This is a genomic window from Streptomyces tibetensis (assembly GCF_007655005.1).
Taxonomy (GTDB): domain Bacteria; phylum Actinomycetota; class Actinomycetes; order Streptomycetales; family Streptomycetaceae; genus Streptomyces; species Streptomyces tibetensis.
The window spans coordinates 169,748-227,418 of sequence record NZ_SZVW01000010.1 but is presented as its reverse complement, the minus strand read 5'-3'; the positions used below and the strand labels follow the sequence as shown (position 1 = coordinate 227,418).

At 71.5% G+C, this 57,671-nt stretch carries 42 protein-coding genes, 1 tRNA gene and 2 pseudogenes (2 of these 45 running past the window's edge); 16 read left to right on the top strand and 29 right to left on the bottom strand.

Annotated features, from left to right (window positions below; translation table 11 throughout):
* The 4 genes from FDO69_RS18915 to FDO69_RS18900 all read right to left on the bottom strand — a co-directional run.
* Window positions 1-339: the 5' end (the start) of an NmrA family NAD(P)-binding protein gene (locus FDO69_RS18915; protein ID WP_104781013.1), read on the bottom strand. It extends 504 nt beyond the left edge of the window; the window shows 339 of its 843 coding nt (coding positions 1-339); the start codon lies at window positions 337-339; its stop codon lies beyond the left edge, outside the window.
* Between the two features lie 9 nt (window positions 340-348).
* Window positions 349-1,455: a maleylacetate reductase gene (locus FDO69_RS18910; protein WP_104781012.1), complete on the bottom strand. Its 1,107-nt coding sequence runs from the start codon at window positions 1,453-1,455 to the stop codon at window positions 349-351.
* Window positions 1,452-2,321 (bottom strand): intradiol ring-cleavage dioxygenase, encoded by an 870-nt coding sequence (locus FDO69_RS18905; RefSeq protein WP_104781011.1) that lies wholly within the window; start codon window positions 2,319-2,321, stop codon window positions 1,452-1,454. Before FDO69_RS18905 ends, FDO69_RS18910 begins: the two co-directional genes overlap by 4 nt.
* Window positions 2,322-2,388: 67 nt before the next feature.
* Window positions 2,389-4,137, bottom strand: a complete 1,749-nt coding sequence (locus FDO69_RS18900) for an FAD-dependent oxidoreductase (protein WP_104781010.1) — start codon at window positions 4,135-4,137, stop codon at window positions 2,389-2,391.
* Between the two features lie 356 nt (window positions 4,138-4,493).
* On the opposite strand from FDO69_RS18900, the gene FDO69_RS18895 reads away from it, so the two are divergent.
* Window positions 4,494-6,215 (top strand): sigma-54-dependent Fis family transcriptional regulator, encoded by a 1,722-nt coding sequence (locus tag FDO69_RS18895; protein ID WP_104781009.1) that lies wholly within the window; start codon window positions 4,494-4,496, stop codon window positions 6,213-6,215.
* 91 nt (window positions 6,216-6,306) lie between these two features.
* On the opposite strand, the gene FDO69_RS18890 is transcribed toward FDO69_RS18895, so the two are convergent.
* Window positions 6,307-6,391: transfer RNA gene (locus tag FDO69_RS18890), tRNA-Leu, on the bottom strand.
* 142 nt (window positions 6,392-6,533) lie between these two features.
* On the opposite strand from FDO69_RS18890, the gene FDO69_RS18885 reads away from it, so the two are divergent.
* On the top strand, window positions 6,534-7,865 hold the full coding sequence (locus FDO69_RS18885) for a DUF2254 domain-containing protein (RefSeq protein ID WP_104781008.1): 1,332 nt from the start codon (window positions 6,534-6,536) through the stop codon (window positions 7,863-7,865).
* A 145-nt stretch (window positions 7,866-8,010) separates the two neighbouring features.
* Here the strand turns inward: FDO69_RS18885 and FDO69_RS18880 are convergent, their stop codons facing one another.
* The 3 genes from FDO69_RS18880 to sucC form a co-directional block, all read right to left on the bottom strand.
* The gene (locus tag FDO69_RS18880) at window positions 8,011-9,552 is read right to left on the bottom strand and encodes an aldehyde dehydrogenase family protein (protein ID WP_104781007.1); all 1,542 of its coding nucleotides are present in this window, start codon (window positions 9,550-9,552) and stop codon (window positions 8,011-8,013) included.
* Between the two features lie 560 nt (window positions 9,553-10,112).
* Complete coding sequence (sucD, locus tag FDO69_RS18875) at window positions 10,113-10,991, bottom strand: succinate--CoA ligase subunit alpha (RefSeq protein ID WP_104781006.1); 879 nt, start codon at window positions 10,989-10,991, stop codon at window positions 10,113-10,115.
* A 14-nt stretch (window positions 10,992-11,005) separates the two neighbouring features.
* Window positions 11,006-12,136: an ADP-forming succinate--CoA ligase subunit beta gene (gene sucC, locus FDO69_RS18870; RefSeq protein ID WP_104781005.1), complete on the bottom strand. Its 1,131-nt coding sequence runs from the start codon at window positions 12,134-12,136 to the stop codon at window positions 11,006-11,008.
* A 142-nt stretch (window positions 12,137-12,278) separates the two neighbouring features.
* On the opposite strand from sucC, the gene FDO69_RS18865 reads away from it, so the two are divergent.
* The 5 genes from FDO69_RS18865 to FDO69_RS18845 all read left to right on the top strand — a co-directional run bounded on the left by FDO69_RS18865 (window position 12,279) and on the right by FDO69_RS18845 (window position 20,266).
* On the top strand, window positions 12,279-13,961 hold the full coding sequence (locus FDO69_RS18865; protein ID WP_104781004.1) for a thiamine pyrophosphate-binding protein: 1,683 nt from the start codon (window positions 12,279-12,281) through the stop codon (window positions 13,959-13,961).
* A 10-nt stretch (window positions 13,962-13,971) separates the two neighbouring features.
* Window positions 13,972-15,213 (top strand): formyl-CoA transferase, encoded by a 1,242-nt coding sequence (gene frc, locus FDO69_RS18860; RefSeq protein ID WP_104781106.1) that lies wholly within the window; start codon window positions 13,972-13,974, stop codon window positions 15,211-15,213.
* A gap of 4 nt (window positions 15,214-15,217) precedes the next feature.
* The gene (locus tag FDO69_RS18855; protein ID WP_104781105.1) at window positions 15,218-17,362 is read left to right on the top strand and encodes an acetate--CoA ligase family protein; all 2,145 of its coding nucleotides are present in this window, start codon (window positions 15,218-15,220) and stop codon (window positions 17,360-17,362) included.
* A gap of 122 nt (window positions 17,363-17,484) precedes the next feature.
* Entirely contained in the window at window positions 17,485-18,873 is a 1,389-nt protein-coding gene (locus FDO69_RS18850; protein WP_104781003.1) for an OFA family MFS transporter, read from the top strand.
* A 1-nt stretch (window position 18,874) separates the two neighbouring features.
* Window positions 18,875-20,266 (top strand): OFA family MFS transporter, encoded by a 1,392-nt coding sequence (locus FDO69_RS18845; RefSeq protein WP_104781002.1) that lies wholly within the window; start codon window positions 18,875-18,877, stop codon window positions 20,264-20,266.
* Window positions 20,267-20,333: 67 nt separating this feature from the next.
* On the opposite strand, the gene FDO69_RS18840 is transcribed toward FDO69_RS18845, so the two are convergent.
* The 19 genes and pseudogenes from FDO69_RS18840 to FDO69_RS18755 form a co-directional block, all read right to left on the bottom strand.
* Window positions 20,334-21,407: a sugar phosphate isomerase/epimerase family protein gene (locus FDO69_RS18840; RefSeq protein WP_104781001.1), complete on the bottom strand. Its 1,074-nt coding sequence runs from the start codon at window positions 21,405-21,407 to the stop codon at window positions 20,334-20,336.
* An 81-nt stretch (window positions 21,408-21,488) separates the two neighbouring features.
* Window positions 21,489-23,003: an alkaline phosphatase family protein gene (locus FDO69_RS18835; protein WP_234387991.1), complete on the bottom strand. Its 1,515-nt coding sequence runs from the start codon at window positions 23,001-23,003 to the stop codon at window positions 21,489-21,491.
* Window positions 23,000-24,169, bottom strand: coding sequence for a metabolite traffic protein EboE (gene eboE, locus FDO69_RS18830; RefSeq protein WP_104781000.1), 1,170 nt, complete (start codon window positions 24,167-24,169; stop codon window positions 23,000-23,002). Before eboE ends, FDO69_RS18835 begins: the two co-directional genes overlap by 4 nt.
* 3 nt (window positions 24,170-24,172) lie before the next feature.
* Window positions 24,173-25,084, bottom strand: a complete 912-nt coding sequence (locus FDO69_RS18825; RefSeq protein WP_104780999.1) for a TatD family hydrolase — start codon at window positions 25,082-25,084, stop codon at window positions 24,173-24,175.
* A pseudogene (locus FDO69_RS18820) lies at window positions 25,084-25,716 on the bottom strand (EboA domain-containing protein); the annotation flags it as partial. The pseudogene FDO69_RS18820 and the gene FDO69_RS18825, both read right to left, overlap by 1 nt.
* A 314-nt stretch (window positions 25,717-26,030) precedes the next feature.
* Window positions 26,031-27,128: a sugar phosphate isomerase/epimerase family protein gene (locus FDO69_RS18815; protein ID WP_234387990.1), complete on the bottom strand. Its 1,098-nt coding sequence runs from the start codon at window positions 27,126-27,128 to the stop codon at window positions 26,031-26,033.
* Window positions 27,125-28,387: an SCO3242 family prenyltransferase gene (locus FDO69_RS18810; RefSeq protein WP_104781103.1), complete on the bottom strand. Its 1,263-nt coding sequence runs from the start codon at window positions 28,385-28,387 to the stop codon at window positions 27,125-27,127. The genes FDO69_RS18815 and FDO69_RS18810 overlap by 4 nt, the downstream gene beginning before the upstream one ends.
* A gap of 2 nt (window positions 28,388-28,389) precedes the next feature.
* Entirely contained in the window at window positions 28,390-29,574 is a 1,185-nt protein-coding gene (locus FDO69_RS18805) for an inositol-3-phosphate synthase (protein ID WP_104780998.1), read from the bottom strand.
* Between the two features lie 89 nt (window positions 29,575-29,663).
* Window positions 29,664-33,462, bottom strand: a pseudogene (locus FDO69_RS18800) (ThuA domain-containing protein).
* Between the two features lie 136 nt (window positions 33,463-33,598).
* Window positions 33,599-34,597 (bottom strand): sugar phosphate isomerase/epimerase family protein, encoded by a 999-nt coding sequence (locus FDO69_RS18795; RefSeq protein ID WP_104780997.1) that lies wholly within the window; start codon window positions 34,595-34,597, stop codon window positions 33,599-33,601.
* A gap of 13 nt (window positions 34,598-34,610) precedes the next feature.
* A complete protein-coding gene (locus FDO69_RS18790) occupies window positions 34,611-35,822 on the bottom strand; it encodes a Gfo/Idh/MocA family protein (protein WP_104781102.1) in 1,212 nt (403 codons plus the stop codon).
* Between the two features lie 55 nt (window positions 35,823-35,877).
* Entirely contained in the window at window positions 35,878-36,924 is a 1,047-nt protein-coding gene (locus FDO69_RS18785) for a substrate-binding domain-containing protein (protein ID WP_104780996.1), read from the bottom strand.
* Window positions 36,925-36,974: 50 nt separating this feature from the next.
* Window positions 36,975-37,991 carry an ABC transporter permease gene (locus FDO69_RS18780; RefSeq protein ID WP_104780995.1) on the bottom strand — a complete coding sequence of 339 codons (1,017 nt, stop codon included), beginning with the start codon at window positions 37,989-37,991 and terminating at the stop codon, window positions 36,975-36,977.
* Complete coding sequence (locus FDO69_RS18775) at window positions 37,988-39,502, bottom strand: sugar ABC transporter ATP-binding protein (RefSeq protein ID WP_104780994.1); 1,515 nt, start codon at window positions 39,500-39,502, stop codon at window positions 37,988-37,990. Before FDO69_RS18775 ends, FDO69_RS18780 begins: the two co-directional genes overlap by 4 nt.
* Window positions 39,503-39,609: 107 nt before the next feature.
* Window positions 39,610-40,791, bottom strand: a complete 1,182-nt coding sequence (locus FDO69_RS18770; RefSeq protein ID WP_104780993.1) for an ROK family transcriptional regulator — start codon at window positions 40,789-40,791, stop codon at window positions 39,610-39,612.
* A 280-nt stretch (window positions 40,792-41,071) separates the two neighbouring features.
* The gene (locus FDO69_RS18765) at window positions 41,072-41,749 is read right to left on the bottom strand and encodes a GntR family transcriptional regulator (RefSeq protein WP_104780992.1); all 678 of its coding nucleotides are present in this window, start codon (window positions 41,747-41,749) and stop codon (window positions 41,072-41,074) included.
* Between the two features lie 147 nt (window positions 41,750-41,896).
* The gene (locus tag FDO69_RS18760; protein ID WP_104780991.1) at window positions 41,897-42,835 is read right to left on the bottom strand and encodes a beta-ketoacyl-ACP synthase III; all 939 of its coding nucleotides are present in this window, start codon (window positions 42,833-42,835) and stop codon (window positions 41,897-41,899) included.
* A gap of 215 nt (window positions 42,836-43,050) precedes the next feature.
* Entirely contained in the window at window positions 43,051-43,191 is a 141-nt protein-coding gene (locus tag FDO69_RS41235; protein WP_167526639.1) for an MFS transporter small subunit, read from the bottom strand.
* Window positions 43,160-44,494, bottom strand: a complete 1,335-nt coding sequence (locus tag FDO69_RS18755; RefSeq protein ID WP_104780990.1) for an OFA family MFS transporter — start codon at window positions 44,492-44,494, stop codon at window positions 43,160-43,162. The genes FDO69_RS41235 and FDO69_RS18755 overlap by 32 nt, the downstream gene beginning before the upstream one ends.
* Before the next feature lie 234 nt (window positions 44,495-44,728).
* Between FDO69_RS18755 and FDO69_RS18750 the strand changes: the two genes are divergently transcribed.
* The 5 genes from FDO69_RS18750 to fdhD are packed head-to-tail and all read left to right on the top strand — an operon-like array spanning window position 44,729 to window position 51,173.
* Entirely contained in the window at window positions 44,729-45,700 is a 972-nt protein-coding gene (locus FDO69_RS18750; protein ID WP_104780989.1) for a 2-dehydropantoate 2-reductase, read from the top strand.
* Window positions 45,697-47,622 (top strand): molybdopterin oxidoreductase family protein, encoded by a 1,926-nt coding sequence (locus tag FDO69_RS18745; RefSeq protein ID WP_104780988.1) that lies wholly within the window; start codon window positions 45,697-45,699, stop codon window positions 47,620-47,622. The genes FDO69_RS18750 and FDO69_RS18745 overlap by 4 nt, the downstream gene beginning before the upstream one ends.
* Window positions 47,623-47,627: 5 nt before the next feature.
* Window positions 47,628-49,460, top strand: coding sequence for an NAD(P)H-dependent oxidoreductase subunit E (locus tag FDO69_RS18740; protein WP_104780987.1), 1,833 nt, complete (start codon window positions 47,628-47,630; stop codon window positions 49,458-49,460).
* Window positions 49,457-50,317, top strand: a complete 861-nt coding sequence (locus FDO69_RS18735; RefSeq protein ID WP_104780986.1) for a 2Fe-2S iron-sulfur cluster-binding protein — start codon at window positions 49,457-49,459, stop codon at window positions 50,315-50,317. Before FDO69_RS18740 ends, FDO69_RS18735 begins: the two co-directional genes overlap by 4 nt.
* A 7-nt stretch (window positions 50,318-50,324) precedes the next feature.
* On the top strand, window positions 50,325-51,173 hold the full coding sequence (gene fdhD / locus FDO69_RS18730) for a formate dehydrogenase accessory sulfurtransferase FdhD (protein WP_104780985.1): 849 nt from the start codon (window positions 50,325-50,327) through the stop codon (window positions 51,171-51,173).
* A gap of 158 nt (window positions 51,174-51,331) precedes the next feature.
* Here fdhD and FDO69_RS18725 read toward each other — a convergent pair whose 3' ends face one another.
* A complete protein-coding gene (locus tag FDO69_RS18725) occupies window positions 51,332-51,769 on the bottom strand; it encodes a MarR family winged helix-turn-helix transcriptional regulator (RefSeq protein ID WP_104780984.1) in 438 nt (145 codons plus the stop codon).
* A gap of 102 nt (window positions 51,770-51,871) precedes the next feature.
* Here FDO69_RS18725 and FDO69_RS18720 point away from each other — a divergent pair, with 102 nt between their 5' ends.
* The 3 genes from FDO69_RS18720 (at window position 51,872) to FDO69_RS18710 (ending at window position 56,047) form a co-directional block, all read left to right on the top strand.
* Window positions 51,872-52,789 (top strand): quinone oxidoreductase family protein, encoded by a 918-nt coding sequence (locus FDO69_RS18720; RefSeq protein WP_104780983.1) that lies wholly within the window; start codon window positions 51,872-51,874, stop codon window positions 52,787-52,789.
* Window positions 52,790-52,928: 139 nt separating this feature from the next.
* Complete coding sequence (locus FDO69_RS18715) at window positions 52,929-54,800, top strand: sialidase family protein (RefSeq protein ID WP_104780982.1); 1,872 nt, start codon at window positions 52,929-52,931, stop codon at window positions 54,798-54,800.
* Window positions 54,801-54,811: 11 nt separating this feature from the next.
* Window positions 54,812-56,047, top strand: coding sequence for a DUF4185 domain-containing protein (locus FDO69_RS18710; protein WP_104780981.1), 1,236 nt, complete (start codon window positions 54,812-54,814; stop codon window positions 56,045-56,047).
* Here FDO69_RS18710 and FDO69_RS18705 read toward each other — a convergent pair.
* Entirely contained in the window at window positions 55,983-56,996 is a 1,014-nt protein-coding gene (locus FDO69_RS18705; RefSeq protein ID WP_167526642.1) for a bile acid:sodium symporter family protein, read from the bottom strand. The genes FDO69_RS18710 and FDO69_RS18705 overlap by 65 nt on opposite strands.
* A gap of 162 nt (window positions 56,997-57,158) precedes the next feature.
* On the opposite strand from FDO69_RS18705, the gene FDO69_RS18700 reads away from it, so the two are divergent.
* Window positions 57,159-57,671: the 5' portion of a LysR substrate-binding domain-containing protein gene (locus FDO69_RS18700; RefSeq protein ID WP_104780979.1), read on the top strand. The gene runs 366 nt beyond the window's last position; 513 of the gene's 879 nt are visible here — the first part of the coding sequence; its start codon is at window positions 57,159-57,161; its stop codon lies beyond the right edge, outside the window.

Sequence of the window (57,671 nt, the reverse complement as noted above, 5' to 3'; positions counted from 1 at the left end):
CTCCAGCGGGGTAGGGCCGCCGCCGTGCAGCACGGTGACGCGACGGACACCGGCGGACTTGGCGAGTTCCAGGATCCGGGGGCCGGTCTCCAGCGGGCTGAAGGCGGCACCGCCGAAGGTGATCAGGTGGAGACCGGTGACGCCCTCCAGGGCCGGGGCCAGGCCGTCCGGCTCGGTCAGGTCGCCCTCGACGACCTCGACGCCTGCCGGGAAGGCGGCCTTCCCTGCGTCACGGGTGAGAGCACGCACCTCGTGCCCCCGGTCGAGCAGCTCGGCGACGACCTGACGGCCGACGGTTCCGGTGGCGCCGGTGACAAGGATCTTCTGCGTCTGAGTCATGCCACGACCCTAGGAAGGCTTGCGGTCACCTTCTGTCCGCGAGCCGGAGTCCGGCGGGCCCCCTTCGAACGCCGCGAGCAGTACGCCCCGTACCCCCTCTTCCGTCACCTCGCGCGGGTTGGCGTACGGCTCGCCCGCGGCCCGGGCCGCCGCGGGGGTGAGGTCCGCCTCCTTGAGGCCGAGTTCGGCGAGGGAGCGCGGTGCGCCGAGGCGGCCGGCCAGGTCCCACAGGGCGCGGGGCACGTCGTAAGTGCCGAGGGCGCGGCGCAGTACCGTCAACGCCTGCGGGGCGGCGGGGGCGTTGTGGGCGAGGGCATGCGGCAGGACGACGGTGTGGGTCTCGGCGTGGGGCAGGCCGTAGGTGCCGCCGAGGACGTGGCACAGCTTGTGGTGCAGGCCCATGGTCGTCGCGCCGAGGCATGCGCCGCACAGCCATGCCGCGTACAGCGCCCGGCTGCGCGCGTCGAGGTCCGCCGGGTCGCCGGCCAGCCACGGCAGCGCCTCGGCCATCGCGCGGACGCCCTCCTCGGCCATGACCGAGACCAGCGGTGAGACGTCCGGGGCGTACAGCGCCTCGACGGCGTGCGCGAGTGCGTTGATCCCGCTGGTCACGGTCAGTGGTACGGGCAGGGAGAGGGTGAGCCGCGGGTCGTAGACGACGCTGCGGGGCTGGACGACCGGATCGCGGCCGGTGCGTTTGGTGCCGTGCTCGGTCAGGCCCCAGACCGGCGTCATCTCGGAGCCCGAGTAGGTCGACGGTACGGCGATCAGCGGCAGTCCGGTGCGCAGCGCGATCGCCTTGCCGAGCCCGATCGCGGAGCCGCCGCCGACCGCGACGCAACCGTCCGCCCCGGCCGCCCGGACGGCCGCGACGGCCCGGTCGGCGTCCTCGACGGGCACGTGCATCCGTGCCTCGGCGTACAGCCCGGCGCAGCTGGCGCCGAGCGCGTCCGCGACGGCCCGTGCCATCTGCTCGCCCCGGCTGCCGGACACCACGAGCAGCCGCCTCAGGCCCAGGCGCGCCGCCTCGCCCGGGGTCGCGGTGACGGCCGCGCCGGGCCGGAAGACCACCCGGACGGGCCGGGTTTCGTAGCTGAAGTCGTCCCGGAACGTCATGCGGTCCGCTCCAGTACGAGGTCGAAGCGGGCGTGCCGGAAGGGGTTGTCCACGCCGAACTCCCGGGCCAGCGCCGGGTCGTCGGTCTGCGTGAAGTCCTGGACGAGACTCCGCTTCACGGCGAACACCGCGTCGGAGTCGAGGTAGTCGCCGCCGGCCACGAAGATGTGCGTGGTGACGGGCGTGTGGCCCTCGGCCGTGGCGATGAAGTGGATGTGCGCGGGGCGGTAGGGGTGCCGCCCGGTCGCGCGCAGCAGCCCGCCCACGGGGCCGTCGGTGGGGATGGGATACGCCGCCGGGACGCAGGTACGGAACCAGAAGCGGCCCTCGGCGTCGGCGGTGAACAGCCCTCGTCCGTTGCCCGCGGGCTGGACGCCGGGCTGCTGGACGTCGTAGAAGCCCTTGTCGTCGGCCTGCCAGACGTCGACGACGGCGCCGGGCAGCGGGGTGCCGTCGGCTGAGCGCACCCGGCCGCTGACGACGCACTTCTCGCCCCCGCCGACCAGGTCGATGTCGTCGCCGAGCGCGCGGACCGGCGACTCGGTCATGTGGAAGGGGCCCAGCACGGTCGACTCGGTGGCGCCCGCCGCGTGATCGCCGCTCAGCGTCTCCAGCAGCATGGACAGGCCCAGCACGTCCGACAGCAGGATGAACTCCTGCCGGATGTCGGTGCACATCTGCCCGGTCGCCGTCAGGAAGGCGATCGCTCGCTCCCACTCCTCCTGGGTGAGACGGGTCTCGCGGGCGAAGTCGTGCAGATGGCGGACGAGGCCGGTGAGCAGTTCACGCAGCCGGGGGTCGGTGGTCGCGTGCAGGCTGGCGAGGGCCTGCTCGGTGACGCCGGCCCTGGTCGCATCGGTGGTCATCCCGGCTCCTCGTCGTGGACGTCTGCTTCTTCCATGATGGCGCGCTCACCCGTGCCCGAGGACGCGCTCACCCGTGCCCGAGGATCTGCCGTAGCGCGTCCGCGAGCAGTTCCCCGGCGTCCGCAGCGGCGGCGGCGTGCCGGAAGGCGACGAAACCGTCCGGGCGGACGAGGAGGGCGCCCGCGTCGGAGGTCTCGCGCAGGCGTGCCCAGTCGCCGTAGGGATCCTCGTACTCCTGGCCGGGACCGATCACCACGGTGGCGATCTCGATGTCCTGGGCCGAGGCCGCCCGCACCCAGTCCTCGCCCCCGATGCCGGTCAGCAGGGTGAAACGGCCCCGGCCGACGGTGTCGAGGGTGGAGAGCATGCGGGTGCCGCGGGTGATCCAGGCGTGCGGGAGCCGGGCGCCGGGCCGGGTGGACGGCTGGTGGTGCAGTTCGGGGTCGCGGGTGAAGCCGGGGTCGGGCGTGCCGTCCGGGACGATCGCGGCGGAGTTCTCCGCGGGGTAACGCTGGTTGAGGTCGACGCCGTGTGCGTTGAACTCGTAGACCTTGAAGGCGATCGCCTCCCGCAGCTTCGCCCGTTGCTTCTCGGCGGCCTCGGTGGCGTCCTTGCGGGCGGCGATGTTGGCCCAGAGCCGCTCGGGGGTCTGCGGGGCGAGGCCGTCCAGCGCCTCGAAGACCGGGGCGGTCTCGCGGATGGACCGGTTGGCGCGGGTGACGATCTGGCGTCCGACCGGGGCGCGTTCGGCGGTGTAGCTGTCGAGCAGCCGGGGGTGGGCGGTGCCGTCGAGGACCAGCTTGAGCTTCCAGGCGAGGTTGTAGGCGTCCTGGATCGAGGTGTTGGAGCCGAGGCCGTTGGACGGCGGATGCCGGTGGACGGCATCACCGGCGCAGAAAACCCGGCCGTCGGCATACGTCTCGGCGTACATCTCGTTGACGGTCCACGCCGAGGACGACGTGACGGTCACGGGGATGTCGTCGTCGCCGACGAGCTTCCGGACGATCGACTCGGCGTACTCGGTCGTCAGGTCGGGGGCGCCGGCGCTCACGTCGTAGCCCCAGACGATCAGCCACTCGTTCCAGGGGCGCACGCAGCGCACCAGGCCCGCGCCGATGCCGCCGACCGTCGCGCCGGGGGCGAGGACCCAGTAGAGGGTGGACGGGCGGTGGGCGGTGTACTTGCTCAGGTCCGCCTCGAAGACGATGTTGATGCTGCCGGCCACGCCCATCCGGCCGCCCATCGGCAGCCCGGCGTCCGCGGCGACCTTCGACCGTCCGCCGTCGGCGCCGATCAGGTACTTGGCGCGGATCTCGTACGTGTCCCCGCGCAGCCGGTCGCGGACGGTGGCGGTGACGCCGTCGGGGTCCTGGGTGTGGGAGAGGTACTCGTTCTCGAAGCGGAGCCGGGTGCCGCGGGCGACGGCCGCGTTCACGAGGACCGGCTCCATGAGGTGCTGCGGCATGTCGCACATGCGGGTGGGGCTGGCGAGTTCGTGTTCGGCCTGCACGAGGGGGTCGTTGCCCCAGGAGCGCACCCGGCCCAGTTCCTCGCCCGCGAGGCTGGTGCAGAACGTCGTGTTGCCCATCAGGTGCTGCGGGGTGGCCTGGGCGACGACCTCCTGCTCGACGCCGAGGTCGCGCAGCACTTCCATGGTGCGCTGGTTGGTGATGTGTGCCCGTGGTGTGTCGGCAAGGCTCGCACAGCGGGTCACCACGATGTTGGGGACGCCGTAGGTGCTCAGGGCCAGCGCGGCCGAGGCACCGGCCGGGCCGCTGCCCACGATCAGGACGTCGGTCTCGACGGCGGTGGCCATGCGGCGCTCCTGCGAAGGGGGGTTGGGCGGCGGATGAAGAACGTGCATGATCATGGGGCGCTCCGGCGGGGCGCGGGTGTCTCATTACGAGACACCGCGTCGTAGACGAGGGGCGGCGTCGGGTCCCTGGTGAAAGACTCCGCGGAGCCGGCCAGGGCGGCGTCGGGTTCCTCGTGAAGAGACTGACTCCGCGGAGCCGGTGAAGAGCGGCATCGGGTCTCTCGTGAAGTGACCCTGGAGCCGACCAAGGGCGGCATCGAGGACCTGGTGAAGAGACTCCGCGGAGCCGGCGAAGAGCGACGTCGGGACCCGCAGTTGTTTCCTGTTAAACCGAACCCGTTACGGTGGGTCGTGCCGTGACCACCACCGACCCCTCCCCCGCAGCCACCGCCCGGCCCTCCCTGCGCCTCGCCCGCGAGCGGTTCCTGTCGGGGCGTCCGCTGCCCCGGGGCGTGCCGGAGGACGTCGTCGCGGCGTGGCGGCGAGCGCGGTTCTTCGGTGTGCCGCACGACTTGGCGGAGCCGGCGACCCGCCCCCCGCTCGCCGTGGAGCCGGCGCTGCTCGGCGCCGCCCGGCCGGTGCTCGACCGGATCGTCCCGGTGCTGGGCGCGGACGGGGCGCTGCTGGTGCTGACCGACGAGCGGCTGCGCGTGCTGTGGACGGCGGGCAGCGTACCGGGGTACGGCGCGTGCCCCGTCCTGTCGGAGCAGGAGGTCGGCAACAACAGTGCGGCGCTCGCCGTGCGGGTCCGGAGCCGGGCCGAGGTGCACGGCCCCGAGCACTTCCTCGACCGGTGGCAGGACGTGTCCGCGGTCAGCGTCCCGGTGCTCGGGCCGGAGAGCGGGCAGGTGCTGGGCACCGTGTCCGTCGTGACACGGCTGTGTACCGCGGGAGCGCCGCACCCGCAGGCGGCCTTCGCCGAGGCGACGGTCGCGGCGATCGAGACGGAGCTGCGGGTACGTGCGGGGTGGGACGAGCGGGTGCTGCTGGACGCCTATGTGCGGGCGGCGCGGGGACCGGACCGGGCCGTGGCGGCACTCGACGGCCGCAACCGGCTGGTCAGCGAGGCGGCGCAGCGGCTGCTGACACCCGAGGTGCTCGGGGTGCTGGAGCGTACGGCGGCCGGCGCGCGGGACACGGACGTCACGGGCTTCGCGGAGTTGCCGGAGGGAGCCGGGTGCACCGCGCGCGTCACTCCGGTGCGTCAGGACGGCAGGACCATCGGGATCGTGGCCGCCCTGGAACCGCTCGAGGATCCGGCGCCCAGGGCCTCGGCCTCGGTCTCGTCCCCGCCGGTCACCCTGACCGGCTCCTCGGTCCCCTGGCGGCACACCATCGGACATGCCGTCGAACTGGCCCGGTCCCGGAAGCCCCTGCTGCTCACCGGTGAGCGCGGTACGGGCAAGTCCGCCCTGGCACGGGAGCTGTTCGGGCCGGGCCCCGTCCAGGTCGCCGACGCGGCGCGGGACACCGGCCTCGACCAGGCCCTGCCCGCGTGGCGCTCCGGGCGCCCCCTCCTGCTCCGGCACGCCGAGCGCCTGGCGCAGCCCGGCGTGGCGGCGCTCAACTCCCTGCTCGACCAGCACCCGGACATCCGGCTGCTGGTCACCTACACACCCGGCGCGCCCGCCGGCCCCTGCCTGCAGCGCCTGCTGGACAAACTGTCCGCCCGCTCGGTGACCCTGCCGCCGCTACGGGAACGCGCCGAGGACATACGGGAGCTCCTGCCGGCCCTCACTCCCCGCCCGGCGCCCGGGCAACCGCCGCTGACCTGGACCCTGGACGCCCTGCATGCGCTGGAGCGGTACCCGTGGCCCGGCAACGTCACCGAGCTGGCCCATGTCGTACGGGCCCTCGCCGAGCACCGGAGGATGTCCGGGCCGGTCCGCCGGGCGGAGCTGCCGGACGCCGTCCGGGAAGGACCGGCCGCTCGTCCGCTCAGCCCGATGGAGCATGCCGAGCGGGCCGCGATCCTGGAGGCGCTGCGCCGCCACGGGGGCAACAAGGCCCGCGCGGCGGCGGCGCTGGGGATCGGCCGGGCGACGCTCTACCGCAAGCTGCGGGGCTACCGACGCTGATCCCCGGCGATGAGGGTGATGCACAACAGCTCGCCTGACGCACAACAGCTCGGGCGGGTCGAGAAGATCTCGACCCGCCCGAGCTGGTCTGTGTCCGAGGGGGGACTTGAACCCCCACGCCCGATAAAGGGCACTAGCACCTCAAGCTAGCGCGTCTGCCATTCCGCCACCCGGACCAGGTGCCCGCCGCCGTGCCAGGGGTGTTCCCCGCGGCGACATGGACAACCATACCAAGCTTTCGGAGTGCCTTTCACCTGCGTTTCCGTGCGCCTGGCGGGGGTCCGGGACCTCGCGCACCGATCCCTCTAGGGTCACACCATGAGTGACTGGATGGTTACGCAGAGCCCTTCGCCCGGGCGTCGCCCGCGTGCGCTGTCGCCGCTCAGGGAGCATCTGCGGGACACGTTCTGGTTCGCCCCCACCGCGGCGATGGTCGGTGTCTTCGTGGTCTGGCTCGGTGCGGAGGCGCTCGACACCACCATCGTCGACGCGCTCCAGCAGGACCGTGACTACGAGACGCTCGGCGAGCTGCTGCGGTTCGCGGAGGACGCGAAGGCCGTGGTGAGCGCGGTCGGCTCGGCGATGATGACCTTCATCGGTGTGGTCTTCAGCATCTCGCTGGTGGCCGTGCAGATGGCGAGCGGGCAGTTCACCCCGCGCGTGGTGCGGCTCTTCGTGCGCAGCCGGATCACCAAGGCGACCTTCGCGGTCTTCCTGTCGACCTTCGTGCTGACCCTGCTGGTCCTGACGAGCTTCGACACCGTCGACGATCCCCGGGCCGTCACGACGGTGCCTCTGGTGCAGTCGGTCCTCACCCTCTGCATGGTCGCCCTGAGCCTCCTGCTCTTCGTGCTGTACGTGAACGCCACCCTGCGGCTGATGCGGATCAGCCATGTGATCGCGCGGATCGCCTCGGAGTCGTTCCGGGTGGTCGCGTCGATGCCCGTGCCGGTGGGCGGGCAGGACACTGCGGGCCTCGGCGGCGAGACCGCGTGGGTGCCGCACGAGGGCCGGGCGGGAGTGCTGCGGGACGTGCACATCGCACGCTTGGTGCGGGTGGCGCGCAAACACGGGGTCGTGCTGCGGCTGCTCCCGCGGATCGGGGACTTCGTGGTACCCGGGATGCCCGTACTGGCGGTGCACGGCGGGCCGGTCCCGCCGCGCAGGGCGCTGCGCTACGCGATCTCGGTGGGAGTGGAGCGGACCTACCACCAGGATCTCGGTTTCGGACTGCGGCAGTTGTCCGACATCGCACTGCGCGCCCTGTCCCCCGCGATCAACGATCCGACGACCGCCGTCCAGGCGCTGGACCGCGTCGTCCAGTTCCTGGCCGCACTGAGCCGGCGCCCGCTGGACGCCGCCCTGCACCGGGACCGGGCCGGTGCGGTGCGGCTGGTGCAGCCCGTACCCGGCTGGACCGAGCTGGTGGACCTCGGGTTCACCGAGACACGGGGGTGCGCCATCGGCAGCCCGCAGATCTCCCGGCGCATGCTGGCCGGTCTCGACGACCTGCTCCTGCTCGCGCCGCCGGAGCGCCGCGAGCCGCTGCTGCGCCATCGCGAACTGCTCCGGCAGGCGGTCGATCGCGCCGCGGCGACTCCGCCGGACCGGGACTTCGCCCTGCGCCCGGACCGGCAGGGCATCGGCTGAACGACCTCTCGAAGCGCCGGGCCGCGCCACGTCGGGCCGCACCCACATGCAGGCCCCCTGCCGGCCGTCGCAGCGCTTCGGCGTCCGACGCCGGCCCCCTCATCGCGAACCCCGCGGGGACCGGCGTCGGACGCGCCCCCCTGGGTCAGGGCAGCAGCTGGTACTCCGGGAAGTTGCCCGGCAGCCGCTCCCCCTGCGGTCCTCGTGTCACCGCCCGCACGAGCAGGTCGCCGCCGACGAACGCGCCGCGCCAGGACGCGCCGAGCCCGCCGAACAGTTCGTCGCGATCGCCCCGGGAGCGGGGCGTGCCGTGGCCGACCTTGAACGCGCGGATGTGCGGGGCGAGCCGCTCGTACGTCGCCCGGTCGTCGGTGGACAGCGTGGCGACCAGCGCGCCGTTGGAGGCGTTCATCGCGGCCAGCAGCTCCGCCTCGGTATCGACCAGGACGATCGTGTCGACCGGGCCGAAAGGCTCCGCGTGGTGCAGTGGAGAGGACGAGGGCGGGTTGAGGAGCGTGACCGGCTGGACGTAGGCGGAGGTGTCCTGGCCGGGCAGAAAGCGGGCGTCGTCGGGCGTGGCCCGGTGCAGCGGCACGGCGCCGCGTTCGATCGCCACGGCGACCTGGTCCTGCAGCTCCTTCGCCTTGGCCGCGTTGATCACCGGCCCGAAGTCCAGCTCCGGATACGGGTCGTCAGACTGCTCCACGGCGAGCGGATGCCCGACCCTGAGTGTGCGCACCGCCGGGAGGTACGCCGCCAGGAACGCGTCGAACAGGTGCCGCTGGACGACGAAGCGCGGGTACGCCGTGCAGCGCTGCTTGCCGTAGTCGAAGAGCTTGGGGATCACCGCGGCGAAGGTGTCCCAGTCCGAGTGGTTCCAAAAGCCCCAGGTGTTGAGTCCCTCCTGTTCGAGTACGTGTCGTTTGCCGAGGTCGGCGACGGCTGTGGCCACGGCTGCGCCGGTGTCGCGGCCGCCGACGAAGGAGACGCAGCCGATCTCGGGCGCTCGCACCAGCGCCTCGGACAGCTGGCCTCCGCTGCCGCTGACGAGGGTCACGGGAACTCCCTCGCGGGCGGCGAGGGCACAGGCCAGGGTCAGGCAGGCGACACCGCCGTCGGTCGGGGTCTTGGCGATGACCGCGTTGCCTGCCAGTGCCTGGACCAGCATTGCGTGAACGAGCACGCTCATCGGGTAGTTCCAGCTGGCGATGTTGGACACCGGGCCGTCCAGCGGGGAGCGGCCGGCGAGCATCGGTTCGACGCCGTCGACGTACCAGCGGACCCCGTCGATGGCCCGGTCGACGTCCGCCTGTGCGAGGCGCCAGGGCTTGCCGATCTCCCAGACGAGCAGGAGGGCGAGCAGCGTGCGGTGTTCGGTGAGGGCGTCGAGGGTGGCCGCGACCCGGGCCCTGCGCTCCTCCAGGGGGAGGTGCCGCCAGGCGCGGTGCTGGTCGAGTGCGGCGCACACGGCCCGGTGGGCGGTGGTTCCGTCCAGGCGGGGCGGGCCTGCGACAGGGCTGCCGTCGACCGGGCTGACGGCGGGCAGGACCCGTCCGTCCTCCTGCCAAGCGCCGTTCCAGAGGTTGAGGACCCGGTCGTCACGGAAGGCCTCGGGAGCGACAGCGAGGCAGCGCTGCCACGCGTCGGGCCAGGACGTGCCGGTCTTGAGGGTGAGGGTGGGTGCCATGGGATTGCTCCGCTCTCGGTGCACAGTCGGGGGCGGGGAAGGGCGGTGGTGGGCCAGGTGTCGGCCTTGGCGTCGCGTGAGCGCGATCGTGGACCGGCCGGCGGCCCACGCGCCGCGCGAGCTCGGCGGTACCAGCCCTCCGTCGCCCGAGGGCGATCGTGGACCGGCCGGCGGCCTACGCGCCGCGCAAGCTCGGCGGTACCAGCCCTCCGTCGCGTGAGCGCGCTCGTGGACCGGCCGGCGGCCCACGCGCCGCGCAAGCTCGGCGGTACCAGCCCTCCGTCGCCCGAGGGCGATCGTGGACCGGCCGGCGGCCTACGCGCCGCGCAAGCTCGGCGGTACCAGCCCTCCGTCGCGTGAGCGCGATCGTGGACCGGCCGGCGGCCCACGCGCCGCGCGAGCTCGGCGGTACCAGCCCTCCGTCGCCCGAGGGCGATCGTGGACCGGCCGGCGGCCTACGCGCCGCGCAAGCTCGGCGGTACCAGCCCTCCGTCGCGTGAGCGCGATCGTGGACCGGCCGGCGGCCTACGCGCCGCGTGAGCGCGACGGTGGAGCGGCCGTCAGCGCTCGAGTCGCGCGAGCACCAGCTTCGCCGTCTCGGTCGGCGTGCTGCCCACGCTCACTCCGACCGCCTCCAAAGCCTCCTTCTTCGCGGCGGCCGTGCCGGAGGAGCCGGACACGATCGCCCCCGCGTGCCCCATCGTCTTGCCCTCGGGCGCGGTGAATCCGGCGATGTAGCCGACGACGGGCTTGGTGACGTGCTCGCGGATGTAGGCCGCCGCGCGCTCCTCCGCGTCGCCGCCGATCTCGCCGATGAGGACGATCAGTTCGGTGTCGGGGTCGTCCTGGAAGGCGGCGAGGCAGTCGATGTGCGTGGTGCCGACGACGGGGTCGCCGCCGATGCCGACGCAGGTGGAGAAGCCGATGTCGCGCAGCTCGTACATGAGCTGGTAGGTCAGCGTGCCCGACTTGGAGACCAGGCCGATGCGGCCCGGCTTGGTGATGTCGGACGGGATGATGCCCGCGTTGGACTGGCCGGGCGTGATGAGGCCCGGGCAGTTGGGGCCGACGATGCGGGTGCCCTTGTCCTTGGCGTACGCGGTGAAGGCGACGGAGTCGTGGACGGGGATGCCCTCGGTGATGACGACGGCGAGGCCGATGCCGGCGTCGGCGGCTTCGACGACGGCCGCCTTGGCGAAGGAGGGCGGGACGAAGACGACGGTGACGTCCGCTCCGGTGGCGCGCATGCCGTCGGCGACGGAGCCGAAGACCGGCACGGCTCGGTCGTCGAAGTCGACGGTGCGGCCGGCCTTGCGCGGGTTGACGCCGCCGACGACGTTCGTGCCGGCCGCGAGCATGCGCCGGGTGTGCTTCATGCCCTCGCCGCCGGTCATGCCCTGGACGAGGACCTTGCTCTCCTTGGTGAGGTAGATGGCCATGGCGTTCCCTCTCCTCAGGCCGTGGTGGCGAGTTCGGCGGCACGGGCGGCGGCGCCGTCCATGGTGGTGACCTGCTGGACCAGCGGATGCGCGTGCTCGTCGAGGATGGCCCGGCCCCGGGCCGCGTTGTTGCCGTCCAGCCGGACGACCAGCGGCTTGGTCAACCGCACGGATTCCAGGGCCTGCACGATGCCGTCGGCGACCGCGTCGCAGGCGGTGATCCCGCCGAAGACGTTGACGAAGACGGATTTCACGGCCGGGTCGGAGAGGATGACCGACAAGCCGTCCGCCATGACCCGGGCGCTAGCTCCGCCACCGATGTCGAGGAAGTTGGCCGGTCGCGCGCCGCATCCCGCGACCACGTCCAGGGTCGACATGACGAGACCGGCGCCGTTGCCGATGATGCCGACCTCGCCGTCCAGCTTGACGTAGTTGAGGCCCTTCGCGGCGGCGGCCGCCTCCAGCGCGTCGTCGTGTTCCGCGTCGTCCGCGCCCCAGCGTGCCTGACGGAAACGGGCGTTGTCGTCAAGAGTGACCTTGCCGTCGAGGGCCAAGATCCGGCCCTCCTTCGTGCGCACCAGGGGATTGACTTCGACGAGCAGGGCGTCCTCGCGGACCAGGACCTCCCACAGCCGTACGAGGACGTCCACGGCCTGCTGCGGCAGCCCGGCCGCCTCGGCGATCTCGCCCGCCTTCGCGGTGGTGACTCCCTCGGCGGGGTCGATGGGGACACGCGCCACGGCCTCGGGACGGGTGGCGGCGACCTCCTCGATCTCCATGCCGCCTTCCGCGGAGGCGATCGCGAGGAAGCGGCCCGCCGCGCGGTCGAGTACGTAGGACACGTAGAACTCGGCCTCGATGTCCACCGGTTGGGCCAGCATGACCGTGCCGACCGTGTGTCCCTTGATGTCCATGCCAAGGATCTGACGTGCGGTCAGCTCGGCGGCGGCCGGGTCGGCGGCGATCCTCACACCGCCGGCCTTGCCGCGCCCACCGGTCTTCACCTGGGCTTTCACCACGACCCGGCCGCCGAGCCGACGCGCGATCTCGCGCGCCGTCCTGGGCGAGTCGGTCACCTCGGCTCGTGGCACCAAGATGCCGTGTTCTTCGAAGAGTTCTCTTGCCTGGTGTTCGTACAGGTCCATTTCGGCTCCTGACTGAAAATGCCGCACGCCCCCTGGACACCACCCACCGGATGCGGGATAACAAGCTTCATACAGTATTCGTCGACTGTATGCAATGTACCGCGAGCCGCTCCAACCCCCTACGAAGGGACAGGACTTCGCCATGCCCGACGACACCCAGGACTTGATTTCCGGTGGTCATCTCGTAGCCAAGGCGCTGAAGGCCGAGGGGGTCGACCGCATCTACACGCTGTGCGGCGGCCACATCATCGACATCTACGACGGCTGCGTCGACGAGGGCATCGAGGTCGTCGACGTACGCCACGAGCAGGTCGCCGCCCACGCCGCCGACGGTTACGCCCGCATCACCGGCAAGCCCGGCTGCGCGGTGGTCACCGCGGGCCCGGGCACGACCGACGCCGTCACCGGTGTGGCCAACGCCTTCCGCGCGGAGTCCCCGATGCTGCTGATCGGCGGTCAGGGGGCCCTCACCCAGCACAAGATGGGGTCTCTGCAGGACCTGCCGCACGTCGACATGATGAACCCCATCACCAAGTTCTCGGCGACCGTGCCCGACACGGCCCGCGCCGCGGACATGGTGTCCATGGCATTCCGCGAGTGCTTCCACGGCGCGCCCGGGCCCTCCTTCCTGGAGATCCCGCGCGACGTGCTGGACGCCAAGGTGCCCGCGTCCAAGGCGCGCGTGCCGCAGGAAGGCGCCTATCGCGCCTCGACCCGCTCGGCCGGCGACCCCGAGGCCATCGAGAAGCTCGCCGACCTGCTGGTGCACGCCGAGAAGCCCGCCGTCCTGCTCGGCAGCCAGGTCTGGACGACCCGGGGCACCGAGGCGGCCATCGAGCTCGTCAGGACCCTCAACATCCCCGCCTACATGAACGGCGCGGGACGCGGCACCCTCCCGCCCGGCGACCCGCACCACTTCCAGCTCTCCCGGCGGTACGCCTTTTCAGGCGCCGACGTCATCGTCATCGTCGGCACGCCCTTCGACTTCCGCATGGGCTACGGCAAGCGCCTGTCCCCGGACGCGACCGTCGTGCAGATCGACCTCGACTACCGCACGGTCGGCAAGAACCGCGACATCGACCTCGGCATCGTGGGAGACGCCGGGCTGGTGCTGAAGTCGGTGACCGAGGCGGCCTCCGGGCGCATCAACGGCGGTGCGTCCAAGCGCAAGGAGTGGCTGGACGAGCTGCGGGCGGCCGAGCAGACCGCGCTGGAGAAGCGGCTGCCCAACCTGAAGTCGGACGCCTCGCCCATCCACCCCTACCGTCTGGTCAGCGAGATCAACGACTTCCTCACCGAGGACTCCATCTACATCGGCGACGGCGGCGACATCGTCACCTTCTCCGGCCAGGTCGTGCAGCCCAAGTCGCCCGGGCACTGGATGGACCCGGGTCCCCTCGGCACGCTCGGCGTCGGTGTCCCCTTCGTGCTCGCGGCCAAGCAGGCGCGGCCCGACAAGGAGGTCGTCGCGCTCTTCGGCGACGGCGCGTTCTCCCTCACCGGCTGGGACTTCGAGACTCTCGTCCGCTACAACCTCCCGTTCGTCGGCATCGTCGGCAACAACTCCTCCATGAACCAGATCCGCTACGGCCAGGCCGCCAAGTACGGCAAGGACCGCGAGCGGATCGGCAACACCCTCGGCGACGTCCGCTACGACGAGTTCGCCCGCATGCTCGGCGGCCACGGCGAGGAGGTCCGCGACCCCGCCGACATCGGCCCGGCCCTGCTGCGCGCCCGCGAGTCCGGCAAGCCGTCGCTCATCAACGTCTGGGTCGACCCCGACGCGTACGCCCCCGGAACCATGAACCAGACCATGTACAAGTGAGGTGCCCGCGATGACTGCTACCTCCACCAAGGCCCTCGAAGGCATCCGCGTCCTGGACATGACCCACGTCCAGTCCGGGCCGTCGGCGACCCAGCTGCTCGCCTGGCTCGGCGCGGACGTCGTCAAGCTGGAGGCTCCGACCGGCGACATCACGCGCAAGCAGCTGCGTGACCTCCCGGACGTCGACTCCCTCTACTTCACGATGCTCAACTGCAACAAGCGGAGCATCACCCTCAACACCAAGACCGAACGCGGCAAGGAGATCCTCACCGAGCTGATCCGGCGCTCCGACGTCATGGTCGAGAACTTCGGCCCGGGCGCGGTGGACCGGATGGGCTTCACCTGGGACCGCATCCAGGAGATCAATCCACGGATCGTCTATGCCTCCATCAAGGGGTTCGGTGAGGGCCCCTACACCAACTTCAAGGCGTACGAGGTCGTCGCGCAGGCCATGGGCGGGTCGATGGCGACCACCGGCTTCGAGGACGGGCCGCCGCTGGCGACGGGGGCCCAGATCGGGGACTCGGGGACGGGTGTGCACGCCGTGGCGGGCATCCTCGCCGCGCTCTACCAACGGGAGCGCACCGGGCGCGGGCAGCGGGTCAACGTGGCCATGCAGCACGCCGTACTCAACCTGTGCCGGGTGAAGCTGCGGGATCAGCAGCGTCTGGCACACGGGCCGCTCGCTGAATATCCCAACGAGGACTTCGGCGACGAGGTTCCCAGGTCCGGGAACGCGTCCGGCGGCGGCCAGCCCGGCTGGGCGGTCAAGTGCGCGCCGGGCGGCCCGAACGACTACGTGTACGTCATCGTGCAGCCCGTCGGCTGGCAGCCGCTCAGCGAGCTCATCGGCCGGCCGGAGCTGGCCGACGATCCCGAGTGGGCGACGCCCGAGGCGCGGCTGCCCAAGCTCGGCAAGATGTTCCAGCTGATCGAGGAGTGGTCCTCGACACTGCCCAAGTGGGAGGTGTTGGAGCGGCTCAACGCGCACAACATCCCGTGCGGGCCGATCCTGTCCACCCGGGAGATCATCGAGGACCGTTCGCTCGTCGCCAACGAGATGGTCGTCACCGTGCCGCACCCCGAGCGCGGCGACTTCGTGACCGTCGGCAGCCCGCTCAAGCTGTCCGACTCCCCCGTCGAGGTGACCAGTTCACCCCTGCTCGGCGAGCACAACGAAGAGGTCTACGTCGGCGAACTCGGCCTCGGCGACGAGGAAGTGCGCCTGCTCAAGACGAACGGAGTGATCTGACGTGATGGCGGAAGACCGGGTCCTGCGGGTGCGGTCCCTCCTGGAGTCCGTACGGGCCGAGGGACGGACCGCGCTGACCGCGCCCGAGGGCAAGGTGATCGCCGACGCGTACGGGATCGCCGTACCGGGCGAGGAACTGGCGACGGACGTCGACGAGGCCGTGGCGTTCGCGGCACGCTTCGGCGGGCCCGTCGTGATGAAGATCGTCTCGCCGGACATCCTGCACAAGACCGACGCCGGCGGGGTGATCGTCGGGGTCGAGGGCGCGGCCGACGTACGGACCGCGTTCCACACGATCATCGACAACGCGCGCGCCTACGACGCCGATGCCCGTATCTCGGGCGTGCAGGTGCAGGAGCTGCTGCCGAAGGGGCAGGAGGTCATCGTGGGCGCGGTCACGGACCCGACGTTCGGGAAGGTGGTCGCCTTCGGGCTCGGCGGGGTGCTCGTCGAGGTGCTCAAGGACGTCACGTTCCGGCTCGCGCCGGTGACGGCCGACGAGGCGCTGTCCATGCTGGACTCGATCCGGTCGGCGGAGATCCTGCGCGGGGTGCGCGGCCAGGCGGGTGTGGACCGGTGGGCCGTCGCCGAGCAGATCCGCCGGGTGTCGCAACTCGTCGCGGACTTCCCCGAGATCGCCGAGGTGGACCTCAATCCGGTGATCGCGACACCGGAAGGGGCCGTCGCGGCCGACATCCGGGTGATCCTCGCCGAGTCGCAGCCCACGCCGCGCCGGAAGTACTCGCGCGACGAGATCCTCACCTCGATGCGCCGGCTGATGCAGCCTCGCTCGGTCGCCGTGATCGGCGCCTCCAACGAGCAGGGCAAGATAGGCAATTCGGTGATGCGCAACCTCGTGGACGGGGGCTTCGCGGGCGAGATCCACCCGGTGAACCCCAAGGCCGATGACATTCTGGGCCGCAAGGCGTACAAGAGTGTCGCGGACGTTCCCGGTGAGGTGGATGTGGCGGTCTTCGCGATCCCCGCCAAGTTCGTGGCCTCGGCCCTGGAGGAGGTGGGACGCAAGAAGATCCCGAACGCCGTGCTGATCCCCTCCGGGTTCGCGGAGACCGGCGAGCACGAACTCCAGGCGGAGATCGTGGAGATCGCCGAGCGGCACGGCGTGCGGCTGCTGGGGCCGAACATCTACGGCTACTACTCGACCTGGCAGGACCTGTGCGCCACGTTCTGCACGCCGTACGACGTCAAGGGCGGGGTCGCGCTGACCTCCCAGTCGGGCGGCATCGGGATGGCCATCCTGGGCTTCGCGCGCACCACCAAGACAGGTGTGTCGGCGATCGTCGGGCTCGGCAACAAGTCGGACCTGGACGAGGACGACCTGCTGACCTGGTTCGGCGAGGACCCGCACACCGACTGCATCGCGATGCACCTGGAGGACCTCAAGGACGGCCGGGCCTTCGTGGAGGCCGCGCGGGCGACCGTGCCGAAGAAGCCGGTGGTCGTGCTGAAGGCCGGGCGGACGGCCGCGGGTGCCAAGGCGGCCGGTTCGCACACCGGGGCCCTGGCGGGTGACGACGCCGTGTATGACGACATCCTGCGCCAGGCCGGGGTGATCCGGGCGCCGGGGCTGAACGACATGCTGGAGTACGCGCGCGCGTTGCCGGTGCTGCCCGCGCCCAAGGGCGACAACGTCGTGATCATCACGGGTGCCGGCGGCAGCGGTGTGCTGCTCTCCGACGCGGTGACGGACAACGGACTGTCGCTGATGGAGATCCCGCCGGACCTGGACGAGGCGTTCCGGAAGTTCATCCCGCCCTTCGGGGCCGCGGGCAACCCGGTGGACATCACCGGGGGCGAGCCGCCGTCGACGTACGAGGCGACGATCCGGCTGGGTCTGGAGGATCCGCGCATCCACGCGCTGGTCCTCGGCTACTGGCACACCATCGTCACTCCTCCCATGGTCTTCGCGGAACTCACCGCGCGCGTGGTGGCCGAGTTCCGGGAGCGCGGGATCGAGAAGCCCGTGGTGGCGTCGCTCGCGGGGGACGTGGAGGTCGAGGAGGCCTGCCAGTACCTCTTCGAGCGCGGGGTCGTGGCGTACCCGTACACGACCGAGAAGCCGGTGGCCGTGCTCGGCGCGAAGTACCGCTGGGCGCGGGAGGCGGGACGGCTGGGGGGCGGTACATGAGGTGAGTGAGCGGGGGGCCGGCCGACGGTGCGCGTCGACCGGCCCCGGGACCCGCGCGCGCACGAAAGGCATGGGACAGGGGGCGCTGGCCAGATCTTTCGACGCAAGGGGTGCGACACGACATGACAACGACCGATCTGCCAACAACGGTTCCCTACCGGGAGGTCACCGACGCGAACGGTCGCGTCTACCGCCTCGGTGAGACCGACATCGACATCATGGGGCGCAAGCGCAAGTGGATGGTGATCCTGCCCTGGATCGGCATGATGGGCATCTCCTCCGCCGAATACGCGTTCGCGTCGGCCGAGGACACCCTGCACACGGCGCACAGCTGGAACAGCATGCACATCTTCTGGATGATGACCGTCTGGGTCTTCTTCCAGGCCGCGGTGGCCTTCCCCGCGGGCAAGCTGCGTGAGAGCGGGAAGCTGCCGGCCCGCTGGGCCATGATGCTCGGCGCGACGGGCACCCTGCTGGGCTACCTGTCCCTCGCCTTCGCGCCGCACGTGGTCTTCGCCTACATCGGCTTCAGCATGTTCAGCGGCATGGGCGCCGGCATGGTGTACGCGACCTGCGTCAACATGGTGGGCAAGTGGTATCCGGAGCGCAAGGGCGGCAAGACCGGCTTCGTCAACGGCGGTTTCGCCTATGGCTCGGTGCCCTTCGTCTTCCTCTTCAACGGCTACATGGACCTGACCAACTTCCGCTGGGTGCTGGTTTCGGTGGGTGTGTTCCTGGCCGGCATGGTCGCCTGCTCCGGCTACTTCTTCAAGGACCCGCCGAAGAACTGGTGGCCCGCCACGATCGACCCGCTGAACCCACCGGACGACCCGCGCGCGGCCCGCTCGCTGCGGATGAACCCGCCGGCGGTGCACCAGTACTCCCCCAAGGAGGCGTGGAAGACCGGCAGGGTCGCCCTGATGTGGTTCTGCCTGGCGTGCACGTCCGGCGTGAACATCTTCGGTATCGCCTTCCAGGTGGACATCGGCGAGGAGGCCGGATTCGCCGGCGGGATCGTGGCCACGGCCATGTCCCTGAAGGCAGTCGTCAACGGCACCGGCCGCGGTGTCATCGGCTGGCTCTCGGACCTCTACGGCCGCAAGCGGTGCCTGCTCGTGGTGTGCCTGATCCTGGGCCTCGCCCAGTTCGGCATCCTCTGGTCGGCCGAGAGCAAGAACCTGACCCTGTTCCTGGTCTTCTCCGCGATCTCCGGCTTCGGCGGCGGCGCCATCTTCCCGATGTTCGCGGCGCTCACCGCCGACTACTTCGGCGAGAACAACAACGCCTCCAACTACGGCATGGTCTACAGCGCCAAGCTCGTCTCCGGCCTGGGGGCCGGCATGGGTGCCGTGGTCGTCGGCGCCTGGGGGCACTCCGGTGCCTTCATCCTGGCCGGCTCCATCTCCCTCTTCGCCGGCTGCGTGGCGCTGTTCCTGACACCGCCGGGACGCGACAGGAAGACGGGCCGCGTCTCCCCCAACCCCCAACCGCTCGGCGAGGACACAGCCTGACATGACGGCAGATCCGTACGAAGCACGCACCGCCCCCTTACCCTCCGACGCCGCACACCGTCCCTACCGCGAGGTGACCGACTCCCACGGCCGTGTCTACCGCCTCGGCGAGACCGACCGGGACATCCTCGGCCACTCCCGCAAGATCATGGTGTATCTGCCGTGGATCGCCATGATGGCCATCAGCGTCTTCGAGTACGCGTACGGCTCCGCGGAGGACACCCTGTCCCACGCGCACGGCTGGACGCAGAGCAACACCTTCTGGATCCTCAGCGTCTGGGTGTTCTTCCAGGCCGGCATCGCCTTCCCGGCGGGCTGGCTGCGGGAGAAGGGCCACCTGTCGGCCCGCTCGGCCATGTACATCGGGTCGGGCCTGTGCCTGCTGGGGTTCCTGGCACTGTCGCACCTGAACAACGTGCTGCTGGCGATCCTCGGCTTCGGCGTGGTCGGCGGGATCGGCGCCGGGCTCGTCTACGCCACCTGCATCAACATGGTCGGCAAGTGGTTCCCGGAGCGGCGCGGCGCCCGCACGGGGTTCGTCAACGGAGGGTTCGCGTACGGGTCGCTGCCGTTCATCTTCATCTTCAACTACGGCTTCGACACGGCGAACTACCACCGGGTCCTGGACCTCATCGGCTGCTACGTGATGATCGTGGTCGTGGCCTGCGCGTTCTTCTTCAAGGATCCACCGAAGAACTGGTGGCCGGCGGACATCGACCCGCTGACCTTCTCCGGCGACCGGAAGAACGCCGCGAGCCTGGCCAAGAACCCCCCGGCGGTACGGCAGTACACCCCGAAGGAGGCCATCCGCACGGGCATGCTGCCGCTGATGTGGATCTCGGTGGTGATGACCGCCGGCGTGTCGATCTTCGGGATCTCGTTCCAGGTCGACTTCGCCAAGGACGTGGGTTTCGGCCCGCTGGTGGCGGCGTCGTCGATGGGCGTGATGGCGGTGGTCAACGGCATCGGCCGCGGCGTGGTGGGCTGGCTGTCCGACCGGTGGGGCCGCAAGTCCACCCTGGTGTTCGTCATCGTCGTGCTGGGCCTCGCCCAGTTCGGCGTGATCTGGGCGGGCGACCTGAAGAGCGAGTGGCTGTTCCTGTTCTTCGCGTTCCTGTCCGGCTTCGGCGGCGGCGCGTTCTACCCGCTGTTCGCGGCACTCACCCCGGACTACTTCGGGGAGAACTACAACGCCACCAACTACGGGCTGGTCTACAGCGGCAAGCTGATCAGCGGACTGTTCGGCGGCGGGCTGGGCTCGATGGTGGTCGCGGCCTGGGGCTACAACGGCGCGTACGCGCTCGCCGGGGGCGTGTCGATGCTCGCCGCTTCGGTGGCCCTGCTGCTGCGCCAGCCGGGTCGCGCACCGGCTCGGGCTTGGACCGCGGGCTGACGTCCGCGGCACCCATGAGGAGGCCCCTCCCCGTTCGGGGAGGGGCCTCCTCATGTCCCTACAGCGGTCAGCACCTCTCCCTGAGGGAGTGCAGGTGCGCGCTGGAGCGACGCGCGAAGGTGAAGGACTCGGCCGGGTTGTCGTGCTCCGCCTGCCAGTGGTGGGCCATGCGGTGGCCGCGCAGCCGGGTCACGGCGGAGATGAACCGCTGGTAGTCGATGTCCCCGTCGCCGACGTCGGTCATGTTGTAGCCGTATGGGTTCGACGGGTCGCTCTCGCCGTCCTTCACGTGGAAGAGCGGGTAGCGGTCAGGCTGCCGCAGGACGTAGTTCAGCGGCTCGAACGGGGCGGGCGTGCCGTCGGGCCGCTTGGAGAAGCGGAACTGGCCGACGTACGCCCAGTAGATGTCCATCTCCAGGTGGACGAGGTCCGGGTCGGTCTCCTTGAGCAGGATGTCGTAGAGGCGGACCTTGGGGTTGTCGGTGGCGAAGGAGAACTCCTCGGAGTGGTTGTGCTGGTAGAACTTCATGCCCCGGGCTCTGGCCGCCGCCCCGTAGGTGTTGAAGTCTTCGGCGGCGCGCTTCCAGGCGTCGACGGTCGAGCCGTAGCGGAACGGGCCGGAGGCCGTGCCGATGTGCTTGAGGCCGAGGGCCTGGGCGTCGTCGAGGACCTTGGTGAGGTTCTGGGCGAAGGTGTAGGCGTTCGGGTCGTCGGAGTAGTAGCCGACGTGGCTGCCGATCGGGTTCAGGCCGTGGTTGCGGGCCAGTCGCTTGAGCTGGGCGAGCGTGATGGGGCCGGCGGAGCCCTGGGTGTATCCGGCGAACTCGACCTCGTCGTATCCGTACCGCTCCAGTTCGGCGAAGACGGGGCCGAAGCCGAGGGTGGAGACCTTGTCGCGCAGGCTGTAGAGCTGGATGCCGAGGCGGCCGGGTGGCAGGACGGGGCGGCCGCGGCCCTTGGTTCCGGACGCGGTGGCGGGCGTGGCGCCGCCGGTGGCTGCGGTGGCGTTGCCGGTGGCGGCGTTCGCCGGGGCCGCGGCGCCGAGCAGGGCGGCGGCGGTGGCACCGGCGGCCACGCCGAGCATGCCTCGTCTGCTGAGGCGGTGGCCGAGCTCGGGGTCGGGCTGGGAGAAGCGGCTCATGCGTGGAACTCCTCGTGATCGCGGGGCGTTGTCGGTGGTGAGTGCTTCACTTGTGAGCGGTCGGTGCTGAGGGCTGTGACCTCAGGCGAGACCGGCGAGTCGGAGCAGCAGTGACTTCACATCGGTGGCCGCGACGCGGTCGCCGACAGCGCGGGGGGTGGAGCAGATGAGGAGCGGACCGTCGTCGTCGCTCTGCGGAAGGCGGCCGTGGCTGCCGCGAATAGGTGAGGGGTCCAGGGGCACGACCGCCATGCGGTAGCGCATGCCGAGTTTCTTGCGCGCCAGTGCGGTGGCCGCCTTGACCTTGACGTAGGGGTCGAGGGGATCCATGAAGAGTTCGACCGGGTCGTAGCCGGGTTTGCGGTGGATCTCGACCAGTTGCGCGAAGTCGGGCGCGCGGTCGTCGTCGAGCCAGTAGTAGTACGTGAACCAGGCGTCGGCTTCCGCCACGGCGACGAGTTCGCCGGCGCGCGGATGGTCGAGGTGATGGGCCTTCTTGCCCTCGTCGTCGAGGAGCTGGGCGATGCCGGGCAGGCCGTCGAGGGCCGCGCGGGTGGCGTCGAGGTCCTCGGGGCGGCGCACGTAGACATGGGCGATCTGGTGGTCGGCCACTGCGAAGGCACGGGACGCCATCGGGTCGAGGTACTCCATGCCGTCCTGCGTGTGCACTTCCAGCAGCCCGGCGCGGCGCAGGGCGCGGTTGATGTCGACGTGCCGGTTCACGCGGGTGATGCCGTACTCGGACAGCGCGACGACGGTACGGCCTTCTGCGCGGGCGGCGTCCAGCAGCGGGGCCAGGGCGGCGTCCAGGTCGGCGGCCGCCTTCAGGGAGCGCGGGTCGTCGGGGCCGAAGCGCTGCAGGTCGTAGTCGAGGTGAGGGAGGTAACAGAGCGTCAGGTCGGGGTGCCGGGTCGTGATGATGTGGCGGGTGGCGTCGATGATCCACCGGCTGGAGACGAGGTCGGCTCCGGGACCCCAGAAGTGGAACAGGGGGAACGTGCCGAGTTTGTCGGTGAGTTCGTCGTGGAGTGCGGCCGGGCGGGTGTAGCAGTCGGGCTCCTTGCGGCCGTCGGCGTAGTAGACGGGACGGGGGGTGACGGTGATGTCGGTGTCGGCGCCCATGGCGTACCACCAGCAGATGTTCGCGACGGTGTAGCCGGGGTGGGCGCGGCGGGCGGCGTCCCAGAGTTTGTCACCGGCCACGAGCCCGTTGTGCTGGCGCCACAGCAGGACATCGCCGAGTTCGCGGAAGTACCAGCCGTTGCCGACGATGCCGTGCTCCGAGGGCATGGTGCCGGTGAGGAACGTGGACTGGGCGGCACAGGTGACGGCGGGCAGGACGGTGCCCAGCGGGGCGCGGGAGCCTGACTGGCCAAGCGCCTTGAGGTGGGGCATGTGGTCGAGGAGACGGGGGGTGAGGCCGACGACGTCGAGGACGAGGAGCGGGGTGGGGCGGTCCGGGCTTGTGGCCGCCGGAAGCGGGGCGGGTGTGTCCGTGACGGCCGGAAGCGAGGCGAGGGTGTCCGTGGTCTCCGCAGGCGGGGCGGGGGTGTCGGTGGCGGCCGGGTCCGGGTGCTCATGGGGGCCGGTGCTCATGGCAGCTCCTTCAGGCCGAGGTCCGTCAGCAGGTCGCGGGCGAGGGCGAGTTCGGCGGCGATGCCCTCGGCGAGCTGGGAGCGGCCCTTGGGGCGCAGCTCGGGCGGAAGGGCCTGCCAGGTGTAGGTCTCGACCTCCAGATGGCGGGTGAGCGGGGCCGGGCCGCCGACCAGCCGGGTCAGTGCGGATGTCAGGACCGGGAGGGTGGAGGTGAGGGGCGTGGCGGGGGCCGCGTGCAGCGGGACGTGGAAGTGGGCGCGCCAGGGTGAGGCGTCCGGCAGGGCATCTCCGGCGAGGGCCTCGTCGAGGTCGTCGGTGGCGCGCAGGCCGGCGGCGGTCGCCGTGCGGGTCTGGTGCAGGAAGCGGGGTTCGGCGAAGGCGGCCAGTGCTTCGCGCACCTCGGGGAGATGGGGGTGCTCGGCGTGCAGGGCGGCGGAGAGCTGGGATTTGACGACGGGGACGCGGGCTGCGGTGAGAGCGTCCAGGGCGGTGTGCGGATCCTCGAAGGAGGTGGCGAGGTGGCAGGTGTCGACGCAGATGCCGATGCGGTGGTGGCCGATCGCGGTGAGCGGGGCGATGGCGTCGTGGGTGGTCTCGACGACGCATCCGGGTTCCGGTTCCAGGCCGACGCGGATGGAGCGGCCGGTCAGTTCCTCGAGGGCGTCGAGGCGTTCGGCGAGTGTGCGCAGCGCGGTGCGGGCGGTCTGCGCACGTGTGTCGTCGTACGCGGTGCGCCAGGCGAGGGGCAGCGTGGAGATGGTCCCGTCGGTGACGTCGTCCGGGAGGAGACCGGCGAGGACGCGGGCCAGGGCGGTGGTGTGGTCGAGGCGCTCCGGATCGGCCCAGTCCGGTGTGTAGACGCGGTACTTGACCTCTTCGGCGCCGAAGCCCTCGTAGGGGAAGCCGTTGAGGGTGACGACCTCGAGGCCGCGCCGGTCGAGCTCGGTGCGCAGGCCGCGCAGGGCGGCCGGGTCGGTGACGAGGGCGTGGGCGGCGTCCTTGGCGAGCCACAGCCCGATGCCCAGCCGGTCGCGGCCCAGGCGTCGGCGGACGGGCTCGCAGTGGTCGCGGAGCTGGGCGAGGACGCCGTCGAGGGTTTCGGCGGGGTGGACGTTGGTGCAGTAGGCGAGATGGACGGTGGAACCGTCGGGGTGGCGGAAGCGCATGGTTCACGCCTCCGCGGCGGGGACGGGGGCCGACGTCTGCGGGCCGGTGTCCGGCTCGTGCGGGTCCTTGGGGGCGCCCCGCAGGACGGAGTTGCCCTCGTGCGTGGTCTCCGTGCCGGTGACGTCGAGGTTCAGGCGTCCGCTGAGCCCGTAGAAGGCGACGGGGTTGCGCCACAGCACCTGGTCGACGTCGTCCTCGTCGAAGCCCTCCGCCAGCATGAGGTCTCCGACCTTGCGCGTCTTGAGGGGGTCGCTCCTCCCCCAGTCGGCGGCGGAGTTCACCAGGACCTGCCCGGTTCCGTAGGTGCGCAGGATCTCGACCATGCGCTCCTCGTCCATCTTGGTGTCCGGGTAGACGGAGAAGCCCAGCCAGCAGCCGCTGTCCCTGGCCTCCTTGACGGTGGTCTCGTTGAGGTGGTCGACCAGGACCCGGTCCGGGGCGAGTGCGGACTCCCGGACGACGTCGAGAGTGCGGCGCAGACCGGCGAGCTTGTCCCGGTGCGGGGTGTGCACGAGGGCGGGCAGGCCGTGGTCGGCGGCGAGCTGGAGCTGCGCGGCGAGGGCGGTGTCCTCGGCCGGGGTCATGGAGTCGTAGCCGATCTCTCCCACCGCCACGACGTTGTCCTTGACGAGATACCGGGGCAGCTCGTCGAGGACGGGCAGGCAGCGGGGGTCGTTCGCCTCCTTGGGGTTGAGGGCGATCGTGCAGTGGTGGGCGATGCCGTACTGGGCGGCGCGGAAGGGCTCCCAGCCGAGAAGGGAGTCGAAGTAGTCACGGAAGGAGGCGGGCGAGGTGCGCGGCTGGCCGAGCCAGAAGGACGGCTCGACGAGGGCACGGACGCCGGCGGCGTACATGGCCTCGTAGTCGTCGGTGGTCCGGGACGTCATGTGGATGTGGGGGTCGAAGATGCGCATCAGGACTCCTTGCCGTGGGGGTGGTCCGTGCCGGGGGCCGGGGTGACGGACTCGGTCAGGTCCAGGACGCGGTACAGGTCCTCGGGGACGGTGCGGCCGGCGGCGGTGCGTTCGGCGGCGTAGTCGCCCAGCATGCGGGCGAGTTCGCCGTCGCCGGCGGCGCGCCGGGGCAGGTCCGCCACATCGTCGACCGGGACACCGGTGAACAGGCACTTCAGCACGGCGTGGCGCCAGGCGTGGGAGGTCAGGTGCCGGGCGGCGTAGGGGCCGACGGCGGCGCTCAGGAGCCGGGTGTCGTTGGTGCGCAGGGCGTCCTCGATCAGAGGGAGGGCGCCCGGACCGGACACGAGGTGGGGCAGGGCGTGCAGCACGGCCCGGCGTTCGTCGGCGGTGCCCTGGAAGTACACCCGGGTCAGGGCGTCGCCCCCGGCGCGGGCCGCGACCAGGATGAGGACGCGTGCGGCGTCGGCGTACGCGGGGCCGCAGCGCCGGCCGGCTTCGGCGAGGCGCAGTTCCCACACGGAGATGGGTCCGTGGAGGCCGGGGTGTGCGGCGGCCTCGTCGAGGGCGTGGTCGAGCCAGGTACGGGCGGGCGGGTCGAGGCGGGTGGTGAGGTGGTGGCGGAGGTCGGCGAGCGAGGGGGTGGGGGCGGTGTCCCAGGTGGATCGGCGGGCGCGGGTGCGGGCGTCGCCCGGGCCCTGGGTGCTCCGGTCGGTGTCCTCAAGGCCCGGGGCCGGCTGGGTCTTCTGCTGGGCGTCTTCAGGGCCCTCGGCCGCCTGGGCGCTCCGGTCGGTGTCCTCAAGGCCCTCGGCCGCCTGGGCGCTCCGGTCAGTGTCCTCAAGGCCCTCGGCCGCCTGGGCGCTCCGGTCGGTGTCCTCAAGGCCCTGGGCCGGCTGGGTGTTCTGCGTCTTCTCGGTTCTCGCCGTTGGTGTGGCGCGGGGACGGGTCATCTGGTGCTGCTCCCCTCATGGGTGGTGGAGGGAGCGCCGTGGGGTGGCGCGGCCTGCTGGAGGGCCGGAGCGGGGGCGGGCGGCGCGGCGGCCGCGGTCCGCTCGGCGTGGCGGAGGAACGGGAGGGAGTGTGCGGCGAAGTGTGGGCCGGCGTGGGAGTGGCGGGGCAGTTCGACGACGGTCAGGCCCTGGTAGCCGGTGGCGGCGAGGGCCGCCAGGACCGGAGGGAAGTCGATCTCCCCGTCCCCGAAGGGGAGGTGTTCGTGGACGCCGCGCCGCATGTCCTCGATCTGGACGTGCCGTAGCCAGGGGGCGGCGGCCCGCACGCAGTCGGCCGGAGAAAGGGGTTCGAGGCACTGGCAGTGGCCGATGTCCAGGGTGAGCCCGAGGGGTTCGGGGTCGTCCAGAGCGCTGCGGAGGTGGTGGAAGTCGGCCAGGGTGGCCAGGAGGTGGCCCGGCTCGGGTTCGACGGCGAGGGGGATGCCCGCGGAGGTCGCGGCGTCCAGGACGGGGGTGAGGGTCTCGGTGAGGCGTTTCCACGCGGTGTCCGTGTCGGTGCCCCGCGGGACGACCCCGCTGAAGCAGTGGACGGCGTGCGCGCCGAGGTCGGCGGCGACCCGGACGGCCCGGCCGAGGAGGTCGGCGCGGCGGGCCCGATCGTCAGGGTCCGGGTCCAGCAGGGACGGGCCGTGCTTGCGGCGCGGGTCGAGCACATAGCGGGCGCCCGTCTCGATGGTGACGCCCAGCCCGAGTTCGTCCAGCCGGTGCGCGACCCGGCGGGTGCGGGCGGCGAGGTCCGGGGCGAGAGGGTCGAGGTGCATGTGGTCGAGGGTCAGTCCGACACCGTCGTAGCCGAGGTCGGAGAGGAGGGCGAGGGCGTCGTCGAGCCGGAGGTCGGCGAGACCGTTGGTGCCGTAGCCGAAACGGAGGGGAGGGAGGTCACCGGGAGAGGCGCCGGTGGTGTGGGGCGAGGCGGCGGCCCGGGCGATCCTGCCGGGTGAGACGGCAAAGGCCCGGGTGCCGGGGGCACCTGACGCTTCGGCACGCCTTTCGGAGGCTGCTCGGGATGCGGAGGCCCGGGATGCGGCGCTCATGTGACGCTCACCTTCTTGGCGAACCGGGAGCCGAGGGGCGCGAGCGCGGCGATGAGGAGTGCCGTGGCCGTGCCCCGGGAGCGGGCGGTGAGGGCTGCCTGGAGGGGGATCGTGGCGCGGATGCCGGATCCGACGGCGCGTTGGGTGAGAGGAGGTGAGGGATTCAGGGTGGCGTGGAAGTAGGGGCGGGCGGTCGTCGCGGCGTAGGCGGCGCCGAGGGCGGTGGTGAGCAGCGCTCCGGAGTCCTGCGCCGGGTGCCGGATCGCTCGGGGACCTGCCGGGCCGTGGACGGCTCCCTGCCGACGCCCCCGCGTCACCTCGTGGCCGGCTCCCTGCCGACGCCCCCGCGTCACCTCGTGGCCGGCTCCCTGCCGACGCCCCCGCGTCACCTCGTGGCCGGCTCCCTGCCGACGCCCTCCCGTCACCCCGGCCGAGTGCCGCGTCACCAGCCGGGTCAGCAGAGCCGTCGTCGCGAGGGCCGCCAGTGGCGGCAGGGGCGAGCCGCCCTGGGCCTCCTGGCGGGAGACCGTGGTGACGGCCAGGGTGTGGGTGCCGAGGAGCGCGGCGGAGGGCAGGGCCGGTCGTGTGCTGCCCGTCGTGGCCGCGGCTCCCAGGAGCAGGTCGAGGCCGCGGGCCGTGCCCATGGCCAGGGGTCCCGCGGGTGTGTGCTTCAGGCCGAGGTCGTACGCCCAGACGGTCGCCGCGAGAGGTGCGGCGACAGCCAGGGCGGGGCGGCCCGCGCGGGCGGCCAGGGCCAGTCCGGCTCCGGTGAGGGCTCCGGCCGCCGTGAGGGCGGCGGCGGGGCGGATGCGGCCGGAGGGCAGGGGGCGGTGCGGGCGTTCGACGGCGTCGATGTGGCGGTCGGCCCAGTCGTTGAGGGCCATGCCGGCCTCGTAGAGGCAGAGGGAGGAGGCGATGGCGAGCAGGGTGCGGGAGCTGGCGGGTGCGCCGGTTGCCGCCGTGCCTGCCAGAGCGTCGCCGGGGACGCTGAACAGGGCGGGCAGGCGCAGGAGTTCGGCCCAGGCGCGGCTCCGGGGCGAGCGGCCGGTGTGGGCGCGGGGGGCTGCGGCAGCGGCAGTGCCTTCCGGCGGGGCGGTAACGGCAGTGCCTCCCGGGGCGGCGGCAGCGGCTCCCCCGCCGGTGGCAGCGGACGTGTCGCCCGGGGCGGCGGCAGCGGCTCCCCCGCCGGTGGCAGCGGACGTGTCGCCCGGGGCGGCTGCGGACGTCCCGTCGGGGCATCCGCACGTCCTCTCGTGCAGCGTCACAGGGCTCCCTCTGTCTTCTCCGTGCCCCGCACCGCCCGGGCGCCGCGGTCCTCTCCGTCGGCCTCCCCGAGGCTCCGCCCGAAACGGAGAAGTTCGCCGTACTGCTCGGCGAGCCCCGAGGGCCCCTCCCCCACCGGGTCCTTGAAGTAGAAACCGAGAGCGCCCAGCGGGCCGGACACGCCCGCCTCGTGGGCGCGGGCGGTCAGGCGGGCCAGGTCCAGCACCAGGGGTGCGGCCAGGGCCGAGTCGCAGCCCTGCCAGATGGTCTGGAGGATCATGCGGGTGCCGAGGAAGCCGTCGAAGGCGATGTGGTCCCAGGCGGTCTTCCAGTCGCCGAGGGCGGGCACGTCGTCGATGTGGACCTCGCCCTCGGGGACGGTGCCGAGGGTGTCGGCGAGGACGCGTTCCTTGCCGGCGTTCTTCGCCGCGGCGGCGGCCGGGTCGGCGAGGGCGGCACCGTCGCCGCCGCCCAGCAGGTTGGTACCCGACCAGGCCCGGACCGTCAGCGCCCGCTGGGCGAACATCGGGCCGAGCACGGCCCGCAGGAGTGTCTGCCCGGTCTTGCCGTCCCGCCCGGCATGGGGCAGGCCGCTGCGCTCGGCCTCTCGGGCGGCGACGGGATGGTGCATGCCCTCGGAGGGGGTGAAGTTGACGTAGGGGCAGCCCGCGCGCAGGGCGGCCAGCGCGTACAGGGTGCTGGCCGGCAGGGGGGCGCCGGGCCCCTGGGAGACGGGTTCGGTGGAGGCGACGTTCACCACCACGGCCTGCTCCAGCTCGTGGCGGTGCAGGAAGTCGCGCAGATCGTCGGCGAAGGCCGTGATCAGCTCGGGCTCGCTCCGGGTGTCCCCGGGGGTGGGGCCGCCGGGCCTGATCTCCCGGTCGGCGGCGGCGAGTTCGGCGGCGACGGCGGCGGCCACTCCGGGTGGGAGGACGCCGCCGGCGGTCAGGGACTCGGCGCGTTTGGGCAGAGGGCAGTCGAGGGTGTCGTGGCCGCCGAAGACGAGGTCGGAGAGCGCGGGCAGGCCGCTCTCGGTGAACGGGGGTGTCTCGGTGACCATCCCGGTGGGCGGGTGCAGTCCCGCGGCGACGGCGGCGCACCCTGTGACGACGGTGGTGGCGACGGAGCCCCGGGCTCCGATCAGCCACACCCCCACACGCGGTCGGGAGAGGGACGCGGACATGGGCAGCCTCCTGATCGTGCGCGAGCCACGGGGGGGAGCGGGATACGGGGACGGCGGGCGGGGGTCCGGCGTCCCCCGCCCGCCGCCGTTCACAGGCCCTGGACGGGCAGTTCCCTCAGCTGGATGTTGCGGAAGGAAACCTGGTCGTCGGCGCCATGGTTCTGCAGGCCGATGTAGCCGTCGGTCAGGCTCCGCTCGGGGTCCTTGTTGGTGAAGTCATTGATCTTGACTCCGTTGAGGAACACCTGGAGGCGTTCGCCCTGGACCTTGATCTCGTAGGAGTTCCACTGGCCGGGCGGCCGCAGGACCTGGTCACGGGCCTTGATGTTCGCCGACTTGAAGGAGTAGACGGAGCCCGTGGTGCGGTCGGCCGCGTCGGTGGCGTCGATCTGGATCTCGTAGCCCTTGTTCACCGCGGACCAGGGGTCGTCGGAGGCGGGGAAGCCCACGAAGATCCCGGAGTTGTCGTCGCCGCGCATCTTCCAGTCGAGCTTGAGCGAGTACGACTTCAGCTCCTTGGCCTGGTACCAGAGCAGACCCATGCCGCCCTCGGACTCCAGCGTGCCGTCCTTGACGGTGAACTTCCCGGGGCCGGCCTGCTTCCAGCCGTCCAGGGTCTGGCCGTTGAAGATCTTCCGGTGATCCTTGCCCGGCTTGCAGTCCGCCTTCACCTGGCCGGTGGCGTACTGCAGGCCGCCGAGCAGGTGGGCGCGGAAGGCGGCGTCGGCGTAGGACTCCTTGGTGTGGCCGCCGCCGGTGTAGAAGGACCGGCCCCCGCCGTAGCTCTGGCACCAGGCGATCGGGTGGTCGCCCTTCATGGTGCCGCCCTGGTAGGTGGTCTCGTCCAGGGTGGCGAGGACCTTGGCCTTCTCCCGCGGGTTGGTGCGGTAGTTGTACCACTCGTCGGTGCGCTCCCAGGCGTCGTCCAGGTGCGCGGTCGACGGGTGGTCGTGGTCCTCGACGCGGACGGTGGCCTTCTGGATGGCCGGGTGCGACTGGAAGTAGGCGCCGACGAGGCCGCCGTAGAACTCCCAGTCGTACTCGGTGTCGGCCGCCGCGTGGATGCCCATGTAGCCACCGCCGCCCGCCACGTAGTCCTCGAACGCCTTCTGCTGTTCGGCGTCGAGGACATCACCCGTGGTGGACAGGAAGGCGACCGCGTCGTACTTGGCGAGGTTGGTCGTGGTGAACTGCCTGGCCTCCTCGGTCGCGTCGACGGTGATGCCCGCCGGGCCGCCGAGTTCCTTCAGGGCGGTGACACCCGCCGGGATGGAGTCGTGCCGGAACCCGGCGGTCTTGGAGAAGACCAGCACCTTCTTGCCGCCCTTGAACGGCTCCTTGGAGAACTCGAAGTCGTCCACGTCGTAGAGCGCGCCCTCGCCGCCCTTGAACACCAGGTAGATGTCGGTGGTCTTCTTCGGCAGCGACCGCAGCGGCACGTCGACGTTCTGGAACGTCTCCCAGCCGCCGGTCGGCGGGATGTAGGCCGAGCCGTGCAGGGGCCCGTCGGGTGAGCCGGTGCGCAGTTCGATGAAGCCGCCCGCCCCGCCGGAGGAGGCCCGCACGGTCATCTTCTTCTGCCCGTCGAACCGGTAGGGGCTGAAGGAGATCCAGTCGCCGTCGTTGATGTCGCCGACGGTCTTGCCGCCGTTGGCGCCGGTCTTGGTGACGACCGACACGCCCGACTGGGCGGTGAAGTGCTCGCCCTGGCGGTGCAGCGGCTGGAGCACGGTGCGGGCGGTGCCGGTCAGGGACTCCTGGCCGTTCGCCCCGCCGTCGGTGTAGCCGGCGCCGACGACGCCGTAGATGTTGGCGTTGGGGTCGTGTCCGCCGTCACCGGGGGGCGGCGTCAGGGTGCCCTCGCAGCCCATCTCGCTGGTCAGTTCGTGGGCGTGGGAGTCGTGGCCGAGGCTGTAGGTGACCTTGACCTTGGAGCAGTCGACGCTCTCCTCGGGGTCGGTGACCTTCACCTTGAACGGGACGGGCTTGCCGAAGGCGGCCATGCTCCCGTTGCCCGGAGTCTCGATCGTCACCTTCGGCTCGGTGTTGCCGACCACGATCCGGACGCTGGCGTTGCCGGTGTTGCCCTCGGGGTCCTTGGCGGTGAAGGTGGCGCTGTAGGTGCCGATCTTCTTGTACCTGTGGGTGGGGGTGAGGCCCTCGCCCTTGGTGCCGTCGCCGAAGTCCCAGCTGTAGGTGAGGTCCGTGGAGTCGGCGTCCTTGGCGGAGGCGGTGAACTTCACCTTCAGACCGGCCGCGCCGGACGTCTTGTCGGCGCTCACCTCGGCGATCGGGGAGAAGCCGTCCTCGGCGTTCTCGATCCGGTACAGCGCGGAGTCCTTGTCGCCCTGGAACCAGGAGAGTCCGTAGTCGAGGACGTAGAGGGCGCCGTCGGGGCCGAACTCCATGTCCATGATCTGGGTGCCGGTCCAGGGGAAGTCGTTGATCTTGGCGACGGAACCGTCCGCGTTCTCCTCGATCCGCTTGATCCAACGGCGCCCGAACTCACCGGCGAAGAAGTCCCCGTCGTAGGCCTCGGGGAACTTCACGCTGGAGTTCAGGTCGGGGTCGTAGCGGTAGACCGGGCCGGCCATCGGGGACTCGGAGCCGCTGCCGAACTCGGGCACGGAGCCGCCGTCGTACGGGATCCAGGCGGCCTGCGCGGGCGGCAGGTCGGTCAGGCCCGTGTTGTGCGGCGAGGTGTTCTTCGGGGCGTTGCAGTCGAACGTCTCGCCGGACTCCTTGGTGGCGAAGTCGTAGTCGACGTAGGGGTCGTTGTCGCCGGTGCAGAAGGGCCAGCCGAAGTTGGCGGCCTTGGTCACCTTGGCGAACTCGACCTGTCCGCTCGGGCCGCGTTTCGGGTCGGCGGCGCCGGCGTCGGGGCCGTAGTCGCCGACGTAGACGGTGCCGGTCTTGTCGTCGACGCTCATGCGGAACGGGTTGCGGAAGCCCATAAAAAACGTAGTCGCCGACGTAGACGGTGCCGGTCTTGTCGTCGACGCTCATGCGGAACGGGTTGCGGAAGCCCATCGCGTAGATCTCGGGGCGGGTCTTCTCCGTGCCCGGGGCGAAGAGGTTGCCCTCCGGGACCGTGTAGGAGCCGTCCTCGGCGACCTTGATGCGCAGGATCTTGCCCCGCAGGTCGTTGGTGTTTCCGGCGCTGCGACGGGCGTCGAAGGCCGGGTTGCGGTTCGGCCGGTCGTCGATCGGTGTGTATCCGTCGGAGGCGAAGGGGTTGGTGTCATCGCCCGTCGACAGGTAGAGGTTGCCGTCCTTGTCGAAGTCGATGTCGCCGCCGACGTGGCAGCAGGTGCCCCGGGAGGCCGCGACGTCCAGGACCTTCTTCTCGCTGGACAGGTTCAGCGTGCCGTTGGGGTTGAGGACGAAGCGGGAGAGGCGGTTGACGCCGTCGAACTTCTTGAAGTCGTCGGCGGTGCCGGTCTCCGGGGCGTCGCCCGCGGGGGTGTCGAGCGGCGGGGCGTAGTAGAGGTAGATCGCCCGGTTGTTCTTGAAGTCCGGGTCGATTCCGACGCCCTGGAGGCCTTCCTCGTCATGACTGTAGACGTCGAGTTTGCCGGCGATCTTGGTGACGCCGCCCTGGTCGGTGAGGCGCAGCGTGCCGTCGCGCGAGGTGTGCAGGACGCTGCGGTCCGGGAGCACGGCGAGCGACATGGGCTCGCCCGTCTCGGGTTCGCCCTTGGCGAGCGGCACCTGCTGGAACTGGCCCTCCGCGGCTGCCGGTTCGTCGTGTTCCGGGTGGCCGGGGTGGGCGCCGGCGACGGTGGCCGGGGTGCCGACGGCCAGGAGCAGGCCGGTGAACAGGGCGACGGTGGTGCGCAGTGCGGGCCGCCTGGGTATGCGGATGCTGCTGGATCTGGTTCTGTGCACGAAGTCCCTCCGGGAACGGGGTGGGCCGTACGGGGTGGGTGCGAAGCGTGCGGTGCGGGCGCCGGGGTGCGCCGTCACCCCGGAGGTGTGTGTGCCTTGAGCACGTCAAGACAGGTCTGTGTGCCGAATCCGTGGTTCAGCTGTTGAACGCGGCGTCGAAGGACGCGCTGGGCGGTTCGAAGTCGAAGGCCTTGAGGCGTGTCAGTGCCTCGGGGGCGCCCTGGAGCCGGTCCATGCCGGCGTCCTCCCACTCGATCGAGATCGGACCCGCGTAGTCGATGGAGCGCAGCATCCGGAACACGTCCTCCCAGGGGACGTCGCCGTGCCCGGCGGAGACGAAGTCCCAGCCACGCCGCGGGTCGCCCCAGGGCAGGTGGGAGCCGAGGCGGCCGTTGCGTCCGTCGAGGCGCTTGCGGGCCTCCTTGCAGTCGACGTGGTAGATCCGGTCGCGGAAGTCCCAGAGGAAGCCGACCGGGTCGAGGTCCTGCCACACGAAGTGGCTGGGGTCGAAGTTGAGGCCGAAGGCGGGGCGCCGGCCGACGGCTTCCAGGGTCCGCTGGGTGGTCCAGTAGTCGTAGGCGATCTCGCTGGGGTGGACCTCGTGCGCGAATCGCACGCCCTCGGCGTCGAAGACGTCCAGGATCGGGTTCCAGCGGTCGGCGAAGTCCTGGTAACCGCGTTCGATCATCGCCTCGGGCGCGGGCGGGAACATGGCGACCAGGTGCCAGATGGCGGATCCGGTGAACCCGATGACGGTGTTCACACCGAAGGCGGCCGCGGCCCGGGCGGTGTCCTTCATGCGGTCCGCGGCCCGCTGCCGGACTCCCTCCGGGTTGCCGTCGCCCCAGACCGCTTCCGGGAGGATCGCCTGGTGCCGCTCGTCGATGATGGCGTCGCAGACGGCCTGGCCGGCCAGGTGGTTGGAGATCGCCCAGCACTTGAGGCCGTACTTGTCGAGGAGCTGACGCCTCGACTCCACGTAGGAGGGATCGGTCAGCGCCTTGTCGACTTCGAAGTGGTCTCCCCAGCAGGCGAGTTCCAGGCCGTCGTAGCCGAAGTCGCGGGCCAGGCGGCAGACCTCCTCCAGGGGCAGGTCCGCCCACTGGCCGGTGAACAGGGTGAAGGTGCGCGGCATACTCGTGGCCTCCTCAGACCGCGATCGGCGTGTAGACGGAGTTCTTCTCGGCGCTCTCCTCGACCGCCGCGAGCACGCGCTGCACCTGCAGCCCGTCGGCGAAGGAGGGTTCGGGGCGGCGGCCCTCGGCGATGGCGTGGACGAGGTCGCGGGCCTGGTGGACGAAGGTGTGCTCGTAGCCGAGGCCGTGGCCGGGCGGCCACCAGGCCTCCAGGTAGGGGTGGTCGGGTTCGGTGACGAGGATCCGTCGGAAACCGGCCTCCGCTCCGGGCTCGGTGGCGTCGTGGAAGGACAGCTCGTTGAGCCGCTCCAGGTCGAAGGCGAGCGAGCCGCGCTCCCCGTTGAGTTCGATGCGCAGGGCGTTCTTCCGGCCGGTGGCGTAGCGGGTGGCCTCGAAGGAGGCCAGCGCACCGGAGGGGAAGCGGGCCGTGAACAGCGCGGCGTCGTCGACGGTGACCTGCCCGGTGCCGGCGGAGGTGACGGCGGACAACCCGCTCGTGGCGCCCGTGGGCAGGGGCCGCTCCCGTACGAAGGTCTCGGTCAGCGCGGAGACGCCCGCCAGCGGCTCCCCCACCAGGTACTGCGCGAGGTCGACGATGTGCGCCCCCAGGTCGCCCAGCGAGCCCGAGCCGGCCTGCTCCCTGCGCAGCCGCCAGGTCAGCGGGAACGCGGGGTCGACCAGCCAGTCCTGGAGGTACGTCACGCGCACGTGCCGCAGCCTGCCCAGGCGGCCCTCGGCGACCATGCGGCGGGCCTGGGCGGTGGCGGGCACCCGGCGGTAGTTGAATCCGACCATCGCCACCTGACCGCGCGTGCGGGCCTCTTCGGCGGCCAGCACCATCGAGGTGGCCTCCTCGACGGTGTTGGCCAGCGGCTTCTCGCACAGGACGTGTTTGCCCGCGGCCAGGGCGGCCAGGGCGATCTCGGCGTGGCTGTCGCCGGGGGTGCAGATGTCGACGAGGTCGATGTCGTCCCGTTCGACGAGGGCTCGCCAGTCGGTCTCGGTGGACTCCCAGCCGTGCCGGTCGGCCGCGGCCCGGACGGCGGCGGCGTCCCGGCCGCAGATCACGGCCTGCACGGGGTTCAGCGGCAGGTCGAAGACGCGGCCCGCGGTGCGCCAGCCCTGGGAGTGGGCGGCGCCCATGAAGGCGTAGCCCACCATCCCCACGCGCAGGGGTGGCTTGCCTTTCTCGGTCCCTTCCGACTGCTGCTGCGGCTGTCCCATACGGGTGTCCTCCTCGTCCTGGTCGGGGTGGCGCACGTGGGGGGTGCGGGGTGGCTCACTTGAAGCCGGTGGACATGTACCGGTCGACGTTGGTCTTGTCGACGACAGCCGAGTAGAGGGTGAGTGACGACGGGATCTCGAACTCGGCGAGGCCCCCGATGCCCTTGCTCTGGCCGAGGGCGCGGGCCAGGTCGATCGCGGAGGCGGCCATGGTCGGCGGGTACAGCACGGTCGCCTTGAGGACACCGTCGTCCTGCTTGATGGCCTGGAACGCGGAGAGCGCGCCGGCGCCGCCGACCATCAGGAAGTCGTCGCGTCCGGCCTGCTCGATGGCGCGCAGCGCGCCCACGCCCTGGTCGTCGTCGTGGTTCCACAGCGCGTCGAACTTCGACTGGGCCTGGAGCAGCTGCGCCATCTTGGCCTGGCCGGACTCGACGGTGAACTCGGCGGCCTGCCGAGCGACCTTCTTGATGTTGGGGTAGTTCTTCAGGGCGTCGTCGAAGCCCTGGGTGCGCTGCTTGGTGAGCTCCAGGTTGTCCAGGCCGGCCAGTTCGATGACGCGGGCGCCGGACTTGCCCTTGAGCTTCTCGCCGATGTAGTGCCCGGCGTTGAGACCCATGCCGTAGTTGTCGCCGCCGATCCAGCAGCGGTAGGCCTGCGGGGTGTTGAAGATGCGGTCGAGGTTGACGACGGGGATGCCGGCGCGCATCGCCTTGAGGCCGACCTGGGTGAGGGCCTTGCCGTCGGCGGGCAGCACGACCAGGACGTCGACCTTCTTGTTGATGAGGGTCTCGATCTGGCCGATCTGCTGGGCGGTGTCGTTGGAGCCCTCGGTGATCTCCAGGGTGACGTCGGAGTACTTCTCGGCGCGGCTCTTGGCGTTGTCGTTGATCGCGTTGAGCCAGCCGTGGTCGGCCTGCGGTCCGGCGAAGCCGATGGTGACCTGCTTGCCGGGCTTGTCGTCGGCGGCCGGCTGGTCGTTGCCGGCCGGCTCGTCCTCGGACTCGGACGGCTCGTTGCTCGTGCACCCCGTGAGGAGGGCACCGGCGGAGACGGCGGCGGCCCCGAAGAGCAGCCCTCTGCGGCTCGTGATCTCTGTCATGGCGGGAGAACCCTTTCCTCGGGTCGTGCCGGGCGGGAGCGGTACGGCTTTCAGGTCGTGCTGGCGGTACGGCGCTGGACCAGCACGGCGGCGACGATGATCGCGCCCTTGGCGATCTGCTGGACGTCGCTCTGCAGGTTGTTCAGGGCGAAGATGTTGGTGATCGTGAAGAAGATCAGGACGCCGAGCACGGAGCCGGTGATGGTGCCGCGGCCGCCGGTGAGCAGGGTGCCGCCGATGATCGCGGCGGCGATCGCGTCGAGTTCGTAGAGGTTGCCGTTGGTGTTCTGGCCGGAGCCGGACAGGACGATCAGCAGGAAGGCGGCGATGCCGCAGCACAGCCCGGACAGCAGGTACAGGTAGAGCCGCTGGCGGCGGACGTCGATGCCGGCGAGCCGCGCGGCCTCCGGGTTGCCGCCGACCGCTACCGTGCGGCGGCCGAAGGTGGTGCGGTTGAGCACCAGCCAGCCGATGACCGTGACGACGGCGAACACCATGACCAGGGGCGGGACGCCGAGGACGTAGGCGTCGCGCTCCCCCAGGTCGAGGACGGAGGGCACGGTGACGATCTGCGTCTTGCCGTCGGTGATCTGCAGGGCGAGGCCGCGGGCGGAGGCCAGCATGGCGAGGGTGGCGATGAACGGCACCATCGAGCCGTAGGCGATGAGCACCCCGTTGACCAGGCCGCAGCCGACTCCGACGACGATCGCCGTGAAGAGGATGCCGGCGAAGCCGTATTCCTGGGTGGCGACCGTGGTGGCCCACACCGAGGCGAGGGCGACGATCGCGCCGACCGACAGGTCGATCCCGCCGGAGACGATGACGAAGGTCATGCCGACGGTGACGACGCCGACCACGGAGGCCTGGGTGAGGACCAGTTGCAGATTGCGGGTGTCGAGGAACTCGTCGGGCTTGGTGATGCCGCCGACGACGATCAGCGCGGCGAGCACGCCGAGCAGGGAAAGGGTGCGGACGTCGGCACGGGCCGCCAGGCCGCGCCAGGCCGGAGGCCGGGCCTCGGGCACCTTCGCGGTGCTGTCCCGCGGCGGGGAGACAGGCTGCGTCATGCCGGGCTTCCTTCCATGACCAGGTCGAGTACGCGGTGTTCGTCGAGTTCGCGCGCGGGCGCCGTGTGCACGACCCGGCCCTCGCGCAGCACCAGCACGCGGTCGGCGAGGCCGAGCACCTCGGGCACCTCGCTGGAGACCAGCAGCACGGCGAGGCCCTCGTCCGCGAGCCTGCGGATGACCGCGTAGAGCTCGGCGCGGGCGCCCACGTCGACGCCGCGGGTGGGTTCGTCGAGCAGCAGCACCTTGCAGCCGCGCAGCAGCCAGCGGGCCAGGACGGCCTTTTGCTGGTTGCCGCCGGACAGGGTGCGCACGGGCACGGACGGATTGTCCGGCCGGAGCGACAGCTCGCGGGTGGCGGCCCGGGCGGCACCGAGTTCGGCGCCCCGGTCGATCCAGCCGCCGCGCGAGAAGCGGGACATGGAGGAGACCGACACGTTGCGGGTGACGGACTCCAGCATCAGCAGGGCCTGGGCCTTGCGTTCCTCGGGGGCGAGTCCGAGTCCGGCCCGGACGGCGGCCCGTACGCTGCCCGGCCGCAACGCCCGTCCGTCGACCAGGACCTGACCGGCCGTCGGTTTGCGGGCGCCGTAGACGGTCTCCAGGATCTCGGAGCGGCCCGAGCCGACGAGTCCGGCGAGGCCGACGATCTCGCCGGGGCGGACCTCCAGGTCGAGGGGCTCGAACTCCCCTTGCCTGGAGAGCCCTCGGACCGTCAGCACGGGTTCGCCGGGTGGTGGCGAGAGGGGCCGGTCGGGGAAGACGTACTCGACGTTGCGGCCCGTCATCAGCGCGACGACCTCGCGGGTCGGAGTCGACTTCGCCGGGAGCCCGTGCGCGACGGCCCGTCCGTCCTTGAGCACCGTCACCCGGTCGCCGATGCGGCGGATCTCCTCCAGGCGGTGCGAGATGTAGACGACGGCGACCCCGGCGGCGGTCAGGTCGCCGACGATGCGGAAGAGGTTGTCGACCTCGTCCGGGTCGAGGGCGGCGGACGGCTCGTCCATCACGATCAGCCGCACGTCGTGCGAGAGCGCCCGCGCCATGGACACGATCTGCTGCTGCGCCGCCGACAGGTCCCCGACGAGTCGGGCAGGATCGATCTCGGCATGGCCAAGTCGCTTGAGAAGGGCGGCTGTTGACGCACTGGCCGTCTTGCCGCGGACGATGAATCCCGCGGCGGTCGGCTCGTGCCCGAGGTGGACGTTCTCGGCGACCGACAGGTGCTCCACCAGGTCGAGTTCCTGATAGATGGTGGCGATGCCCAGGCGCATGGCGGCGATCGGCGAGCGGAGGGTGACCTCCTCGCCGTGCCAGCGGATGCTTCCGGTGTCGGGCTGGTGGGCGCCGGCCAGCACCTTGATGAGGGTGGATTTGCCGGCCCCGTTCTGGCCGAGCAGGCAGTGCACCTCGCCGGCCTGGACGTCGAGGTCGACGCCGTCGAGGGCCCGGACTCCGGGGAACGACTTGGTGATGCCGGACATGCTGAGCAGCGGTGGTTCTGGTGCCATGAGGTCCCCTTGGCGGGCGTGCGGGCCGGTTTCAGGGCAGGGCAGAGCAGGGCTCGGTACGGAAGCGTCGTGCTGGTGTGCTTGCGTGCTGACGTACTGAAGTGCGCTTACGCGGGTGAGAACAGGTGGTCGCTGATAAGCCGGGCCGCGCCGATCACTCCGGCGGCGGGGCCCAACTCGCCCAGGACGATGGGAAGGTTGCCGGTCGCCAGCGGCAGTGACTGGCGGTAGACCTGGGTGCGGATCGCGGCGAGCAGGGTGTGACCGAGGCCGGTCACCCCGCCGCCGATCACCACCAGGCCCGGGTTGAAGAAGCTGACCAGGCCGGCGATGACCTGGCCGGTGCGGTTGCCGCCCTCGCGGATCAGATCGAGGGCGGTGGCGTCACCGGCGGCGGCCGCGGCGGCGACGTCGACGGCGGTGAGGCCGCCGTCGGTCTCCAGCCGCGAGGCCAGTTCGGCCGAAAGTCCCTGCTGGGCGGCCTCCGTGGCGTCACGGGCCAGGGCGGCCCCGCTGAAGTGGGCCTCCAGGCAGCCCCGGTTGCCGCAGGCACAGGGGCGGCCGTCGGGGACGGCCTGGATGTGCCCGATGTCGCCGGCGCTACCCGTCGTACCGCGGTAGACCTCACCGCCGACGACGATGCCGCAGCCGATGCCGGTGCCGATCTTGACGCAGAGGAAGTCGGCGACGGTGCGGGCGACGCCCGCGTGCTGCTCCCCCATCGCCATCAGGTTCACGTCGTTGTCGACCATGACCGGGCAGCCGAGTTCCTGGCTGAGCGCCTCCCGCACGGGGAAGCCGTCCCAGCCGGGCATGATCGGCGGTGCCACCGGGATGCCCTCGGGAAAACGGACCGGGCCCGGGACGCCGATGCCGGCGCCGTCGAACCCTTCCGCGAGCCCGGAGGCTCTCAGTTTCGCGGCCATGGCGAGGACCTGCTCGAAGACCGCGACGGGACCCTCGCGCACGTCCATGGGCTGGTTGAGGTGTCCGAGGGTCTCCAGTTCGGCGTTGGTGACGGCGACGTCGACCGAGGTCGCGCCGATGTCGACGCCGAGGAAGCGCAGTTCGGGGTTGAGCCGGATGTTGTGGGAGCGGCGGCCACCGCGCGAGGCGGCGAGTCCGTCGGCCACGACCAGCCCCGTCTCCAGCAGCCGGTCCACCTCCACGGCCAGCTTGGACCGCGAGAGATCGACCTGGTCGCCCAGTTGGGCACGGGAGTTGGGGCCGCCGTCTCGCAACAGCTTGAGCAGTCGAGCCTGGTGGGCGTTTCCGGGTCGTGCGGTCATACGTCTCACGAGCCCCTCCCCGCCTCGATCGGCCTGTGCGCGCCGGTTTCCCGCCACCACGGTGGCTTGCTTTCGGAGGGAACGTAGCAGCGGCTGCCGGGGCTGGGAAGAAGTCGCGCAGGAATTGCCTCCTACTTTTTCCACTCAGTGGACAAAGAAGCGGTGGCGGGTGCCCTCCCACGTGGCAGGGCAGGCATGACGGCGCCGCGTACGCGTGGCGGCGCTCAAGACGTAGGGCGGCGCTACGGACGTATGGCGGCGCTACAGGTGTATGGCGGCGCTACGCACGCGAGCGCGCGTGGTACGAGCGCCGTGTGTGTTCGGTGTGCGCGCGCATCAGCTGGGTGGCGCGCTGTTCGTCCCGGTCGGCGACCGCGGCGATGAGTTCGCGGTGCTCGATCCAGGACTGGTGACCGCGCCGACGGGCCACCGGCGTGTAGTACCAACGCACGCGCCGGTCGACCTGGGCGGCGAGTTCGGCGAGGACCGCGTTGCCGGCGAGCTCCATGATCTTGGCGTGGAAATGGGCGTTCATGGCGACGGCCCCGTCCACGTCATCGGCCTCGACGGCCTTCTCGCCCTCCGCGCACAGCGCTTCCAGGGCGGCGATGCCCGCGCTGTTGGCGTTGGCCGCCGCGAGCCGGGCCGCCTCGGCCTCCAGGAGCGTACGGACCGTGAGGAGCTGGTCGGCCTCCTCCTCCGTCGGCTCGTGCACGAACGCGCCCTGGGCGGGCCGCAGATCGACCCACCCCTCGGTGTTGAGCCGCTGCAGCGCCTCGCGCACGGGCTGCCGGGAGACCCCGAGGTGTCCGGCGAGTTCGCTCTCCACGAGATGCTGGCCGGGCTGGAGCGCACGGGTCGTGATGAGTTCGAGCAGTGCCTCGTAGACACGATCACGCAGCGGACCCGGGCGTTCCAGCTTGGGTACCGCCCCCTGGGGCAGGCCTGTCGACAGCATCGCGGTCCCCCTCCTCGGCAGGGCCGTGCACAACGCGGCGCGAGCCGGTATCGCCGCAGAGTCAGTATTGATTGTCTTTCGTCTACAGTCTACGGCCCACGAGAGCCAGGGTTTCGAGGAGTTGACCGCGTCACACCGCCCCGCCGCTCACGGGCAGCGCACGACCTGCCCGGCGTACGACAGGTTCCCGCCGAAGCCGAACAGCAGCACCGGGTCGCCCGTGGTGAGCGCCCCCCGCTCGACCAGCTTCGAGAAGGCCAGCGGGATGCTCGCGGCCGAGGTGTTGCCGGACTCGGTGACATCGCGGGCGACGACCGCGTTGACGGCGCCGATCTTCTGCGCGAGGGGTTCGATGATGCGCAGGTTCGCCTGGTGCAGCACGACCCCGGCGAGGTCGGCCGGTTCCAGCCCGGCCCGCTCGCAGGCCAAACGAGCGATGGGCGGCAGTTGCGTGGTGGCCCAGCGGTAGACGCTCTGGCCCTCCTGGGCGAAGCGCGGCGGGGTGCCCTCGATGCGCACCGCGTTGCCCATCTCGGGCACCGAGCCCCACAGCACCGGCCCGATGGCCGGCTCGTCGGCGGCCTCGACCACCGCCGCCCCGGCCCCGTCGCCGACGAGCACGCACGTGCTGCGGTCGCTCCAGTCGGTCACCTCGGACATCTTGTCGGCCCCGATGACCAGCGCCCGGCTCGCACCTCCCGCACGGACGGCGTGGTCGGCGGTGGCCAGGGCGTGGGTGAACCCGGCACACACCACGTTGAGGTCCATGGTGGCGGCCTGCGGGATGCCCAGGCGTGCCGCGACCCGGGCGGCCATGTTGGGTGAGCGGTCGACGGCGGTGGAGGTGGCGACCAGCACCAGGTCGATGTCCGCGGGGGCCAGTCCGGCCGCGGCGAGGGCCTTGGCGGCGGCGTGGGAGGCCAGTTCGTCGACCGGCTCGTCGGGGCCGGCGATGTGACGCGTGCGGATGCCCACCCGGCTTCTGATCCACTCGTCACTGGTGTCCACCAGGCCCGCCAGGTCCTCGTTGGTGAGGACCTTGGCGGGCTGGTAGTGGCCGACGGCGGCGATGCGCGAGCCGTTCATTGGGTGGATCCCCCTCGTTGCCTTGGGTAGCGGATCCACCAGTCTGATCAGTGACTCACGGGTACGACGGCAGCCAAGGCGACAGGAAACCGGCGCCGGGGTTGTCAGCTTCGGTCAGGAGCTCGGACGTCCGGACACCTGTCGAACGCCCACCCGGGGCCCCGGGTGGGCGTTCGACCACCCAGGGCCCCGGCTCCTGCCCGCGCCCACGGCCCCTAGCCGGTGAACAGCTGCGTCGCCTTGCGGACGAGCTCGTACAGCCCGTAGGCGAGCGGTACGCCCACCCATACCCAGGCGAGGGCGATCAGCCACCGGCGGTCCGGGCTAGGCGGACTCTGACTGCTGTCGCTCGACACGGGCGGCCTCCTTCGGGGCGGGGACGTGGTGGCGGGGGTCGACGGGCCGGACCAGTTCGTTGGCGACGAAGCCGACGACGAGCAGCCCGATCATGATGACGAACGACAGCCCGTACAGGGAGGCGCCGTGCCGGCCCGCCTCCTCCTGCCGGTCGGCGATCCAGTTCACGATCAGCGGTCCGAGCACCCCTGCCGTGGACCAGGCGGTGAGCAGCCGCCCGTGGATGGCACCGACCTGGTACGTGCCGAACAAATCCTTCAGATAGGCGGGAACCGTGGCGAATCCACCTCCGTAGAAGGAGAGGATGACCAGCGCGCACAGGATGAACAGCGGCTTGGAGGAGTCGCCGAACAGGGCGATGAGGGCGTACATCAGGGAGCCGACGCCCAGGTAGACGCGGTAGATGTTCTTCCGGCCGATGAGGTCGGACGTGGAGGACCAACCGATGCGGCCGGCCATGTTCGCCGCGGACAGCAGCGCGACGAAACCGGCGGCGGCGGTCACCGACACCGGGGTGGAGGTGTCCGCGAAGAAGTCCGTGATCATCGGCGCGGCCTTCTCCAGGATGCCGATGCCGGCGGTGACGTTCATGCAGAGCACGAGCCACAGCAGCCAGAACTGCGGGGTGCGGATGGCCTGTTTCGCGGAGACCTGCGGGCCGGTGGGGGCCTGCCGCGCAGTTCCCCCCGCCCCTGGGACATGACGCGGAACCCGGACCAGGAGCACACCCAGCAGCATGAACACGGCGTACGACAGCCCGTGCACGAGGAAGGCGAGCGCGATGCCGGTGCTGTCGCCGCCGAACGACTCCAGCATCTGGGCGGACCAGGGCGAGGCGATGAGCGCGCCGCCGCCGAAGCCCATGATGGCGATGCCGGTGGCCATGCCGGGCCGGTCCGGGAACCACTTGATCAGCGTGGAGACGGGCGAGATGTAGCCGATGCCGAGACCGATGCCGCCGACGAAGCCGTAGCCGAGGACGATCAGCCAGTACTGCTCCAGGGACGCGCCCAGCGCGGAGAGCAGGAAACCGGAGGAGAAGCAGATCAGGGCGACGGTCATCGCCCAGCGCGGGCCGTTGCGCTCCACGAGCGTGCCGCCGAACGCGGCGGACAGACCCAGCATGACGATGCCCAGCTGGAAGGGCAGCGCGCTCTGGGTGCCACTGAGGCCGAGCGCGGACTCGAGAGGCGGCTTGAACACGCTCCAGGCGTAGGCCTGGCCGATGGAGAGATGTACGGAGAGAGCGGCGGGCGGAACGAGCCAGCGGCTCCAGCCCGGGGGCGCGACTGGGGGACTCATGAACCCCGGACGGTAGGGATCCGCACGGAAGTTGGGAAGGCGGCACGTCGACCGTATGCGGTGAACGGTATCCGGCATGCGCCGAACGGTCGGCGCGCGCACCCTTGCCCACCCAACCTCCATACTGTAGACAATATTTCGTCGACACAAGCCGTCCGCGAGCCATACGCGACCCGTGAACGGCCCGGACGGCAGCCACCTCCGCGGTATCCCTCAAACCGAACGGAGTGTTCCGTGAAAGTCGCAGTTCTCGGCGCCGGTGCCATCGGCGCCTACGTCGGCGCCGCGCTCCACCGCGCGGGCGCCGAGGTGCATCTCATCGCCCGTGGACCGCATCTGGCGGCCATGAGGCAGCACGGAGTCCGGGTGCGCAGCCCACGCGGCGACTTCACCGCGCGCCCCCACGCCACCGACGACCCGGCCGAAGTCGGCCCGGTCGACCATGTCTTCCTGGGCCTGAAGGCCAACGCGTACGCGGCGTGCGGGCCGCTGATCGCACCCTTGCTGCACGGGACGACCTCGGTCGTCGCGGCCCAGAACGGCATCCCCTGGTGGTACTTCCACCGGCACGGCGGTCCCTACGACGGCCATCGTGTCGAGAGTGTCGACCCGGACGGCGCGGTCAGTGCGGTGCTCGCGCCCGAACGGGCCATCGGCTGTGTCGTCTACGCGGCGACCGAACTCGAAGGGCCGGGCGTGGTCCGGCACTTGGAGGGCACGCGGTTCTCCATCGGCGAGCCCGACCGCAGCCGCTCCGCACGCTGTCTCGCGTTCGGCGAGGCCATGCAGGCGGGCGGACTGAAGTGCCCGGTCGAACCGGACCTGCGCAGCGACATCTGGGTCAAGCTGCTCGGCAACATCTCCTTCAACCCGATCAGCGCGCTGGCCCGCGCGACCATGCGGCAGATGTGCCTGCACGGCGGCACCCGCAAGGTCATCGAGATCATGATGACCGAGACGCTGGCGGTCGCCGAGGCCCTCGGCTGCGAGGTCGGTGTCTCCATCGAGCGCCGGCTCGCCGGTGCCGAGCGGGTCGGCGACCACCGCACCTCCACGCTCCAGGACCTGGAGCGCGGCAAGCCGCTCGAACTCGACGTGCTGCTCGCGGCGGTCGTCGAGCTGGCGGAGATCACCGGCGTGGAGGTGCCCACCCTGCGCACCGTGCACGCCATCTCGGACCTGCTCGCGCTGAGGAGCGCCGCATGAGGAAACGCGACCGGACCCCCACGACCTACACCCGGCTCACCCACCCGCTCGTCCGGGACTCCCGCGACGAGCCGTTCCGGCAAGCCACCTGGGAGGAAGCCCTGGACCGGGCCGCCGCGGGCCTCGGCCGCCACCGCGACGCCTTCGGGATGTTCAGCTGCGCCCGCGCCACCAACGAGATGAACTACGTGGCGCAGAAGTTCGCCCGGGTCGTCATGGGCACCAACAACGTCGACTCCTGCAACCGCACCTGCCACGCCCCGAGCGTGGCGGGCCTGTCGGCGGCGTTCGGCTCGGGCGGCGGGACGTCGTCGTACGAGGAGATCGAGCACACCGACGTCATCGTGATGTGGGGTTCCAACGCCCGGTTCGCACACCCGATCTTCTTCCAGCACGTGCTGAAGGGGATCAGGAACGGCGCCCGGATGTACGTGGTCGATCCGCGCCGGACCTCGACCGCCGAGTGGGCGGAGAGCTGGATGGGGCTCAACGTCGGCACGGACATCCCGATGGCGCACGCGATCGGCCGCGAGATCATCCACGCGGGGCTCGCGAACGAGGCGTTCATCGAGCGGGCGACCACCGGCTTCGAGGAGTACAAGGCCCTGGTCGAGCCCTGGACACTGTCGCTCGCCGAGAAGGTGACGGGCGTACCGGCGGCGGCGATCCGCGAACTGGCGCACGCCTACGCCCGTGCCGAGCGGGCCCAGTTGTGCTGGACCCTCGGCATCACCGAGCACCACAACGGCACCGACAACGTCCGCGCCCTGATCAACCTGTCCCTGCTCACCGGGCACGTCGGCCGCTACGGTTCGGGCCTGCAGCCGCTGCGCGGGCAGAACAACGTGCAGGGCGGCGGCGACATGGGGGCGATCCCCAACCGGCTGCCGGGCTTCCAGGACATCCTGGACGCGAGCGCTCGTCTGAAGTTCGAGTCGGCCTGGGACACCGTCATCCAGCCGCACTACGGCCTGAACCTCACGGAGATGTTCGAGGCGATGGAGGACGGCTCGCTGAAGGCCGTCTACTGCATCGGCGAGAACCCGGCCCAGTCGGAGGCGGACAGCGAGCAGGCCGTACGGCGGCTGAAGGCGCTGGACTTCCTGGTCGTGCAGGACATCTTCCTCACGAAGACGGCACAGCTCGCGGACGTCGTCCTGCCGGCCACCGCCGGCTGGGCGGAGACCGACGGCACGACCACCAACAGCGAGCGGCGGGTGCAGCGCGTCCGCAAGGCCGTCACCCCGCCCGGCGAGGCCCGCGAGGACATCGACATCATCTGCGACCTCGCCGCCCGGCTCGGGCACGACTGGAAGTACGCCGACGCCGAGACCGTGTGGAACGAGCTGAGGTCCGTCTCACCCGACCACTACGGCATGACGTACGAGCGCCTGGAGGAACACCAGGGCATCCAGTGGCCCTGCCCGAGCACGGACGGGATCGAACCGACGTATCTGCACGGGCGGTTGTGGGAGCCCGATCCGGCGCGGCGCGGCCCGCTCGCCCCGTTCGGGATCGTGCAGCACGACCCGCCGGTGGACCTCACCGACGAGCGGTACCCGGTCCGGCTCACCACCGGACGGCGGCTCGACTCGTACAACACCGGGGTGCAGAGCGGTGGTTACGCCTCGCCGCTCAGGCGTGGCGAGTTCATCGAGCTGAGCCCGGAGGACGCCGAGCGCTACGGGGTCGTGGTCGGCGAGCACGTCCAGGTGACCTCGCGGCGCGGTTCGGTGACCGCGCCGGTGTGGGTGGACACCGCGCTGCGGCCGGGGCTCGCCTTCATGACCATGCACTTCCCGGACGAGGTGGACACCAACCAGCTGACGATCGAGGCGAACTGCCCGATCGCGGGGACGGCGGAGTTCAAGGCGTCGGCGATCCGGATCGAGAAGCTGCCCATCGCGACCATCGTGGGGTGACGTAAGTGGATCTGCACTTCGGTGACAGCAAACCGACGGACGAGGAACGGGCGGCCGTCGACGCCCTGCTCGGGCCTCCCGAGTCCTCCTGGGAGGGCGCCGCCCGCGACGAGATGCGAGCCGCCGATCTGAGGTGGGCGCGTGGCGGACGCGAGGCCCGGGACCGCCGCGACCTGCTGCTGCCGGGGCTGCACGCCCTCAACGACCGGATCGGCTGGATCAGCGAGGGCGCCCTCGACTACCTGTGCCGGCGGCTGACGGTGCCGCCGGCGGAGGCCTACGGGGTCGCCACCTTCTACGCCATGTTCTCGGTCAAGCCGCGTCCCGCGACCGTGCTGCACGTGTGCACGGACCTGGCGTGCGCGGCGGCCGGGGCGCCTCAGCTGTGCGCCGGGATCGAGGAGCGGCTGGGCCTCGGCAGCGGGGTGAGCGTCGAGCGCAGCCCCTGTCTGGGCCTGTGCGAACGGGCCCCGGCCGCACTGGCGATCAAGGCCGGGGACCCCGTCCGTACGGCGGTGTCGGCGCCGGCGACCGTCGAGGAGGCCGTGCTCGCCGCGAGCTCGCCCGACTCGGCGCCCGAGGAGCCGCCGGCCGCGCTGGCGGTGCCCCAGGCGGGGCAGGACGGTCTGATGCTGCTGCACCGGGTCGGCGTGGTCGACCCGTCGTCCCTCGACGACTACCGCGCCCACGGCGGCTACACCGCCCTGCGCCGGGCCTTCGAGCTGGGCCCCGCCGGGGTCATCCGCGAGGTCACCGACTCGGGCCTGGTCGGGCGCGGCGGCGCCGCCTTCCCCACCGGCCGCAAGTGGCAGGCCACGGCGTCCCAGCCCGACCATCCGCACTACCTCGTCTGCAACGCCGACGAGTCGGAGCCGGGCACCTTCAAGGACCGGGTGCTCATGGAGGGCGACCCGTACGCGCTGGTCGAGGCGATGACGATCGCCGGGTACGCGACGGGCGCGCACAAGGGCTATCTGTATCTGCGTGGCGAGTACCCGCGCGCCCTGCACCTGCTGGAGCACGCGATCACGCAGGCACGGGCGCGCGGACTGCTCGGCGACGACGTCCTCGGGCAGGGCTACGCCTTCGACATCGAGATCCGGCGCGGCGCGGGCGCCTACATCTGCGGTGAGGAGACGGCCCTGTTCAACTCCATCGAGGGCTACCGGGGCGAGCCCCGCTCCAAGCCGCCGTTCCCGGTGGAGAAGGGCCTGTTCGGCAAGCCGACGGTCGAGAACAACGTCGAGACGCTGGTCAACGTCCTGCCGATCCTGACCATGGGCGCCCCGGCGTACGCGGCGATCGGCACCGGGCGCTCCACCGGACCGAAGCTGTTCTGCGTGTCCGGGAGTGTGGAGCGGCCCGGCGTCTACGAGGTGCCGTTCGGCGCGACGCTGGGCGAGGTGCTCACCCTGGCCGGGGTGCGCGAGGGGCTGCGGGCGGTGCTGCTCGGTGGGGCCGCCGGCGGTTTCGTACGGCCCGACGAGCTGGACGTGCCGCTCACCTTCGAAGGGACACGGGAGGCGGGCACGACGCTCGGCTCGGGGGTCGTCATGGCCTTCGACGACACCGTGCCCCTGCCCCGGCTGCTGCTGCGCATCGCGGAGTTCTTCCGCGACGAGTCGTGCGGGCAGTGCGTGCCCTGCCGGGTCGGGACGGTGCGGCAGGAGGAGGCACTGCACCGGATCGTGGAGCGCACGGGCGCCGACGCCGCCGGGGACATCGCGTTGCTGCGGGAGGTCGGCCGCGCCATGCGGGACGCCTCGATCTGCGGTCTGGGGCAGACCGCGTGGAACGCCGTGGAATCCGCCATCGACCGTCTGGGGGCGTACGAATGACCGTCACACCGCTGGGGATCCCGCGCCGCATGCTGGAGTTCACCATCGACGGGGAGGAGGCCCGGGTCCCGGAGGGCTCGACGATCCTGGACGCCTGCCGGGCGGCCGGGAAGGACATCCCCACCCTGTGCGAGGGCGACACCCTGCGCCCGAAGAACGCCTGCCGGGTCTGTGTGGTCGAGGTCGAGGGAGCCAGGACACTCGTCCCGGCCTGCTCCCGCAAGGCCGAGCCGGGCATGGAGGTCCGTACGGACACCGAGCGCGCCCGGCACAGCCGCAAGGTCGTCCTCGAACTGCTCGCGTCCTCGGTCGACCTGTCGACGACTCCGAAGGTCGCCGGATGGCTGAAGGAGTACGAGGCGAAGCCGGACCGCTTCGGCCCGGACGCCGCGCGGCTGAACGAGGAGCCGAGGGTCGACAACGACCTGTATGTCCGTGATTACGACAAATGCATCCTTTGCTACAAGTGCGTCGACGCATGCGGCGACCAGTGGCAGAACTCCTTCGCGATCTCGGTCGCCGGGCGCGGCTTCGACGCCCGGATCGCCGTCGAGCACGACGCGCCGCTGACCGACTCGGCATGCGTGTACTGCGGGAACTGCATCGAGGTGTGCCCGACGGGCGCGCTGTCCTTCAAGTCCGAGTTCGACATGCGCGCGGCGGGTACCTGGGACGAGTCGCGGCAGACGGAGACGACCACGGTGTGCGCGTACTGCGGAGTGGGCTGCAACCTGACGCTGCACGTACAGGACAATGAGATCGTCAAGGTCACCTCGCCGCACGACAACCCGGTGACCCACGGCAACCTCTGCATCAAGGGCCGCTTCGGCTACCAGCACGTACAGAACCGGGACTGATCAGGACATGGGACGAGTCACGGAACGACGCAAGGTGATCCGCATCCGGGACGGGGTGGTCTCCGACCGTCCGGACACGCTGGTCGCCGAGGAGCCGATGGAGATCCGGCTCAACGGCAAGCCCCTGGCGATCACCATGCGCACCCCGGGCGACGACTTCGCGCTGGCGGCGGGGTTCCTGGTGAGCGAGGGGGTGCTGGCCGGGCAGGAGGACCTGCAGAGCATCGTCTACTGCGCCGGGGCGACGGCCGAGGGCTCGAACACGTACAACGTGGTCGACGTGAAGACGGCCCCGGGCGTGGTGATCCCCGACATCACGCTGGAGCGCAACGTCTACACCACGTCCTCCTGCGGGCTGTGCGGCAAGGCGTCGCTGGACGCGGTGCGCACCACGACCCGGTGGCCCGTCGCCGACACTCCCCCGGTCCGGATCCACCCCGAGCTGCTCGCGAGCCTCCCCGACCGGCTGCGCGCGGCCCAGCGGGTCTTCGACCGGACCGGAGGCCTGCACGCGGCGGCCCTGTTCTCGGAGGATGGCGAACTGCTGGACGTCCGGGAGGACGTGGGCCGGCACAACGCGGTCGACAAGCTGGTCGGCCGCGCCCTGCAGAACGGGCAGCTGCCGCTGTCGCGGGCGATCCTGCTCGTGTCGGGCCGGGCCTCCTTCGAGCTGGCGCAGAAGGCCGTGATGGCCGGCATACCCGTGCTGGCGGCCGTGTCGGCGCCGTCCTCGCTGGCGGTGGACCTGGCCGCCGAGGCGGGCCTGACGCTGGTGGGCTTCCTGCGGGGCAACTCCATGAACGTGTACGCGGGTGAGGACCGCATCGCCCTGCGGGCCGCGGCCGCCCAGGGCTGAACAGGTTCCTCCGCTGCACGGCGGCGGGGCCCCGACCGGCGGGGAGCGCCCCCTGCGCCGCAGGGGCCCCGTCTCGACTTGCCGTCGCGGCCCCCGGCCGGGTCTTCAGTCGGCCGTGCCGGGGTCTCGGCTTGCCGTCGCGGTCCCCGGCCGGGTCTTCAGTCGGCTGTGCCGGATATGCGGGACAGCATCGCCGTGAACTGCTCCCGCTCGGCCGCCGACAGCGGTGCGAGCAGTTCGTCGTTGGCGGCGCGGGCCGCCTTCTCGCAGCGCTTGAGCAGCCGGCCTCCGCGCGGAGTGAGGGACACCGCGTTCTTGCGGCGGTCCCGCGGGTCCGGCTCGCGTACCACCAGACCCGCCGACTGAAGGTCGTCGAGGACGCCGACGAGGTCCTTGGGGTCCAGCCGGACCCCACGGCCGAGGTCCGCCTGGGCGACGGGGCCGAGGTCGCGGACGGCGGACAGCACCACGTGGTGCCACATCCGCATGTCCTCCTCCGCCAGCGCCTCGGCCACCAGGGCCCGGCCGCGGGCGGCGGCACGGCCGAGCAGCCAGCTGGGCAGGGAGCGGATCGCGGGGAGGGGAGCTTCCGACATGGCCGCAGCCTAACCAAGAAATCGTTGGTTCTCCCTATGATCCTCCTATACCGTTGGGCACCCCAACGATCTCGTCGGGGCCACCAACGACCCGGAGGTGTGATGCGCCGCGTCCGCTACGAATCCCCAGGCGGCCCCCTCTTCGTGGAGGAGGCGCCGCTCCCCGCGCCCGGCCCCGGAGAGCTGCTCGTGCGTGCGGAGGCGATCGGCGTGACGCTCCCGGTCGTGCGCAAGGTCGCCGAGGCGGCCGAACCGGTCCCGCTCGGCGGCGAGATCGCCGGGCAGGTCACGGCCGTCGGCGAGGGCGTCACAAGCTTCGGCACCGGCGACCGGGTGACCGGACTCTGCTTCGGCCACGGCTACGCCGACTTCGCGCTGCTGCACGAGGCCATGGCCTCCCCGGTTCCGGTGGACGCGAGCGCCGTCGACGCGGTCGCCCTGGTCCGCAGCGGGCTGGTCGCCCTCGGTGCCCTGGAGGCGGCCCGCCCCGAGCCGGGCGAGGCGGCCCTGGTCACCGCGGCCGCGAGCGGCGTCGGCCAGCTGGCCGTGCAGCTGGCCAGGACGCGCGGCGCCGGACGGGTCGTGGGAGCCGTCTCCGACCCGGGCAAGGCCGACTTCGTCCGCGGTCTCGGCGCCGACCACGTCATCTCGTACGGCGACGCGAGCTGGGGAACGCCGGTGGACTACGTATTGGACGCGGTCGGCGGCGAGCTGCTCACCCGCGCCCTCCACGCACTCGTCCCCGAGGGGCGGCTGGTGGCGTACAGCTCGGGCGGCGGCGCCATCCAGGCCTACGACCTGCTGGTGGGCGCCAAGTCGGTCATCGGGTTCCAGATGGCCCGCATCGCCCGGGGCAAGCCGGAGTTGTACGAGCAGTGGCGTGAGGAACTGTGGCGGCTGTTCGCGGCCGGAGAGCTCAGGCCCCTCGTCCACGGGGAGTTCGCCCTGGAGGACGCGGCCAAGGCGCACGCGGAGATCGAGGGCCGATCCAACCTGGGCAAGGTCGTCCTGATCCCCTGACGCACGGTCCTTGTGGGGGGTCTGTGAGCCAAGTACCGTCTGTGGCCCACACATGGGACGTGGAATGTCCGAATGACCGGATGTCCGATCCCATGGTTCGGTGGTCCAGCCGACAGACGCATGAAGGGCAGGTCGCACCATGCCGTCAAGTCTTCGCGCACGTCTGAGATCCACCCTGACAGCCGCTGCCGCCGCCGGGGCGCTCCTCGCGCCCACCGCCCCGGCGCACGGCCAACCCGCGGCCGCTTCAGCGGAGTTCGACCAGCAGGTGCTCTTCAAGGCGTCCCAGGATCCGGGCTACGCCTGCTTCCGGATCCCGGCGATGGTCCGCACCACCAGCGGCACCCTGCTCGCCTTCGCCGAGGGCCGTGTCCTCAACTGCGGTGACGCGGCCGACATCGACATCGTCGTCAAGCGCTCCACCGACGGCGGCCGCACCTGGGGGCCGCTCCAGGTCGTCACCGAGGGCGCGGGCGACACGCACGGCAACCCGGCGCCCGTCGTGGACCGCCGGACGGGCCGGATCCTGCTGGCCGAGACGTACAACACCGGCCGTACGGACGCCGGCAACTGCACCGTCCCCTGCGACCGCACCCCGCACCTGCAGTACAGCGACGACGACGGCCGCACCTGGTCGAAGCCGCGCGATCTGAGCGACGAGATCCTGCCCGAGCACTGGAACTCCTGGTACGCGACCGGACCCGTGCACGGCATCCAGCTGACCCGCGGCAAGCACGCCGGGCGGCTGGTGTTCGGCGTCAACACCGAGACGTGGAACGGCGGCCGGGTCTCCGCCAACCACGCCGCGCTCGTCGTCAGCGACGACGGCGGCGACTCCTGGCGGGTCGGCGCCACGGACACCTGGCCCATAGCGCAGGACGGCACGTTCCGGCAGAAGCCGTCCGAGGTGACGCTCACCGAACGCGCCGACGGCGCCCTGCTCGTCAGCGGCCGGGAACAGGACGGCACCGACCTGGGCCACCGCTCCCAGACCCTCAGCCTCGACGGCGGCGGCAGCTTCGCCACGCCTTTCCGCGACCTGCCGGACCTGTACACCCCGCAGGTCCAGGGCGCGACCCTGCGCCTTCGCGACCGGATGCTGCTGTCCGCCCCGGCCGACCCCGACCGCCGCCGCACGATGATGGTCCGCTCCTCCTACGACGGCGGGCGCACCTGGGAGAGCGTGGACCGAGGCACGGTCGTCACCACCGACTGGTCCGGCTACTCCGACATGGCGGCCCTGGGCGGCGGGGCAGTGGGCCTGCTGTACGAGGGCGGCGCGGTCGACGCGCGCGACGAGATCCGCTTCGCCCGCTTCACCGAGGACTGGCTGAAGCCGCGCCGGGGCGCCGACCCGACCACGCGTGACGCGGCGGCGGGCGCCAGGCCCGCGGCCGTGCTCGGCGGCGCCGCGCGGACGGCCGGTGTCCGGGGCGGCGCGCTGTCCTTCGACGGCACCGATGACGCCGTACGGCTGCCCTACCGCTCCCGGCTCCCGCTCGGCGAAGGGGACTTCACCGCCTCGCTGCACTTCCGCTACACGGCCACGGCCGGCGAGCAGCCCTTCCTGTGGATGGGCGGCATCGGCAGCACCCAGCCGCAGATCTGGCTGCGGGGCGAACCGGCGAGCGACCGGATCCGAGGGCTGATCACCACCCGGTCGGGCGCGACGACCGTCAGGTCCGCCTCGGTGTCGACCGACGGCGCCCACAATGACGGCCGTTGGCACCATCTGGCGCTGCGCCGGGGCGACGGACAGCTGACGCTGTTCCTCGACGGCACGCCGCTCGGCACCGCTGACGTGCCCGGATCGGTCAGCCGCAACTCGCCGTTCGGCGTGCACATCGGCCAGCGCATGGACAGCCGGGCGTTCCTCACCGGGGCGATCGACGACGTCCGGGTGTGGAACCGGGCCCTGAGCGACGAGGAGCTGGCCTCCGGCGCCTCGGGCGCGGCCTCCCGGGGCACGGTGCTGTGGCTGCCCATGGACCGGGTGAGCGGCAGCAACTAACGTCACAGGACGTGCCCGACGACTCAGGAGCATTACGAGCACGACAGCGCACGGGAACCGGGATCGGCCTGCTGCTGGTCCTGGTTCTCGGCGCGGCGCTGCTCATCGCCCTGCCCGGCGACGACGGTTCGGACCACGACGGCTGTCAGGCGCTCACCGTCGGCTCCTGGGACACGGACGACGCCCTCGACGCCGAGTTCGCCCGCTACGGCGACGACGCGAGCCGCACGGACGACTGGACCGGCGGCGACGGCACCCACTCGGTGCGGTTACCGGACGGCCGGGTGCTGTGGCTGTTCTCGGACACGTACCTGGGCCGGGTGTACGGCCCGCCGAACCCCCACGGGGAGTCCTACGCCTGGCGGGACGCCGGCACGCCGCTGGTGCGCAACTCGGCCGTGCTGATGCGCGACGGCCGCCTCGAGACCACCCTGCCGGCGCCGCTGTTCGCCGACCCGGCACCGAACCAGTGGCGCTGGCCGGTCGCCGCCCGCGTCGAACCCCGCTCCCCCGGCTCCTCGGAGCGGGTCGTCCGGGTGCTGCTGTGGGTGCGCACGGCAGGCCGGCCCCCTTGGATCTACGGGGTGCCCACCGCGACCGAGGTCGCCACGCTGTCACTGCCCGAGCTGCGCCTGGAGTCGATCGTCGAGGTGCTCGGCCAGCAGTCGGTGCCCGACCCGTCCCGGCGGGTGCTGTTCGGCACGACGCTGGTCGAGGAGGACGGCTGGACCTATGTGTTCGGCGGCGACGACGGCCGGGCCGCTTCCCGGCCCGCCTCGCACGCGTACGCGGCCCGGGTGCCGGAGGGCGCGCTCGCGGATCCGGCGGCCTGGCAGTACTGGAGCGGCTCGGCGTGGGTGCCCCGCGCCCGTCCCCGGCCGGTACTCGGGGACGGCCGGCGCAAGGGCGTGGGCAGCGCGTTCTCGGTCGTCCGGGAAGGCGGTACGTACCTGCTGTTCACGATGGCGGCCGGGCCCGAGGGGCTGACCACCGTGGCGTCCTACTGGGCCTGCTCCCCGGCCGGGCCGTGGCACGGTCCGGGAGAGGAGTTCGGCCCGCCGCTGCCGCAGGGGCAGGTGGCCGCCTACAACCCGCAGGCGCATCCGGTGCTGAGCGGCGAGGGACGGCTCGTCCTGAGCTACGACGTGAACTGGCTGGAGACGACGGGCGCCGCCGACCGGCTCAGCCGGAACGTGTCCCTGTACCGACCACGGTTCGTGTCGTTGCGGCTGGCTGCGGTGCGGTGACCTCCGCCGCCGCCTCCCGCGCGCGCCGCTTGGCGATCACCGCGCACACGATGAGCTGCATCTGGTGGAAGAGCATCAGCGGCAGCACGGCGAGCGCCGCCTGCGCGCCGAACAGGACGCTCGCCATGGGCAGTCCGGCCGCGAGAGACTTCTTCGACCCGGCGAACTGGATCGCGATCCGGTCCGCCCGGCCGAAGCCCAGCGCCTTGCCGCCGTACCAGGTGAGCAGCAGCATCACGGCGAGGATCACGGCCTCGACGACGGCCAGGGCGCCCAGCCGCACCGGGCTGACCTGGTGCCATATGCCCTGGACCATGCCCGCGCTGAACGCGGTGTAGACGACGAGCAGGATCGAGCCGCGGTCCACCAGCCCGAGGACCTGCTTGTGGCGCGTGACGAAGCCGCCGATCCAGCGGCGCAGCAGTTGCCCGGCGACGAACGGCACCAGCAGTTGCAGCACGATCTTCAGCAGCGAGTCGGCGGAGAAGCCGCCGCCGCTGCCGCCGAGCAGCGAGGCCGCGAGCAGCGGGGTGGCGACGATGCCGACGAGGGAGGAGAAGGAGCCCGCGCAGATCGCGGCGGGCACGTTGCCGCGGGCCATCGAGGTGAAGGCGATCGACGACTGGACGGTCGACGGGACCAGGGTGAGGAAGAGCAGGCCCTGGTAGAGCGGGTGGGTGAGGATCACCGGCACCAGCCCGCGGGCCGCGAGTCCGAGCAGCGGGAAGACCAGGAAGGTGCAGGCCAGAACCGTCACGTGCAGCCGCCAGTGCCGCAGTCCGTCGAGCGCCTCCCGCGTGGACAGCCGGGCGCCGTACAGGAAGAACAGCAGGGCGACCGCCGCCGTGGAGGCACCCGAGGCGACGTCGGCGGCCGGTCCGCGCGCCGGGAACAGTGCGGCGAGGCCCACCGTCCCGAGGAGGAGCAGGATGTAGGGGTCGATCGGCATCCAATGCGGCCAGCGCAGGCGTTTCACGGTGCTCCACTTGCTTTGGTACTTCGGTCGGTCCGGGGCCGTAACGGCCCCCTTCCATCCTGCTTCCCCGACGGGCGATCGGGAATCCCGTATACCGCTCTCACTGTCATTGCGTTCCGCGATAACCTGGGGTTCATGTACGACCCGTCCCATCTGCGCACGTTCCTGTCGGTGGCGCAGACGCTGAGTTTCACGCAGGCCGCGCGGCGGCTCGGGGTGCGGCAGTCGACGGTCAGCCAGCACGTGCGGCGCCTGGAGGACGCCACGGGGCGGACGCTGTTCACGCGGGACACGCACTCCGTGGAGCTGACCGAGGACGGCGAGGCGATGCTCGGTTTCGCGCGCCGGATCCTTCAGGTGCACGAGCAGGCGGCGGCGTTCTTCACCGGCACCCGGCTGCGCGGCCGGCTGCGCTTCGGCGCCTCGGAGGACTTCGTGCTGACCCGTCTGCCCGAGATCCTGGAGGGCTTCCGGCACGAGCACCCGGAGGTCGACCTGGAGCTGACGGTCGAGCTGTCGGGCACGCTGCACGAGCAGCTGGCCGCCGGGAAGCTGGATCTGGTCCTGGCCAAGCGGCGGCCCGAGGACCCGCGGGGCGAGCTGGTCCGGCACGACCGGCTGGTGTGGATCGGCGCGGAACGCCTCCGG

Bases quoted from the DNA above. Each gene is read 5' to 3' on its own strand.
- FDO69_RS18910 (WP_104781012.1), bottom strand. From the start codon at position 1,455: ATGACGTTCCGGGACGACTTCAGCTACGAAACCCGGCCCGTCCGGGTG.
- FDO69_RS18905 (WP_104781011.1), bottom strand. From the start codon at position 2,321: ATGACCACCGATGCGACCAGGGCCGGCGTCACCGAGCAGGCCCTCGCC.
- FDO69_RS18900 (WP_104781010.1), bottom strand. From the start codon at position 4,137: ATGGCCACCGCCGTCGAGACCGACGTCCTGATCGTGGGCAGCGGCCCG.
- FDO69_RS18885 (WP_104781008.1), top strand. From the start codon at position 6,534: ATGAGTGACTGGATGGTTACGCAGAGCCCTTCGCCCGGGCGTCGCCCG.
- FDO69_RS18880 (WP_104781007.1), bottom strand. From the start codon at position 9,552: ATGGCACCCACCCTCACCCTCAAGACCGGCACGTCCTGGCCCGACGCG.
- sucD (WP_104781006.1), bottom strand. From the start codon at position 10,991: ATGGCCATCTACCTCACCAAGGAGAGCAAGGTCCTCGTCCAGGGCATG.
- sucC (WP_104781005.1), bottom strand. From the start codon at position 12,136: ATGGACCTGTACGAACACCAGGCAAGAGAACTCTTCGAAGAACACGGC.
- FDO69_RS18865 (WP_104781004.1), top strand. From the start codon at position 12,279: ATGCCCGACGACACCCAGGACTTGATTTCCGGTGGTCATCTCGTAGCC.
- frc (WP_104781106.1), top strand. From the start codon at position 13,972: ATGACTGCTACCTCCACCAAGGCCCTCGAAGGCATCCGCGTCCTGGAC.
- FDO69_RS18855 (WP_104781105.1), top strand. From the start codon at position 15,218: ATGGCGGAAGACCGGGTCCTGCGGGTGCGGTCCCTCCTGGAGTCCGTA.
- FDO69_RS18850 (WP_104781003.1), top strand. From the start codon at position 17,485: ATGACAACGACCGATCTGCCAACAACGGTTCCCTACCGGGAGGTCACC.
- FDO69_RS18845 (WP_104781002.1), top strand. From the start codon at position 18,875: ATGACGGCAGATCCGTACGAAGCACGCACCGCCCCCTTACCCTCCGAC.
- FDO69_RS18840 (WP_104781001.1), bottom strand. From the start codon at position 21,407: ATGAGCCGCTTCTCCCAGCCCGACCCCGAGCTCGGCCACCGCCTCAGC.
- FDO69_RS18835 (WP_234387991.1), bottom strand. From the start codon at position 23,003: ATGAGCACCGGCCCCCATGAGCACCCGGACCCGGCCGCCACCGACACC.
- eboE (WP_104781000.1), bottom strand. From the start codon at position 24,169: ATGCGCTTCCGCCACCCCGACGGTTCCACCGTCCATCTCGCCTACTGC.
- FDO69_RS18825 (WP_104780999.1), bottom strand. From the start codon at position 25,084: ATGCGCATCTTCGACCCCCACATCCACATGACGTCCCGGACCACCGAC.
- FDO69_RS18815 (WP_234387990.1), bottom strand. From the start codon at position 27,128: ATGAGCGCCGCATCCCGGGCCTCCGCATCCCGAGCAGCCTCCGAAAGG.
- FDO69_RS18805 (WP_104780998.1), bottom strand. From the start codon at position 29,574: ATGTCCGCGTCCCTCTCCCGACCGCGTGTGGGGGTGTGGCTGATCGGA.
- FDO69_RS18795 (WP_104780997.1), bottom strand. From the start codon at position 34,597: ATGCCGCGCACCTTCACCCTGTTCACCGGCCAGTGGGCGGACCTGCCC.
- FDO69_RS18790 (WP_104781102.1), bottom strand. From the start codon at position 35,822: ATGGGACAGCCGCAGCAGCAGTCGGAAGGGACCGAGAAAGGCAAGCCA.
- FDO69_RS18785 (WP_104780996.1), bottom strand. From the start codon at position 36,924: ATGACAGAGATCACGAGCCGCAGAGGGCTGCTCTTCGGGGCCGCCGCC.
- FDO69_RS18780 (WP_104780995.1), bottom strand. From the start codon at position 37,991: ATGACGCAGCCTGTCTCCCCGCCGCGGGACAGCACCGCGAAGGTGCCC.
- FDO69_RS18775 (WP_104780994.1), bottom strand. From the start codon at position 39,502: ATGGCACCAGAACCACCGCTGCTCAGCATGTCCGGCATCACCAAGTCG.
- FDO69_RS18770 (WP_104780993.1), bottom strand. From the start codon at position 40,791: ATGACCGCACGACCCGGAAACGCCCACCAGGCTCGACTGCTCAAGCTG.
- FDO69_RS18765 (WP_104780992.1), bottom strand. From the start codon at position 41,749: ATGCTGTCGACAGGCCTGCCCCAGGGGGCGGTACCCAAGCTGGAACGC.
- FDO69_RS18760 (WP_104780991.1), bottom strand. From the start codon at position 42,835: ATGAACGGCTCGCGCATCGCCGCCGTCGGCCACTACCAGCCCGCCAAG.
- FDO69_RS18755 (WP_104780990.1), bottom strand. From the start codon at position 44,494: ATGAGTCCCCCAGTCGCGCCCCCGGGCTGGAGCCGCTGGCTCGTTCCG.
- FDO69_RS18745 (WP_104780988.1), top strand. From the start codon at position 45,697: ATGAGGAAACGCGACCGGACCCCCACGACCTACACCCGGCTCACCCAC.
- FDO69_RS18735 (WP_104780986.1), top strand. From the start codon at position 49,457: ATGACCGTCACACCGCTGGGGATCCCGCGCCGCATGCTGGAGTTCACC.
- fdhD (WP_104780985.1), top strand. From the start codon at position 50,325: ATGGGACGAGTCACGGAACGACGCAAGGTGATCCGCATCCGGGACGGG.
- FDO69_RS18725 (WP_104780984.1), bottom strand. From the start codon at position 51,769: ATGTCGGAAGCTCCCCTCCCCGCGATCCGCTCCCTGCCCAGCTGGCTG.
- FDO69_RS18720 (WP_104780983.1), top strand. From the start codon at position 51,872: ATGCGCCGCGTCCGCTACGAATCCCCAGGCGGCCCCCTCTTCGTGGAG.
- FDO69_RS18715 (WP_104780982.1), top strand. From the start codon at position 52,929: ATGCCGTCAAGTCTTCGCGCACGTCTGAGATCCACCCTGACAGCCGCT.
- FDO69_RS18705 (WP_167526642.1), bottom strand. From the start codon at position 56,996: ATGCCGATCGACCCCTACATCCTGCTCCTCCTCGGGACGGTGGGCCTC.